Below are 57,403 nucleotides of genomic sequence, written 5' to 3' on the forward strand. Positions count from 1 at the left end.
GAGATGTTGTATTTGAATCATTTTAAAACAGAAGAAGATTTAATACAAGCAATTGAAGAATATATTTACTTTTATAACTATAAACGGTTCCAAAAACGACTCAACCATCGAGCTCCGATAGAATATCGAATCTCGATGGCTGCTTAGTCTTTTTCATACTGTCTACTTGACAGGGGTAAGACCATCATTGTATTATCGGTCTTTTTACTTTCAAATATTATATTTTTAACTAATTTCTTAAATTGAAATATAATTAAATAATACTTTTAATACTATTTCACTTGATAATATCCTCTGCAAAATACTGAGTTCTTCGGTTTCATTGCAATTAAAAATGAATTGTAAATATCTGATGCGGAAATTATTGCGTTTATCCAACATACAAATAATATGATTGATTTAATATTTCCTGATACATAGAACGACATAAATGCAGGGGCTACCGATAATACAATTATGGGTAAGCTCATAAAGACCCAAAATCTCGCTTTGGATAGGGGTGCATTTGTATTTAGCCAAAAAAATATTCCACTACATGTTAAGCTAATATCACCTTTGTTACTTATGACCAAAATGTGTAGACATTCGTGAATGATGAAGACAAAGATACCTATTATGATTAGATACAATATATTAATATGAGTGAAACCTACTCCAAAGTAATTTGGTATCAGAAAAATGATTATTTGAAGTAGATATACAAACTTCATATAATGCTTTTGATACCAATTATTCTTAATAAAAGGAGTCCATTCTGAAAAATCCATACTTATCTGTGGCAATTGACGAAACCAAATTATGATATGCGTTCCCCTCCCTCATTTAATCTATTTCATAACTTAAAACTTTTAATCCACTAACACTCAACCGTAAGTTTTATATGCAAAACTTCGCTCACCTTCACTTTTGCCGTTCGTTCTTCTATTTGAGCTCAAAATGATTCATTTTTAGGATAATTTGAGTAAGAAAGTGGTGTTTTCATAGACAAATGCATTCGACAAAATTATCCAAACCCCTTTTCATATATGATTTTTTATAAAATGATTATCGCATGTACAGCTTAATCCCCTTGTTTTTTTGATGAGAAAATCCGGCAAGAAGCCATCCAAATTGTCTCTTTGATATGGTAACAGGTATAATGGAATGTAAAAAAGCTTAGAGTTTTAGCTCTAAGCTTTTTTACATTCCATTATAGATTCTTTTAAAGAGCAATATTTTTTATCCACTCTGATTTGCTCAATAAATAATGATTATATAGTTGGTTTTCTATCGTCTGTTGGCTCAAATAAGTAAATCCACATTTTTCAATAACTTTATTTGATGGTACGTTGTTAATTAAAGCAATTGCGTTGAGGACATCTACATTTGTATTTTTAAACAAATAATCAATTAACCCTTTAGTCGCTTTCGTAGCGTAACCATTGCTTTGATACTCGCTTGAAATAGCATACATTATTTCTCTATTTGGTGAAGGGAGTTCTTCTTTAATACCTGTGCAACACCATCCGATACATTCATTTGTATCTTTAATAAATATTCCTAGCTGTAAAGAATGACCCTCTATGTTAGACGTATTTTTCACGACATTAAGAAACAATCTATTTGCTGGTATTTCATCATTGATAATCCAATTAACCCTCTGTTCTTTCGTTGATTTCCAGTCCGGCAAAAACTTTTCAATTTCCGGTTGATTCGATATTTTATAAATGCTCTCCGCATCTTTCACAGTAAACTCTTGCAAGTATATATCTCCACAGTCTATTCTAAATAAATTAGTCGAACTCTCTTCTCCCATGTTAATCCCCCTTAATTATATTAAAGCGCCTTAATCTGCTTCGTAAGTTCTATAAATCGTTCATCAAGTTCTTTATATTCTTTATCGTTAGAAGTCAAAAAGCTTAATTTACCTAATACTTCTTGTCTCTCTGTTTCTAATGTTAAACGTAGCTCTTCAATATCATCTCTTGTTTTAATAAGTTCCTCTAGCTGCTTTTGTATCGTATTATTTAAAAACACGAGTTTCGTGTTAGTTGTTTTCTCCAGAAAATATCGATCGTGAGAAACTATAACGAGTGTTCCATTATACTCAGCTAATGTATTTTCAAGCTGTTCACGTGAAGGGAGGTCAAGGTGATTCGTCGGTTCATCTAAAATAAGTACATCTTTTTCCTCTAAAATATAAGCCATTAACTTGCATTTTACTCTTTCCCCCATACTCATATGCTCAATCGGCTCTTTCCATTGAGAAGCTTGGAATCCTAAATGTTTCATTAAATTTTGGACTTTTCCTCTTTCTTCAAATGTCTCTTTAAAAAATAAATCTTCTGGTGTTTTATCCAGTGGTAAATCAAATACTTCTTGTGTTAAATAACCGATGTTTGCAGATGGTGAAATCCATACTTCTCCTTGTACAGTTTCCGTTCCCATAATCATCTTCAGTAATGTTGTTTTCCCGCTACCGTTTGGTCCAACAATCGCAACCTTCTCACCGTGCTGGATTGTAAAATTAACGTTTTCAAATAATGTCTTTCCATGAAAGTCTTTTTTTAATTTCTTTACTTCTAAAAAGCGTTTTCCTACTTTTTTATTCGCTTGAATAGAGAACTCCACTGAATACTCTTCTTTCACACGTTCTACTTTCGTTTTCTCCAGCTCTTTTTCGAGACGTTTTCGTTTTGACTTCACTTGCGCATCCATTCGCTTCGCTTTTACACGATAAAACTCTTTAACTCCTTCTTGTTTTGTAGACTGTGCGTGTGCCTTTTGTGACCATGAACTTAATTCTTTTATATGTGTTTCTACTTGTTCTATCTTTTTTTGTTGCTTTTCATATTCACGTTGCTGCGTCATTCTTGTATGCTCACGTGCTTTCATATAACTCGTATAATTACCGCTATGCTCAATTAGTTTCTTTTCCTCAATTGACCATATTTTCGTTGCGACAACATCTAAAAAGTATCGATCATGCGATACAACGATAACTGTACCCTTCATATTTTTTATTTGCTTAATGAGAAATTCCGTACTCATCTCATCTAAATGATTTGTCGGTTCGTCTAATATTAATAAATTAGGATTTTCGGCAAATCCTTTTGCTAGTCGAACTTTCAGCTTTTCACCACCACTTAAAGTAAGAAAATCGTTCGTTGGCACGCCCCATTTCGCAAGAAGTTCTGCTTCTTTTGCAATCATATCATTACTAATAAAAGATTCTATTTCTTGTTCAACATATGCCGTTGTCATATTCATTTGCTGCCATTCAACAATCCCTTTTGATGGCTCAATCTTCCCATTTATTAATTGAAGTAACGTTGATTTACCGGCACCGTTTTTACCAATTAATCCGATAACATCCCCTTGTTTTACTGTAACATTCATTTTCTCTAATAAAGTATTTTCCTTTATTTCAACGTAAACATCATTTAACTTTAAAATTTCTTTCATATTACCGATCCCTTTCATTAAGGGAGAACAAAAAAATCCTCCCAAATTAATTTGGCAGGATTAGTCGTTAACATATTTATACCCAAATAAGCTATTACGCAAAATAAATAGCATTACTATTGTATGGAAATTGGGCGGACTAATCCTACTTTTTATAAATTGAAATTTATTGAATTTCAACATTTAAAAATAAGATTAGTTAATCATCGTCCACCCATCATTCCTTTCCATCGTTAGTAACCATATTGTACCATAGTAGTACTGTATGAGTAAATGCGATTATACGTGCTGTGAAAATGATTGCTTTCTTTTAGGTCTATTTATCTTCACTTCATATCGATCAAACACAAACAACATCTGTAATACTACTGGCTTTAGATTTCCTTAGTAGTAAACTTCTAAGCACTCTCTCTTATATAATTTTTATATAAATGTATCATTAATTACATATTATACATATTACATTTCAGTTCTTATAATAAAGATATCATTTTAAAAGGAGGATACTACAATGGAATTTAGTAAACTAGGAAACAGTGGATTAACAGTAAGTAAGATTGCATACGGGAACTGGATTAACCATGGTGGAAAAGTAAACGAAGATACTGCAAATGATTGTGTGAAAGCCGCACTAGATGTCGGAATTACTACGTTCGATACTGCTGATGTCTATTCGGACACTATAGCCGAAGAAGTACTTGGCCGGTCTTTGAAAGGTATACGCCGAGAAAGCATAGAACTATGTACAAAAGTATGCCATCCGACCGGACCTGGAAAAAATGATCGTGGATTATCGAGAAAACATATTATAGAAAATTGCAATGCATCGTTACAGCGGTTGCAGACAGACTACATTGATGTCTATTATGCACATAGATTTGACTCAACAACTCCTCTTGAGGAAACGATGTTAGCTTTTGCTGATCTTGTAAGACAAGGTAAAGTCCTTTACTTAGGCGTAAGTGAATGGACATCAGAACAAATTACCCGCGGTGCAGCACTTGCACGAGAATTGAACATTCCACTTATCGCTAGCCAACCTCAATATTCGATGTTGTGGCGTGTTATCGAAACTGATGTAATACCAACATGTCAACGTGAGGGACTTGGTCAAGTTGTTTGGTCTCCCCTTGCACAAGGTATTCTCTCAGGAAAATATCAACCTGGTAAACCCTTGCCGACTCAATCACGTGCTAATTCAGATGCTGGTAAACCATTTTTCCACAAACTTGTGCAACGTTGGATGAGTGATGATGTACTCACTGCAATTCAGAAACTTAATCCGATCGCGCAAGAAACTAATCTTACCCTACCACAACTCGCAGTTGCTTGGGTACTACAAAATCCAGCTGTTTCCTCTGCAATTATTGGCGCTTCAAATCCGGAGCAAATAAGAGAAAACGTAATTGCTTCTAGTGTTAAATTGCAACCTGAAATTATGGATCAGATTGATAATATACTACAAGGTTTCGCTGAGTACGATCCGAGTAAAACAGGTTGAATCTTCAGTGACTTTAAAATAAAAATAGAAGTTTTCCTATCCAACTTTCCGACTGCCCATCCCATCAAGATGGGCCTTTACTTTTCAAATTCAAATTGTGAAGTCGTATAAACCTCTCTAACAACTGTTAAGAAGTTCTCTAATACGACAGACTTTTCATCTTGTCTCCATCCAACATATAAATTTATTTTCGGTGTATTTTCTTGAATGTCTTTATACATGACACCCGATTTTTTATAGCTTTCCACCGATGATGGAACGACAGAAATCCCCATTCCTGCTGCAACTAAATTCACAATAGTTTGCATTTGGATCGCCTCTTGAACAATATTTAAACTTACTCCATGTTCCCAAAAGTAACTAATAATTAAATCATAAAAGTTAGTACCGAAATGACGTGGAAATAAAATAAATGGTTCATCAACTAATGATTTGATTGAAATGTTACGTAACGAAACTAAAGGGTGATCTTCATGCAAAACTAATTTTAAACATTCCTCAGAACAAACTTCGGAAACTAATATTTCATTATTCTGCTTGGAACGAATAAATCCAATATGAATTTGTTTTTCATATAGCGCTTTTATTTGCTGGTCTGTTGTCATCTCGCGTAATATAAGCTGTATTCTAGGAAAACGTTCTCGAAATTTTTTTAATATGTCTATTACGGTTTCTGTAGAATCGACAAAACCGATTATTAAATGTCCTATCTTCCCTTCATCCGCAAGCTGTGTTTCTTTAATAGTTCTATCTACTTGAAGCAACGTTTGCCGCGCACCTTCTAAAAATATTTTCCCTGCACTGGTTAGTTCAACCATTCTTTTTGTTCGATGAAAAAGTTGAACGCCCAATTCATCTTCTAATTTACGAATTTCTTGGCTTAAAGGAGGTTGTGCCATCCTAAGCCGTTCTGCTGCACGACTAAAGTTTAATTCTTCTGCCACTGTTATGAAATATCTCATTTTACGAATATCCATTTCAATCCCCCTATCATTCACAACTAGCAAAAAAGCCCTCCTTCTAATAAATTATAAATAAAAAGAAAATGTTATTCGCTATCCAATAATCACTTATTGTTTTTCGATAAATTTTTATTGATTACTCCCCTTTAATAAGCTATTATATGTTTGTAGAAAATATTAATGTAAGGATTGAATTTATGGACAGGACATTAAAAATCACAAAGTTAAATATGTTTTTAAAGATTTTTCTCATCCCGATTATAGTAGGGATAATTGTTGGTATACTAACTAAATTAGGGCAAGGTATACTTCCAGGACATTGGCATTCATTAGCTAATCTAGGAAGTGTTTGGTTAGTTCCATCCTTTTTCGTGGCTAGCTTTAGTTATTCTAAGCGTACAGCTATACTTTCTGGTATCCTTGCACTACTCGGCATGGTATTAGGATATTATGGTTATGCAATAGTTATTAAAAATGTAGCTCACTCTATTTATTTTATATCTGTATGGATTGTATGTGCATTTATAGGAGGAACTATCTTTGGAATTGCAGGTTTTCTATGGAAAGATACTACAAATCCACTTCATAAATTTGGAAGCGCGCTTATTAGTGGAGTTTTTGTAACGGATGGACTTCACATTCTTTTAAATTTTGAAGACTATAGTCACATGTTACCTGTTGGATATACCGAAGTGATAGTCGGGATTATCTTGATTCTTGTGTTAGAACGCTCTAATGCTAATCGAATTTCTTCTTTCTTAATGATGGTTCCTATCACTATTTTAGGATTAATTGGATATACATTATTAAGTTTGTTTACTTAATTACAATACTGTATTATAAAAAAACAAAAGACTAATTCTATTATAATCCACAAAACATATCACGAATTCGAACATTATACTTATTAATGTTGATACACCTATTCATAGGATGGATTCATGAAGCTATCTCTTTCAAAGAGGTGGCTTTTTTCTTACAAAAACTATTTATCAGCTTTTTATTAAATACTTCTAATTTAAAGATCGTATTTATTAGCGTGTCATTATACATACTAAGATGACCTTTTACCATTTCATATAATCGCTATAAAGTGAAACTTTAATCAGCGGGGGTCTTACTGCCCATTAAAGCGGGATAAAGTAAGGCTAAAAAACTTATCTCCAAAGTTCTTTAGCCTAGTTCACTTATTTACACATTAAAAAATATAATTCGTACAACGGTACCTTTACCAACCTCTGAATGGATTCCTACACTATGTCCTAATTGTTTCGTAATTTCATATACAAGATAGAGCCCCATTCCAGTTGATTCTTTAAAATCTCTACCGTTTTCTCCTGTAAAGAAAGGTTTGAATACTCTTGGTAAATCTTGCTTCGGTATCCCTACGCCACTATCGGTAATTTCAAGTACAACTGTATTACCTTCCTTACGTACTTTCACTTTAATCTTTTCTCTACTACCTGATGAATATTTAATCGCATTCGATATTATTTGTCCAATTAAAAATTGTAACCACTTCGCATCACTTTCTACAGTAATACTCTTATCAATTTCAAGCTCTGGGTATACAAAATTCCGAATAAAAAAGCGTTTATGTTCATGCACGGAATCATTCACTATTTTATGTAGTTGTACTCTTTCTACATAAAAATCTTGTGTAAATGCTTCTAAACGTGCGACATACAGTGCCATCTCTAACCCCTTTTTCAACCTATCTGTTTCCTCATTAATGCTTTCAAAACGTGAATCCACTTCATCTTGTGTAATTAATTCTATTACAGATAAAGGTGTTTTCATTTGATGAATCCACTGATTCATAAAGGTTAAATGATCATTATTTTTCCTCTCTTGTAACTGGAGCTGATTTTGATAATGTCGATATTGTACTTCGAGCAAATCTTGGAGAGCAGTAGATAAAACTGCAAAATCAGATTTTTGAACAGATTCATCCAAAGATTGCAACGGATTTGCTAAACGTTCATAAAAAGAACGATGTGTAAAATAACGAAATACTAAATAACTTACCATAAAAAAAGCACCTAAAAACATTGCATATAATGCCGTTGAAATATGATTATGCCCATCAAACCAATAAACTAAGAATATGGCTAGTAGTTGGATCGCAGTAAAACAAATAAGTGGTATATGATCACGTATAAATAACCTTATCATTTTTCCATACCATTATCCCAAGTAATATGTAATCTATATCCAACACTACGAATTGTTTCTATTGCTCCTTCAATTTGTAACGTTTTTAACTTTTTACGCACACGTGTTGTATTTACACTTAATGTATTATCATCAACATAAGATTCACTATCCCATAATTTATTTAATAATACTTCCCTACTAACAACACGCGGATGGTTTTTCATTAACATCTCTAATAAAATGGCTTCGTTTCTCGTTATATCAATCTCTTGGTTCCTAAGTTTTAATACAAGTCTTTCGGGATATAAACTAAGACCTTGTTGCTCAATCATTCGTTCTTCTAGTTTCGGTGCATAGTCTCCATAAGCACGTCTTAAATGACTACGAATTTTCGCCATTACAACTTCATAATGAAACGGCTTCGGAATAAAATCATCGCCACCATTTTCTAACGCCATAACTTGATCCATCGTACCTTCACGGGCCGAAATAAATAAAATCGGACATGTGGAAACCCCGCGAATTTGACGACACCAATAGTAACCATCAAAACTTGGTAAATTAATATCTAATAAAACTAACTCCGGTTGTTCTTCTAAAAATATGTCTAACACATTTTGAAAATCCGTTACAATAATTCCTTGGTAACCGTATTTCGCAACATATGTTGATAATAGCTCCGCAATTTTCATATCATCTTCAACAATCATAATTTTAACCATCTCTGAACTCCTTTTTGATCCACAATCTCAAATATACTTATATAAATAAATACTACCTCTTTTCACAAAATCCGTAAAATAGAAAAAGGATACTTTTATACAAAAGTATCCTTTTTCTATTTTTCTTATTTAATATGAAATGCATTTAGAGAAAATCCTAACTTCTCCACATATTCCATTCCTAGTTCCATCCGCGCCGTTTTTAGTGGATCCACAACTTGGCAAATTTTTAAATTACCTGCTGCTGATAATAAAAGAGTTGCATCAGCTTTAGACATTTCTAATTCTTCATGTAAAAATGTCACCATATTACGTACAGCACGATTCGCTGCATCATCTAACAATTTCTCGGAAGCAATCGTCATTATTTTTTCTTTTTGAATAGCCAATGGTAATGGCCATTTCTTTCCTTTTATAGTCTGAACAGTTACAGTTACCTCACCAGCAACCTCTACTCCACTAACACCAATTTCACCATCACCCATCGCAGCGTGTAAATCGCCTAATGCTAAAAGAGCACCAGGAACATTTACAGGTAATAATAACGTTGTACCTTCTTTGATTTCTTTACAATCCATATTCCCGCCGTGATCATGCGGTGTACCACATGAAATACTCTCTTCTTTCGGTGCAGTACCAATCACACCAATCATTGGATTAATTGGAATTTGCAGTTCATTTGAAAATGAAACATGTCCATTATGTATTGGGACAATTTTTACTGTATTTTCATTTAGCTCATCACCCATTACACCTAGGTTCGCACCTGTAGTTAAAACACCCTGCTCGGCAATTTTAATCTTTTCAATCGTTACGACTAATATATCACCAGGTTCTGCACCTTTAATATGTACAGGTCCGGTCGCTGGATTTATTCGATTCCAATCTAATTCTTGAAACTCAACATCTTCAGAATCAATTTGATTTTCAAAGCAATCATATGTTTCAAATACAAGACGGCTCCCAATTTCTACTTCAATACATGGATTATTTTCTGGTGACATTGCGTAAATGATATGTTCTTTATGAATACGATGCATAGTACCTCTCCTTTTTCGTTTTTATCTTCTATGTAATAATTAGCTTTTATCTGCATAAGCTCCTTTTTAAAATTAGTAGTTATTTTCAAGAAAAATGCACTTAGCTCATTTTGAAACATACACTCTTTACTATAACAGGTAAAGAAAGGTGGTATTACAATGCCCCTTATTCCATACAACGAAAGTGACGTTGATTTACTAGCACGTTTAATCCGTGCTGAAGCTGAGGGCGAAGGACGACAAGGTGAACAACTTGTTGGATGTGTTGTAGTAAACCGTGTATTTTGTGATTGCTTAGATTTCAAACAACTTCGATCTGTGCGTGATGCAGTATATCAAAGCCCTGGCGGATTCGAAGCAGTTCAATACGGTTACTTTTATCAACGTGCCCGTGAATCAGAAAAAGAAATCGCAAGAAAAGTTTTACAAGGTGAATGGCGCTGGCCAGCACGATGGGCTCTTTGGTATTTCCGTCCAGTTGGAGCTTGTCCACCCGAATGGTATAATCAGCCGTTTGCAGGGCAATTTAAAAGCCATTGCTTTTACGAACCAAGTGGTGATGAATGTCCAAAAATGTATTCACGATAGCAAAAATTATAGTATATACGAGTGGTGACTATTTTCATCTCATATAGTCACCACTCGTATATTTATGTAAATATCATTCCATCGTAATTACAATTTTCCCTCTAACATGCTGACTTTCACTTAAAATATGAGCTTCTCTAATTCCTTCTTCATTAAACGGAACAACCTTACTGATGATAGGTTTAATTTTTCCATGCTCAATCAAAACAGATAATTCGTCCAATTGCTTCCCGCTTGGTTTCAACCATAAAAACCCTGATTTTATGGCCTTTACTTCATGACGTGGTTCATGAACGATAGAAACTAGAACACCACCAGATTTAATAATTTGAAAACTTTTTTCTTGTACTTCTCCGCCGATTGTATCTAACACAATATCATAATCTGATAGTAGCTCTTCAAATTTATCTTTTTTATAATCAATAACAAGGTCAGCACCTAAAGACTTTAAAAACTCTTCATTTTTACTACTTGCAGTTGTTGCGACAAAGGCCCCAAATGATTTTGCGATTTGAATTGCAAAACTCCCTACTCCGCCCGCTCCAGCATGAATTAATACTCGGTCATTTTCTTTTATTTGTGCGTAATCAACAAGACTTTGCCAAGCTGTTAGTCCTGCAAGAGGTATAGATGCTGCTTCTTCAAAATTAAGATTATTAGGCATTTGCGCTACTAAATTTGATTTCACTGTAATGTATTCAGAATAAGAACCTTTCCCTATATTTTCAGGTTTCGTAAACACTTTATCTCCTATTTTAAAATGATTCACATCCTCTCCAACTTCTTCAACTATTCCAGCAACATCTAATCCTAATGTAATTGGAAATGAAAATCGCAACTTTTCTTGTAAGTCTCCCTTTCTTATTTTCCAATCAACAGGATTGACAGATGTTGCGTGTATACGTATTAATACTTCATTACATTTAACAACTGGTTTAGGAACTTGTCTTTCTTTTAATTCTTCAACACTACCATATTGATCAATAACAATTGATTTCATTTCCTCTCCCCCTTGCTGTTTATTTTAATAACAAACAATTATTTTTCAAAATTTTTCGCCTTGAATGAAAATAAATATGTTTGGAGGTGATATTTATGCTACTCTACTAATTAAGCATCATGAGTGCAAAAAACATTTATTTCACTTAAATACAATCTAATTTACGCCTAAGAAACACCCAAAGTTATATTTCTCTTTATTTATTAATGACCTTTAAATGAAACGGAGAGTGTGCTATGAGTGAACAAGTTTTCAAAGTAAACGGTATTGATATATGTACAGAAAGCTTTGGAAATCCTAATAACCCAGCAATATTATTAATTATGGGAGCTACGTGTTCAATGGTTTATTGGGATGAAGAATTTTGTGAAAGGTTGGCTAGCACAGGAAGGTTTGTCATTCGCTATGATAACCGTGATGTTGGGCGTTCTGTTACATATGAGCCTGGGACTTCCAATTACACTGTAGCAGATATGGCTGAAGATGCAATCGGAGTACTCGATGCGTATCATATTAACAAGGCACACCTTTTTGGCATGTCATTAGGAGGTATGATTGCTCAAATTGCTGCAGTAAAACACCCAGAAAGAATTTTGACCTTAACATTACTAGCAACAAGCGTTATTGGATCTGATAACAATACTCGTGATTTGCCTCCAATGGATGAAAGAATTTTGACACATCATGCTAATGGTGCAAATTTAGATTGGACAAATAAAGATGTTATAGCGAAATATTTAATTACAGGATCACGTCTACTCTGTGGATCAAAGCGTATATTTGATGAAGCAAGAACTTTAAAACAAGTAAAGCAAGAAATAGAACGTGCTAACAATCTATTAAGTATGTTTAATCACGCCCTCCTTACAGGTGATGATTCTTATGAAGGTATACTAAAGTCGTTACTAGTACCTACTTTAGTAATTCATGGTACGCATGATACAGCTCTTCCACTTGAACATGGACTCGCACTTATTGATGAAATTCCGAACTCAAAGCTATTATCCCTTGAAGGTACAGGGCACGAGATTCATCCCGATGACTGGGATAAAATTATTAAAGCAGTTTCAGAACATATATCCCGTATAAGATAAGAACAACTATTAGAAGGGGCACAAATTGTTTTGCCCCTTCTATTTATCCCGCTATTTGTGGGCAGTTTATCTCCCACCTCAAAATTCAGCTGAAGCAAAGAAATTAGGTGGGAGATAAACTGCCCGTAAACGCCCGATTGGTGAAGGCTAATAATCAGTGGGGGATGAACAAAACCCCCACTGATTATAGTTTCACTTTATAAAGATTACGATACAATATCAAAAACCCATCACTGCATTCGTATGTATAGTGATGGGCTCTACCTATATTTTTCTATGCTTAAAAAAATGGACAATCTAACTGGTCAACAGATTCCCACGATTTTTTTTTTACATTTTCGGTGGATTTACTATTTTCTAGTGGTACGTGTTTAAATGGATTCATTTCAACTTTTAATAGAGATGATGGTTCTATATATAAAGAAAAAACATGGCTACTTGGCAAGGTTTTTGATACATCAATATCTCCTACTTGTTTAAATAATTGCTGGGCCGCAAAGAAAAAGAAATTAGTTGGATTAGATTGTTTATTAAGCCAAGCAATCATTTCAGGCGATACCGATTTATTAATATTAATTTTCACTCGATCACCACGTTTATATCGCCTAGATCGCATACTTCCACCAACTAACTTATCGTTAAGTTTGTAAACCCTAACTCTTTTTGCTTATGCTCTCTATATTTTGGCGAGCATGTATATACTAATAACCCACGAGCATTGGTGAATAACGGGTTATCTACAAAGATCACATTTTTCAAGCGTCCTTTTTGTTTCAAAATCATTTTTAAGCTATTTTTAATAATAACTGCGCCCCCACCATAAATAAATACATATGGATCGTCTTTCATATCATCAATTTTGTTAATAATATCCGTTGCGACACGTGCTGCTAAACCTAAAAATGCTGGCTGCGATTCCTCAACTAACAATGCATTTCTTGGGTGCTTTTCATTTAAATAAATTTGGTTAAATTCTGTAATGCTATCAATTGTTTTCGTAGGATATTTCCGATTCCATCTCGTAATAATTTGTAGTAACGTTTCTTTTACACCATATGATAATCCTTTACTTAATTGCGGACGGAAATTTACCCCTAATGAAACAACTTCTTCCGTTGTCCCCGCGCCAATATCAAAAGACAATAAAGTTTTATCTACAAAATCAATTTCTGAAACTTGATTTTGTTCACATTCTATTTTATGTTTCACAACATTTCCTTCCTCATCATATACAATCCCCCACGTCCCAGAAGCGCCTTCAGGTAGACATTTACAAAACTCAATAGAAACATTAATCGTAACATCGCGTCCATTTGGATAATGGAATATGACCTTGTGATTACCCATATACCGTTTCGCATTTTCAGCAGCAATTTCCTGTGTAATAAGTTGCATTGGAAGAGCAACAGATAAATCATAACGAATATTAATATGACTTGAAGTTGGACTTTGACGCATAGCACTTATCGCTAAACCTGAAAGGATTGTAATGACCATTAATTCATCAGTAGATTTATTTGATTTCTTCTCCACTTCAGTACCTTTTAATTGATCTTGAATCACTTTTTCTCCAACGATGTATCGTACATTATTTAACATTAGCGATGGAGAACTAATGGTCACATCAATGTGATTCTCTAATTCTGACGATGAAACTTCACCCTCATCTAACAACCCCGTAGACTCACCTATATATAAAGAATAAATACTCGGAATAAAAATAGGTTCCTGCCCTTTCACCATTAACTTCAAACCATTATTTCCTGCATCTGCACCAGCTTTTAAAAGAATAGACATAACTACCCCCTAAATTAATCTGACATCCCTTCCAAATATATGCGAGCCCATTCTTTTACATTCAAATGTAATTTAATTTTTTATTTATCCCAAAAATAAAAAATTATAAACACTCACTTCATATGTAAAAAATATTTGACATAAGACTTTTCCAATTTTATACTATGGATGTAAAGAGTTTTTTACAAAAGTGGAGGTGCAATTATATATTGAATACTAAAAAAATTATTTTTGTAATCATAACTTTATCTTTAATCGCTATACTTGTACATGGCACATACAAATACATAACTGAAGGTTCAATTTTGGGCGGGACTATTTTCGCTGCCTCTTTAATACTTAGTAATTTAATAAATCATATTACATGGGGAGATCCAAACGGAGTATCGGAAGAAAGTCAAGATGAGATGGGACAACAAATTACCTATAAAAGCTTTAAAATCGCGTATTTCGTGCTTGTAGGTGTTATGTTCCTTATATTACTCTGCTCGGAAGGATTTTCTATGGGTTCCAATTTGGATGGTGTAAAAAACCTTCCACTCTTTATTGCACTCTGTTCTTCCTTTCTTATTTCCCCAATTGTTGAACTCATTGTCGCCAAACAATATAAATAAAAAAAGTGGTTTTCTAAATGCAGAAAACCACTTTTTTATGTTTAAATACCTTCTGCTATTGCTTTCAGCTTATTCACAGTCCGCCAGTTCCTTACTGTAGCTGGCGTATGTAATTTTTGAAACTGGTTCATTAGTTTAGAATTCCGAATGCTTTTTTTGAAAAATAAATACACTACTCTTCCTTCGATATGGCAATCTTCTATGTCACTTTTGTACATAAGTAACCGCTTACTGTCTTCTTCAGAAAGTGGATTAGCTAAAAAGGCCACATGTACACTTTCTCCTTCTAATAACGAATGGGTCTCGTAAGGACACTTTTTAATAATATTAATAAATTCATCATTTGCTCGTAACATGACTGGAACATTGAAATCAAAAACGTTGTTAATTTCACATTCAATTCGTTCCTTTAAAAAACTTATCTCTTCTTCTGACTCAAACACTACATTTCCACTTTGAATATATGTTTTCACTCTTTTTAACCCTATTGATTCAAACATTATTTTCAAATCTGCCATTTTGATTACTTTATGTCCACCTACATTAATTCCCCGTAGTAGTGCAATATAAATTGTCATATGATTACCCCTCACGTATTTAAATGCTTAACAATCGAATTGTTTTGCACCTTCATGCTTCTCGAATACTTACTTTAATACATCTAACATATCATGTACGGAAAATATCTCAAATTAAAAAACTTACTACATGATTTTTTTCAAGAGTAAGCTTTGTTATCTCATTATCTCGTTATAGGTAAATGTAATATGAATTGTTGTCCAATTGGTCCCATTCTTCTAAACCCTTTATCTTGAAATCCAACTTTCTCATATAACTTTTGTGCCGGAATATTTTTTTCATTTACAGCAAGAATCACTTCATTTTTTACTGGATAATAATATTTTACAAAGTCTTGTAATAACGCCAATGATTTTTTAGCATATCCTTTATTTTGTTTATTGTGATTAATAGAAAAAGAAGTTAAAAGTATAGCATCCTTATTTTCTGTAAACTCCTGTACCCTATCACCTGTTTGTAATATAAATACACCGACAGGTACTCCGTTATAGTCTAAAATAACAACTACATTTTTCGTTCGATCATTTTTCGCTTTCTCCAGTAATTCACCTGGATTCGCCGTAAATTGAACTTGTTCACTTGGTAAAGTAAATGATTGTATTATCTCTTTATATTGCTCCTTATACGGCACTAATTGTATTTCTCCTGTATGTATGTTCATGCTTAACTCTCCCATTCCTTCAAGTTATTAACTTAAACCTTGCTGTGTTTTAGAATGCACTTTTCCATCCAAAAATGTTATTTTAGCAAATGATTTTGGATCGTTTCCTTTCCAAGCAAAAATTTGCTTAATTCGTGTAGAATGTTCTTCCCCTTCTTCTATGAGTAAATCCCCTTCAAAACCGATTAAATCTTTCACTTCTAAATAAGTCATTCCTTCATTAATATTTGAGAAATGATTTATATTAATGGTCTCTTGCTTTTTATTTTCCGTTATAGTAGAAGACATAGCTGTTTTCTTCTTCACTTCTTTCTTCTGGTCACACGCTGTCATACTAAAACCTATGCATAAACTACCTAATATGAGTGCGCTTTTTTTAATCATAACGGCTGTCCCTCCCCTCATTATTAAACCATATATTCCCTTGAAAATAAACTGAATATTTAATCTTACAGAAAAACCCCGTACAATTTAGTACGGGGTTTTCACTATTTTTTCAAATGGTTATTTGACTGATCTTCTTGTTCTTTTCGTAGTTCTTGTTCTTCATCTTTTGGTAATTGTTTATCATTATCTTTAATCGGATTCGTTTCTCTATTTTCAATCATATCATTTGGAACTTGCGGCATTACTCGGCCAACAATTGCTGCTAATTCATCAAGTATGCCTTCACCAGTTTTACCTTTTTTAATTTGCTTGCCTATTTGTTTTAGTCTTTCATACGTATCAACATCTGCTACAACGACTGCATTTGCACCGTTCGGGTCATTCTTTAAACTTTCTGCAACAGAATACTTAATTGACTCAACGCGAGTTCGATCAAGTTTCGCTTTCACATCAATACCTACAACAGCATACTTCCCAACTACTACTGCTGTCGCATCGTTTACACCAGGTATACTTGCAGCTAAAGATGCCAGATGATCAGCTGCTTTTTCATTTGGCTTATTTGATTTATTTGTATACGTAACATTTTTCATCGAGACATTTTTTTGTTCTGGCTTTTCATTAGGATTGTCTTTTTTTCCAATGCTACATCCAGTAATAACGAAACAAAGCATTAACATATATATAATGATTTTCATTATTTTCACCACTTTATCATTGATGTTTAATCATAAATTTTCTCAACAGCTTGCATCTTCTTCACTTTTTCTTCTGCACCGCTATTTGCGTTAATGAAAATTTGGTACGTATCTTTCCCTAAAGTACCAATATATTCATAACAAAGTACTTCATTATGCAAGTCATTTACTACTACAGCTTTACGTTCTTCCATAACTTTTACATCGGGGTTAATTTTCTTTCTCGCCTCAGCAGCGGTTAGCTTCGCACTCGGAATCGTTCGTTTTTGATGTGATGCTAAATATTCCTTTGCGGAAAAACCAACAATCGACCCATCATCTAAAGCAATTTTCATTTGGATTGCTTCTGGATAAATACGCACTCCATTTTCATTTACAACGTACGTAAACACACCGATATTATCATATTGAGAACTATCAAACAGCTCCATATTTGTAAACTTGTGATCCTTTAAAAATGTTAATCCTTTACTTCCTGCATCATTTAAACTGATTTTTTGCTCTTTAATTTCTCGGTTGTTCATTACCCAAATTGGATATCCACCTTTTCCGGTAATATCCATATAATACTCATTGTTCGTTGCTGGATCTTGAATTTTCACACTGTAGAATGATTCTTTTGCACCTTTTCCACTTTTCTCAACTTCTACTTTTTCATTCCCTTTTAAGTTTAAAAATGATTTCGCGATTTTTTCCGCTTCCGCTTTCGAAATCCCCTTTCCTTTTGCTTCAAATCCGCCTTTTTTATTCTTTTGTGCACTTGTAAAAGTCGGTCCAAAGTTTGTGGACGAGTATGATGTTACATTCTTTTCTACCGTCTTTAATCCATCGATAATTGTGTTATCTGCTGGATCTTGGTTTGACGCAAGAGCCATTTCTACATCCATCCAGCGAAGATTATTTTTCAATACAAGATGCTGCACTTTTCTCAGTTCATCTTGTATATTTGCTGCATTTGAATATAAACCTTGTAACGTTTTATATTCTTGATCATTTAACGGATCTTTTTCTAAATCACGAACCGCTGCACGATAACTAAAATCACCGATATTCGCAAGGAACTCTTCCGTTTTATTAAATGGCATTAATGTTAAAGGTAATTGTCCTACATCAGAACGAGCCTCTGATGTTAAACGCCATACATCTACTAAAGCTGGCGATAATGAGGAACGTGAATTCATCGCCAGTGTTGTTCCAATTTTATCGTGTAATAAATCAACTTCATATGCTAAATCATGAAACGCACGCTGATAACTATTTTCCGCTCGAATTAATACTGCATTTTTCTCTTGATGCTCTTTATAGCCCCAATACCCTGTTCCGACTACACCTACTGTTAACAATACGATGATAATACCTCGTAACATGTTTCCACCTCCGCTCTATTTACAGAAAATATGCTTACCAATTTTTTTAATTTGTGGACGAGTCCAAATCCATTTACTTGTCGCAGTATCCGGGTTGAAATAATATAATGCATTCCCAGTTGGGTCCCATCCATTGATCGCATCTAATACGGCTTTTTTCGCATTTTCATTTGGCGTTAAATATATTTGTCCATCTGCTACTGCTGTAAATGCTCTCGGCTCAAAGATTACTCCTGAAACAGTATTTGGAAATGATGCACTTGTGACACGGTTTAAAATAACCGCAGCTACTGCAACTTGTCCTAAATACGGCTCACCACGGGATTCTCCGTATACAGCGTTTGCCATTAACTGAATGTCATTTTGAGAATAACCGTTTGGAACATTTGTCCCTGTACTTTTTGGCGGCTTATTTTCCTGTGTACCTCCACCACTGTTCCCTTTATTAGTTGTAGTATCTTTATTAGCGGTCGACTTATCATACTTCGTTGCCTTTACAAGCATTTGCTTCGTTTTAGCACCCGCTAAACCATCAACTGGCAATCCGAATTTTTGCTGAAAGTTTCGAAGCGCCCAATATGTACCCCATCCGAAAACACCATCAACTTTCCCAGTATAAAATCCGTTATATTTCAAACGAGTTTGCAGTTCAATGACATCTTCTCCAGATGCCCCTCTTTGAATCACTTGATTAGAAAAGGCTTCCACATTTTTGGTTTGTATACTACTTACCATTAAAGATAGCCCGATAAAGACAAGCAAGAACGCTATCTTAAAAACAGCTTTTTGACGCATGTATTTCCCTCCTTAATTACGGAAATGATTTCATGGTTATGTTTTGTAAAACCCTCGCTTTTATGTAAAGAAGACAAAAAAATCCAAACTTATATGCTTGAAGAAATATGTAAACAATATACAAAAAGAATAAAAGGAGCTTATTATGAAGCGATTCCTCGTACGTACAGCATTTATATTTTTTTTAATAACAATATGTTCAAATATACATACCGACCCATCTATTGTTCACGCACAGCCACCCTATGCAAAATGGGGTAAACTAGCCGTTGAAAAAACGAAAGAACAATATCCGAAAGCTGAGATTATCGATTACCTTCATATAGGTAGACAACCAAAAACTGTTCAAATAACAGTTGAAAAGTTTAAATTATGGCTACGTGAGGGTGGAAAAGAGTATGGTGTTTTTGTGGATGTAGAGTTTGATACGAAAACAGAGGAATTTTTAAAGATGTCCTTTCAGAAGACAAGTCGGTAAAACAAAAAAACCTCCGTCTTTACATACAGACAGAGGTTTCTTTATGTACTTCTTCCTTAATAAGGAGGATTATTTTTTATATGCAAAGATCGATTCCCTAACATTTTTACTAATCCGCAAATAGCTCCAATAACAACGGATATCCCTATACTATATAAAAATACTCTCCCATATCCACCTATTCTCGGATCTAAAAACGGATATGGGTACCAATTCACGAATGGCCCGCGTATTAAGCTATAGACAACATATAAAAGCGGGAAAACAAGCCAACTCGCAGCCTGTTTCCATGTAATGGTCTTCGTAGGTGGATTTATAACCCAATCTAAAATCATCGCTAACGGCATGATGTAATGAAACACAGTATTGACCCACGGTATCGGTGTTTGAAGTGACTCTTCTAATCCCCTTAATAACAAAAAATAAATAAGTCCTGTTGTCAGTATGTATACTGTAGCTGCGCCGCGAAGAACTCCAAACTGCTCGGAACGTCCAAATAGGGCTGTCCCCAAGCTACTAAATAGTAGAATTACCGCCACTAAAATATTACTTTCAATTGTGAAGAAACTAAAAAAGTTAACTGGATTGAATGGTTTCACTTGTGCCCTTGTAACAAATTGAGTAATAAGTGCACTAAACGCTAGAAGACTTAATAACAGTCTATAAATCGCTATCATTTTTGCACTTCTCATAAAACACCTCCTATCTCTTCTTATTTATGATTGGAATTCTCTTTTATATGCTCTATAAATAACTTTAATGGTACGAGGCCACGTTTGGGCATGTGACTACTAATAACAGCTACGAGCTCTAACTGCGGAATGATAATAATGTATTGCCCTCCGTATCCCATAGCAAAATACATACAATACGGTATGTGAAATCTTTCGTTATTTAACACCCACCAGTGATATCCATATGCCCCGACATGTTCATACGTTTCAAATAGAGCTGTACTTGATTGCTCTAACCATTTCGATGATATAATTTCATTTCCCTTCGAATATCCATTCTGCAAACATAATTTTCCTAACTTTAATAAATCTATAGATTTCATTTTCATACCGAATCCCCCGACATATATACCTTGCGGGTCTTGTTGCCATTCATATTCCGTAATGTTTAATGGATCAAATAAATACTTTTTCGCGAACTGCTCCGTCGACATTCCAGTTGATTCTTGAATGATGTAACTAAGTAAGTGAGAAGAACCTGAGTTATAATTCATTTTCATACCCACGTCTTCAATGAACGGCTTTTCTAAAATGAATTGTGCCCAATTGTCTGATTCCACAAAGTCATTCGGGAAAACAACCCCATTGCCGAATTCTTGCCAATCTTCTCCTGTTGTCATCGTTAATAAATGATACAGTGTTAATTCCCTTTTTTTCTCCGGTACATTGGGAATCCATGTTGTGATTGGTGTATGTATATTATTTATAAATCCTTTATCAATTGCGATACCAATTAATATAGATACGATACTTTTTGTAATCGAATTAATTTTAAATAAGTCATTTGCACAGTCTATCGTTTTATAGTACTCAGTCGTTAATTCCCCCTTTTGATAAACAAGAAATGTATTAACCTTTTTCTTTTCAAATTTATTTTGTAATTGCTCGAAATTCAAGAAATCTTCCTCCATCTAAACGGTTATGTAATATTTGTAGTTCATCTCGTTCTCTCTATTAAATCATATTTGTTATTAAAACAAAAAAATAAACTTGCCAGCATTTAATAGCTGACAAGTTTATTTTTATAATTTCGTTCGAACGTTCCAAAGCTCTGGGAAGAAGCATTGATCAAGCACTCGCTTTAAATAAGATACGCCAGAAGAGCCACCTGTTCCCATTTTATGACCAATAATTCGTTCTACCGTTTTCATATGACGGAAACGCCATTGTTGTAGCCAGTCTTCAATATCGATTAATTTCTCTGCAAGCTGATATAAATCCCAATATTTCTGCACGTCCGCATATACTTCTATCCAAGCCGCTTCTACAGTTGCATCCTCTTCGTAAGGCTGCGTAACATCACGATTTAACACATCTTTATGAATTGGAAATCCTTCTTTAACAAGGGCTTGTATCGCCACATCATACAAACTTGGTGCATGAAGTGCTTTATGAAGACGAGCATGTAATTCTGGGTCCTTTTCATAAATTTTTAATGCATGTGGTGTTTTATAACCAAGTGCATATTCAATCATTCGATATTGATACGATTGAAAACCTGAAGCCTGACCAAGTGAATCGCGGAACTCAATATATTCTGATGGCGTTAATGTCGCAAGAATATCCCAAGATTGAATAATTTGCGACTGAATTTTTGATACACGTGCTAACATTTTAAAGGCTGGTGGTAATTTATCTTGTTTAATAGATTCAATCGCTGCATTCAATTCATGTAAAATTAGTTTCATCCAAAGCTCACTCGCTTGATGGATGACGATAAATAACATTTCATCATGATGATCTGATAATCTTTGTTGACTAGATAATAAGCTATCTAGCTGTAAATACTCTCCGTACGTCATATTCTCCTTAAAATCCGTATGAATCCCTTTTTCCATAATTACCTTTTCATTTTCTTTCATATTAGCCAAACGCCCCTTTGTGTTCATTTCTACTTATATTGGTCTAATAACAGCTCGAACTGGACTCCCATCCGCATCTGTTAATGCAAGTGGTAATGCAATAAGTTCGTAATCGCCGTCTACTACGTGATCTAGTACGACATTTTCTAAAATATGAATTCCATGTTTAAATAATTGATGATGCGCTGCTAGTTCTTTATCATCTAAAGGATCAACAGATGGTACGTCCACCCCGATTAAACGAATTCCCTTTTCAGAAAGAAAGGCTGCAATATCTGCGCGTAAATGCGGGATTACATCTGGGAATTCATTTGCTTTACCATGTGAAGATGTACGTAATAACAATCGTTCTACACCTTCTAAATGAAAGTTTTCTAATTCCTTTTTCCCGATGCTTTCAAGATTAGAAACGTCAATGATCCGTGCTGGACCAACATAAACTTGAATATCTAAATCCAACACCTTCTTACCGTCATTATCAAAATGAAAAGGTGCATCAATATGAGTACCTGTATGGATACTCATCGTTAACTTTCCGACATTTACTGAGCCACTGTCTTCTTTTGACCATGAAACTTCATACGAGAACGGTGTATCCCCTGGCCATGTCGCGATATCATTATTTAGCGGTTGTGAAATATCAATCCACTGCGATGTTTTCATGCTTACGCCACAACCTCTCGCTTATTTTCAAAGTTTTTATATTCTTCATTTTTCATAATGTTCTTTAAGATTTGTACAGAATTCCATACTTCCTCATACGTATTGTATAAAGCAACAGGCGCAAGTCTAACTCCATTTGGAGCTCTAAAGTCTGGAATAACCCCATTTGCTTTTAACGCTTTACATATACGTGCCGCCTCGGCATGTTCTAAATAAATATGCCCGCCTCGTTTTTCATCCTCTAATGGATTTCCAATTGTAAATTCAAAGCCTTTTAATTCATGTTCAATTAAATCAAGCATATATCTCGTAATATGTAATGATTTTTCACGTAACTTTTCAATACCAGCTTCTTTAAAAATTTCAAGAGAACCGATTAATGGTGCAGTACTTAATACGTGAGGTGTCCCTATTTGATAAGCTCCAGCATGGTCAGCCGCAGTTAATGAATGCTCCATATCAAATTGCTTATCTTTTCTAGAACTAAACCAACCAGATAATCCTGGGAGTCTATTAAAGTGTTTATTATTTACATAAAGGCCTGCAACACCACCAGGACCTGCATTTAAATATTTATAATTACACCATACAGCGAAATCTACATCCCACTCTTTAAAATGATGCGGAATGGAGCCGATTGAATGACATAAATCAAAACCGATATGAATACCACGTTTATGAGCTTCAGCTGTTAATCGCTTCATATCAAGAATTTGTCCACTCCTATATAGTACAGAAGGCAATAATATTAAAGCGATATCATCGGTCATCGCATGAATAATATCATCTTCAGAAAGTGTTCTTCCATCTCGGCTTTTCACTCGTACTAAATGTTCATCTGGATCTAAGCCTTTTAAACGAATTTGACTCTGAAGTGCATAAATATCTGACGGAAAAGTTAATTCATCCGCAAGAATTTTTGTTCGTATTCCTTTTGGCTCATAAAACGTCGCAATAACTTGATGTATATTCGCAGTCGTGGAACCGGTTACAATCGTTTCTTCCGGTAAAGATCCAATAAGAGGTGCTGTCAATTCACCCAATTTCTCCGAAAGGAAAAACCATGGATGCTCACCTTCAGTCCATCCATCAATCCCAAACTCTTTCCATGAATCTAGCAAGGTAAGTAACGATTTCTCTGCTCTTTTTGAAAGCAACCCTAAAGAGTTACCATCTAAATATATTGTTCCTTCTTTTTTATAAAATTCAGATTGAAAATCTTTCAGTTCATCATGTTTATCACATTCAAGCGCATACTCATAAGTTGGTTGAAATGGTTCTTTATACATGGTGTCACCTTCTTTTAATTTTCTTTTTATTCTAACTAATTGAAATATATCACTTAAATTGATATAACGTCAATGATATTATGTCAGTTGACTTTATATACAAACTTCTTTTACAATACAATTATATTTTCAGATATTTCAGTATAAAGAGGTGATTCCTTGAAAAATTCTACTCTTTCAACAAGAAAACATCGCTCCTTAGAAACAAAAAAAAAACTATTACATTCCGGTTATACTATGTTTATAAAAAACGGATTTCAGAAAACTACAATCACGCAAATTATTAAACATGCAGAAACTGGTTATGGAACAGCATATGTATATTTTAAAAACAAAGATGCTCTCCTCGTCGTTTTGATGGAAGATGTTATGAATCGCTTTTATGATATTGCTGATCGCTCTTTTTCCCCTCAAACAAAGGTCGAAGCACGAGATATGATTCAGAATCAAGTGCGCGCTTTTTTACAGTTAGCACAAGAAGAAAGAGCTATATTACAAGTTGTTGAAGAAGCAATAAGAACCTCAAAAGAAATACGTCAAAAATGGGATGAGATTCGCGAACGCTTTGTAACACGGATTATACAAGACATTACTCATTCCCAGGAAAATGAATTAGTACGAACTGAGTTAAATAAAGAGATTGTCGCATGCGGCTGGTTCTCTATGAATGAAACGTTTCTTTGGACAATCGTGCAAAATGATAAAGAACTAGAATTAGAAGAAATTGTACATACTTTAACGGTAATGTATACGACGGGGTTATATAAATAGCACATTATAACCTCAAAAAACCGTTACTCAATATGCTTAGTAACGGTTTATTTAAAATATTTTATTAACGATACAATAATACAAAATAGCGATGTAAGTAAAAGCAACAACCCCATATTCTTATTCTCTTTTTCATCCTTCTTAACGTTGTGTATCCCCATACCGGCAAGCATAAAACCTAAAAGTAATTGTAAAATGAGCATACTTTGCTTCGAATCATCATTCCAACTGTAAATAGAATAGCCCATTATAATAAAAGCGAGTATGAATGTGATAATTCTAATCATAAAAACACCCCCTGTTTGATTCTATTGTTTTAACCTACTCACCATTCCAACAATAAACTTATACTCAGCTCTACTTTTTCTTACTTTCTTAAAGCCCTCTTTCGTATCAAAAATAAAACACGTTTTCCGAAACCAAATCCGTACATATAAAGACTCAAAATAAATTGGTTTAATAATTCCTCGTTCCTCGAATTCAGTTCCATCTTTATTTTCGGTTTCCGTTCGAATGAACCACCTATTCCCGATTCCAATTTCAATATACTTCACATGCTAACCCCCTTCAGGAAATCTTCTTTCTAATTATTCTATTATTTCCCTGGCAAGCGCACATTCCGACAGAACGTGAGCCCATAAAGAAAAAGTAGATTACAAAAATCTACTTTTATAGCCTAAATTTTTGCATACGTTTATAAAATGTACTGCGTGGCACATCTAATAGTTTTGCAGCTAACGAAACATTTCCGTTCGTCTTTTCTAGCGCTTCAATCATGCTATCACGCTGTATTTTTTCACGGAAATTTAATGTATGCTCCGTTTTATTTTCTGCTTGCAATTCAAGTTGATGTTGATTTCCCATCATTGTTTGTAATAAAAAAGAGATTTGTTTTTCGCATATTTCCCGTCCTTGCGACAAAATGTATATGCGTTCTAATACATTTAATAATTCTCGAATATTTCCGGGCCATGTATGCTGTGAAAATTGATTACAAATACTCTTTGGAAATACAACATTCCAATCCTTTCGTTCACAAAAATGTTGTATGAAGTACGGAATATCCTCTTTTCTTTCTATTAACGACGGAACATATAGCGGATAAACATGTAAACGATAATATAAATCTTGACGGAATTTCCCTTCTTCTACTAATCTTAGTAAATCTTTATGTGTCGCAGTAATAATACGAATATTTACTGGTACCTCTTTTGAACTACCAATTGGGGTTACTGTTCGTTCTTGCAAAACACGCAATAATGCCACTTGCATCTCTGGCGGCACTTCACCAATTTCATCTAAAAATATTGTTCCTCCGTCTGCTTGTTCGAATTTCCCTTTATATCCTTGGCGCCGCGCACCTGTAAATGCACCTTCAGCATAACCGAATAATTCACTTTCCATTAATTCTTTCGGTAATGAACCGCAGTTAACAGCTATAAAAGGACCGTTTTTTCTTGGACTATTTTCATGAATCGCTCTCGCTACATATTCTTTCCCTACACCTGTTTCACCACATACATATACACTAGCGTCAGTTGGTGAAACAAGCTTAATTTCTTCTAAAGTATGTTGAAATACGCTGCTTGTCCCAATAACTCCAGGGAAAGTAATTCCGTTTATAAACGGGTAAGTAGAAAATAAATTTTCTTTTTTATTTTCCTTTAAGTAAATACATTTCCCGATCATTCTATCATTACTATATACCGGTACCTCTAATTTAGGTTTCAATCCATTGTGCATTAAATCTTCAAGTTTCATTCGTGACCAATTACATACTCGTTCACGAACCCTCTTGCTCGCAGAAACGATAACATCACGATGGTTACAAATAACAACTTGTTCATCACTGTCAATTATATCTAAAAAACGATGGATTAAATGCAGTTCATTTTGATGTACTCGAATACTACATTCACGTTCAATCGCATGCGCGATCGAAGTTACCATTCCGAGCATATATGGATGTGAAAACTCAATTGGACAAGAGAAATCTAGAACACCAATTAATTTCCCGTCATCATTATGAATCGGAGAGGCCGCACAGCTCCAGCTATGAGATGCGACAGAATAATGCTCTGTACCACTTATCATAATAGCCTCTTCAATCTGTAACGCTGTTCCTATCGCATTTGTACCAACAGCTGCTTCCGTCCATTTCACACCTTCAATAAAATTAATATGTTTCGCTCGTTTCAACGTTTGCTGATTTCCACTTAATGATAGAACATAACCATCTGGATCAATTAATAATGCCATCATTTGCAGTTCATCAATGGTTTTTCTCATATTTTGTATTTGAGGTATTGCTATATCAAGGAAGATTTCACTCTTTTTCTTTTGATCCTGAAAAATATCAGAAGACAAAATTTTCTGACCTTTATTCATATGAGGATTCACATTTGCTTGTTTACATCGATGCCATGACTCTGAAATTCTTTCGTTTATACGGTTCGAATCAAGGACTCCTTCATCAACAAACTTTTTCCATGTATGTAAGTAAAACGGTGAAGCTAACATTGTATCATCTCCCCTATTAATTGTTTTGGAGATTTATAAAACATACTTTTATTATAAAACTGAATAAAAGCGTTTTCAATACAACTAGAAAGATGACACAAATATGTTAATAATTTGAATATCTTAATAAACTTCTTTATTCTTTTTTAGTAGAACTATATTTTGTATAATGGACGCAAAGAAAATACATAACCAAAACCACTTTTGTGGGTTGCCGTTTATAAAGAAAACTATCACCGCTATTGCAAATAAAATGGTGGATGCTAAACTAAAATATAATTTTGTTTTAATTCCCATTATTCCTCACCCCTCTATCACTTTACAGTACATACTAACTCTTCATTTTTTAACTCTAATATGTACTCCTGTAAAACATATTCTTTCCCGCCATGTTTTTCATACCAATCATGTATTCTTTTAACATGTATCTTGTCGCTTCTAATTTTTGATTCAATTTCTTTATACTGTTCATAACTATCATATTCCCATATTGCAAATACTTCAGTCGTATCATCATTATTATCTTTCATCCAGCGTCCTATTAAACGAGAACCATATTTTATTTGATTAGGTAAATTAGTATCATTGAAATGATCATTAAATATTTCTATGAATTCATTTTTTATTACATAGTATTTCCTTCTGTAAAACATACTTCTTCACCTCTTTTATGAAAAGTATCAGTAAACCTTCCCATTACTACCGTACTATAATACTTACCATCCGAAAGTTTTTTATCATTTTTTAGAATACCTTCTACCTCCAAACCTAATTTTTTATAAAGTTGGATGGCTTTTTCATTTGTCTCTAACACTTGCAATGATATCTTTTTCACTTCATTTTCATCAGCCCACTGAATAGATTGTTGCAATAGACTCTTACCCATTCCATATCCCCAAAACTCTCTTAAAATACAAACACCAAACTCTACTTTATGGGATAATCTCTTCAAATTTGATCCTTCACATCTCGAAAATCCTACGATTCGGTTGTGCACTTCTGCAACTAAAAAAAGATTCTTCATCTCTTCACTATCTGTTTTTACTATTTTTTGAAACCCTATCTTATCAATAAACCCCTTTCCAGCTTCTCTATCCATATTTTCAGTTTCGCCATCGATCTGAACTCTAATTTCTGATAACTGCTCAGCATCCGTTTCAGCTGCAGAACGAACTGTATAAGTTAATCCATTTATATGAAACTCTTGTCCTTTTATAATCATTTCAAACTCCTTTTAAATGCGGTCTATTGACGCTATTACAATTTCTTTACCTTGTTTCTCAAATTGTTGAATCGTTTCTTTACTAGCCCCTTCATCTGTTATTATAAGGTCAATTTCTATCAGTGACTCTCCTTTTATAAAGCAGTCTATTCCAAGTTTATTATGAGGAGCTAAACAAATATTTCTTCTAGCAATTTTACTTACTGTTTTTCCAAAATAAGCAACTTCCGGTGTCGCAGTACTTATACCATTCAATGAAATACCGCCACCTGTAGAGAAATAAAGATCAATAGAGAATCTACTTATCAATTCAGAGGCCAGTGTATCTGTCATATTTCCTGATGGTTTCACTTTTCCACCAATTAAGTACGTATCAATGTTCTTATATTCCCGTAACTTACTAGCAATTTCTAAAGCATTCGTAATAACTGTAAATGATGTTTCAGGTAAATACTTTAACATGGCATAATGAATGGAAGCCCCGCCAATAAAAACGGAATCTCCTTCTTGTATGTAGGATACAGCAACTTTCGCAATCGCATCTTCATCTATTGAACTATCACGATAACGTTTCGATGGTTCGGCAGCTAAGTTTCTCACTCGCGTAAGTTCAACTGCACCTCCGTGCGTTCTTTTTAATAAACCATCCTTCTCCATAATAGACAAATCTCTTCTTATAGAATCAATAGACATATCAAAACTTTCCGCAAGATCCTTTGCGATTACTCTTCCATCTCTCTTAAGTAACTCTAAAATTTTCTCTCTACGCTCTTCAGTGAACATGTTATCACCACCCTTATTGAAGATTCAGAAATTTAACTCTTCTCATTCAATTATATGCATGTTTTTTCTGTTTTACAATATTTTCAATTCTTATTTCTTCAGCTTTATACAGTTTTTCTCTCTATTTTTATCCCATTAACTTGAAAACGAAATAAATGTATATTTGCATATTCCACAAATATACTTCCATTTACCTTCCTATTGATGTAAAATTATTCCTATGTTTTACTTTTTAATACAGAAAGGGATTACTATGAAATCTATAATTAAAGTAACTTGTACAGCATTATTATTTACAGGAATAATGGCAGGATGTAGTGGAAATACTGCACCAAAACAAGAAAAGAGCGCTTTTGAAAAGAATGCAATGCACTATGGGGAAATATTTAAAAACGAATACTATAGAGCGACTGTTGAAAATGCAAAATTCGATAAAATAGACAAAGAGTGGCGTCTCACAGCTCGCGTTACTATAAATAATGCTCGTGCTAACGGACAAACGATAGATCTTTCAGAAATAAAATATTTCATAAAAGATGAAAAAACGGGTGAAAAATACGAAGGTGAATTTATACAAAATGAAAATGCTAAAAAGGTTCCATCTGAGTTTTCTTTAACTACCGACATTGTATTTAATATGAAAACTTCTCCAAAAGATTTAAATAATATGTATTTATACATAGATAGCAAAGCTGCGCCGTTAACAGATACATATTGGAAACTTGATAATTTAGCATCTAAATAAAAAACAGTCATATAAGACTGTTTTTTTTGTTTGTAAAGTTATAAAGTTTACTAGTTACCTTTCTCAAACAATATATCTTTTGCACAAATCGTCACTTCTTCAAATGGGCAATCAAATAAAACACCCAATTCGAAACCTTCATTAGTAAGATCTATTTCATGATATAACCACCAAGCACCTTCAAAATTTTCCAGAATAGAACATTTCGTTACGCCTGTAAAAGTTACTTCCAGTTTGTCAAATTCACTGAAAGTACCACTGCAATCTAAAGTAATAATTAGCGTATCTTTTGATCTTCTCTCTACTGTTTTGACTACACTGTCATGTAGTGAGTATTCATGTAGTTGAACGACATTCTGCGTGAGCTTTTCTTTTATAGCATTATAATTATCTATATAAGCTTGTTCTAAATCATTCATTCTTTTCTCATAATCTTCTGTCCAATCAAGCATAAGTTTCTTTAACTTTTCTGATGGGTATTCTGACTTAATTGTATTGTCATAAATGTATGGATGTAGTGACTTAGGTAGAAACTTTAATAAATCTTCTTTCTTTTCTTCCACGTCTTCTCTCAAACTTTTCTTATAATCCATTCCTACCTTTTCGCTCTCTCGCAAAATCTCTTCCCATTCTTCTAATGTTTCTGAGAAAATTAAAAATCCAGATACTTGCATTTCTTTATACCAATCTTTATTGAAATACTTCAATGGCTTTCCTCCTAAAACATTTTAACATCCAACAAAAGCAATATATCTATTTATTATATCATTCCAATAACTATTTTTTCTAAAACTTCAGAATATTTACAAAAATGTGAAATTAGAATACATTTTACATGTACAAGTTTTACCTGTACAAAAATCTAAACAAAAAGGGATGGTTATATGTTGAAGAAATTAGTAGCAGGGGCATTAGTAGCAGGTTTTGCATTAACTGGAGGATTAGGAGTAGTAAGTGCTGCAGAAAAAGATAATACAATTAAATCATTTGATTATTTAAAAGTTGATGAAAAGAATGTTAATTCATTCACAAAATTAAGCGATCAATCAAAAAAAGACATCCAAATTACTATGGTACTACCTAAGCAAAATGAAAATGGAGATTGGTTAGCTTATGGCTTTACTAGCAGAGAAACATTGAATGCTTTTATTGAAAAGGATAAAAAGGCACTTAAAAATCAAATTAACCCTTTAGGTAGTGGTGCTGGTAGTACCGATTTTTATGAGCATCAAAATAAAGGTGGACAGTATATTTATTGGAGCAGTGGCTTTAAAAACCTACCTTCTAGCTGGAACGACAGAATTTCTTCTGTAAGTACAGCTTCACCTTCTGCAAGTTATTCAACAACACTATGGGAACATTCTTCAACTCAAGGATATGGAAAAGGTGTCTCCTTTAGACACTCTGATTGGTATGGTCAAACTGCTAATTTAGCTGCAGATTGGAACGATATAACTTCAGCTATTGAAATTAAATAGTAACAGCGCATTTCAATTAAATAAGTGAAGAAGTTTCAAAATCACTATACTCTCATCGATTAAAAAAACATGAGAGTATAGTGATTTTTCTAGTATCTTTTTATACATATTGCTACTTAAATATTATTTACTAAAAAGACCAGTCATTGGTCTTACCCCTGTCAAGTAGACAGTATGAAAAAGACTAAGCAGCCATCGAGATTCGATATTCTATCGGAGCTCGATGGTTGAGTCGTTTTTGGAACCGTTTATAGTTATAAAAGTAAATATATTCTTCAATTGCTTGTATTAAATCTTCTTCTGTTTTAAAATGATTCAAATACAACATCTCCGATTTAAAATGGGAGAAAAATGACTCGATACAAGCGTTATCATGGCAGTTTCCTTTGCGAGAGTGGCTACCAATGATACCTAAATCGGAAAGTCGTTTGTTGTAGGCATGAGATGTATACTGGAATCCCTGATCTGAATGGAGAATGGTTCCACGCACATCTCTTTTTTGTGCCAACATTTCAATCGTATCTAATACAAGTTCATTATTATTGCGCGTAGATATTTTCCAAGAAACAACTTCGTTATTATAAACATCTTGTACAACAGAAAGATACCGAAATCCCTCTTGGAATCGTAGGTAAGTAATATCTGTAACAAGTGCCTCATTTTGTTGGCGATCTTTAAATTCACGGTTTAAAACATTCGGAAAAATATTGGAATAGTTCCCTTTAAAGAAGCGACGCTTCTTTCGAATAATAGATTGAATATTGAGCTCACTCATTAAGCGATATACTTTTTTGTGATTTATAAAATATCCCTCTTCCTGTAAAGCGATTTTCATACGTGGATAACCATATTCTTTGTGCTTTACGTGAATAGATCGTATTACCTTTTTTAATCGTTTCTCGGATTTTAGTCGTATGTTTTTCATACCTTTGGTATGAATCCATTTATAGTAACTTGAACGATGTACACCCGCAAATTTCGTAAGCCATATAACTGGATACTTTGTCTTTAATGATTCAATGATATGATATCTCTCTTTATATTTTAGTACACCTCCATTTATAGATTTGGATACTGCTTTTTTAAATATTCAACCTGTGCCTTATAGTAGTCACGTTCCTCTTCAATTGTCTTAAAATAAACACGTTTTCCTTTTAGAGGGTTTGGTATACCTTTCATTCCCCCATTTTTCCCGCGAGTATCTGTAATCTCACCACATTCTTTATATTTTTTGACCCAATTTTTAAGTTGGGTAGAACTTCTAATCTGATATCTTTCCTTTATCATATTGTAACTTCCTTCTCCGTTTAAATAACTTTGAACAGCTGATAACTTTAATTCTTCTGAATAGGTATTAAATGTCGATCCTTTTTTAGTCATGAAAAATCCCCTCCAAGTAATAGTGTAACATCCATGTGTGTACATGGTCTTTTTTACACTGTCTACCTAAAGGGGATAATATCATCATATTAGACTGGTCTTTTTACCTTCAAGCATGTACAGCATGTCCTACCGCCTGCAATAATGCTTCATGGATTGCTTCAGATAAAGTTGGATGTGCTGCAATATAATCTCTCATTATATCAGCGGTTACTTCTGTATGAATCATCACCGTTCCTTGTCCGATTAGTTCGGTTGCACGAGGACCGATAATAGAAATCCCTACAATTTCTTGATATTTAGGTTCCACAATAACTTTTACTTTCCCCGTTTGTTCTCCAATAATAAGCGCTTTTCCGTTCGCTGTAAATGCGAATTCTCCGATGAGGATGTCACCGTATTGCTCTCTTGCTCCTTTTTCTGTTAAACCGACACTAGCAATTTCTGGAGCTGTATAAATACAGCGAGGTACAGCATGATAGTTTACTTTCACATCTTCTCCGCTCGCGTGTAATGCCGCTGTCGTTCCTTCATGGAAGGCAACGTGAGCAAGCTGTATTCCACCAATCACATCACCCGCTGCGTAAATATGTGATCTATTTGTTTGCATATGTTCATTCACAGAAATTCCTTTATTTGAAAATTGAATGCCTGCTTTTTCTAAAGCTAATTCTTGTACACGTGGTTTTCGACCTACAGAAACGAGAACAAATTCCGAGTTGGCTTCTTGGATACTTCCTTCATATTCAAATGAAGCCTGCTTCTTATAATTATTTAATCCTTTTAAAGCCGCTCCTGTAAATATTTTCACGCCATCATTTTCTAGTTTCTCCCTTAAAATTTGTGCGATATCTTCATCTTCACCAGGTAATAATTGCGATGCCATTTCAACAATCGTAACTTTTGTTCCAAGACGACTATAAATGCTTGCAAACTCGCAACCTATTACACCACCACCAACGATTAATAATGATTTTGGTATATTTTCTAGGGACATTGCATGACTACTATTTAAAATCCACTTCCCATCAAATGGAGCAAAAGGTAATTCAGTTGGTTCTGATCCTGCCGCTATAATGAACTGTTCTCCATCTACTACATCTTCTTTATCACCGTGTGTAACTCGCATACGGTGATCCGTTTCAAATTTCGCTTTACCTTGTATAACTTTTATTTTATTTTTCTTCATTAAATATTGGATTCCTTGGACGAGCTGCGTTACGATTTGTGATTTTCTCGTCTGTATTTGTTTCCAATCAATTGATATATTATGCTTATCTACTAATACTCCAAAACGATTCGCATGATTAACAATATCGTATACTTCCGCACTTTCTAACAATGATTTCGTAGGCATACAACCGACATTTAAACAAGTCCCGCCAAGATCAGCTTCATCAATAAGAGTGACATCTTTTCCATTTTGAGCCGCGGTAATTGCCGCTACATAACCAGCAGGTCCGCCCCCAATAACAACTAAATTACTCATTTTCTCACCTTCTCTTTATAAAAGAATTGTTACAGGCTCTTCTAAATACTCTTTAATTGTGCGTAAAAATGCAGCTGCTGGTGCACCGTCTAGTACACGATGATCGAATGTTAAACTTAAAGGTAACATACTTCCTTTTCTTAATTTTTTCCCTTTATATACAGGAACATGTTCAATTGCACCTACACCTAAAATACCAGTTTCAGGTGTATTTAATACTGGCGTAAAATATTCAATACCGAAGCTACCTAAATTACTAATTGTAAATGTTGTCCCTTGCATATCATCACTACTTAAACTGCCTGCTCGTGCCTTTTGTGCCACATTTTTAATCTCTTTAGATAACTCTACTAAAGATAGATTATTAGCAAAGCGAATAGCTGGAACGACTAATCCTTTTTCTAACGCGACCGCCATACCTAAATGAACATGTTCAAATTGATGAATGGCATCATTTATATACGCGCTGTTCATTTCTTTATGCTCTCTAAGCGCTAATACAACAGCACGAGAAACGAAATCAGTAATAGTTAGTTTGTTATCGTATCGTTTTTGTACAACTTCCGCTTTTTCTTTATGTAAAGCAACTAAATCTGTAACATCTACTTTCATCGTTAATGTTAATTGCGCACTATTTTGTAAGCTTGCATGCATACGGTTCGCAATTGCTTTTCGCATACCAGTAATAGGAATGACTTTACTTTCTTCTTGTTCAAGTACTTCTGGAATTGCTACTCTTTCTTCAAGCGCCTTTAATACATCTACCTTTGTAATTCTTCCGCCAGGTCCTGTACCAATTAATGATCTAATATCGAGATTTTCAGTTTTTGCAATTTTCTTTGCTACTGGAGATATTTTAACTCTTTGCTTCGTCACATCTATCGCATATGGTTCTGGATGTTGTACCTTTTTAGGTTCTGGATTAGATGCTTTTTCTTCTACAACATGTATGTTTTCATGAACTTCTACTTTTTCGTCCGGTTTACCGATGTAGCAAATTACAGTACCCGGCGGCACTCCCTCATCTTCACTTACAGCTATATCAAGAACAGTTCCATCAGCTGGTGCTTCTATTTCAGTTTCGATTTTTTCCGAGTTAATACTAGCAATTAGTTCACCTTTTTCTACATTATCACCTGCTTTAATATTCCAGCTCGTAATAATACCTTCTTTCATCGCCATACCTAACTTCGGCATTACAACTTCTACAGCCATGTTTCTCTCTCCCTTCTCATCGTTTCATTACACATGTAATAAAGATTGGTCTCCGATCATTTCTGATACAGTTTCAATTACTTTCTCCGGCGTTGGTAAATATAACTTTTCAAGTGGTGGCGAAAACGGAACTGGTGTATGTGGTGCTGTAATTCGTTTAATAGGTGCATCTAACAAATCGAATCCTTTATCCGCTACAATTGCCGCAATATCTGTTGCGATACTACATCTTGGATTTGCTTCGTCAATAACAATCAGGCGATTCGTTTTTTCAACAGATGCTAAAATCGTATCTTCATCCAGCGGTGATAAAGAACGTGGATCGATTACTTCTACTTCGAGTCCTTTTTCCGATAATTGCTTTGCAGCTGCAAGTGCTGTATGAACTTGTTTTCCAATTGCAACGATTGTTACATCAGAACCTTCACGTTTAATATCTGCTTTTCCTAAAGGAATTGTATAGTGCCCTTCTGGTACTTCGCCTTTCATATTGTAAAGTGTTTTATCTTCAAAGAAGATTACTGGATCGTCATCTTCAATTGCCGCTAATAATAAGCCTTTTGCGTCATAAGGAGTGGAAGGAACGACAACTTTTATACCTGGAATGCTCGTAAATAACGCATATAAACTTTGTGAATGCTGTGCCGCTGCGCTAAATCCAGCACCGTGCATCGTACGTACTGTAACTGGCACTTTCGCTTTTCCACCGAACATATAGCGGAACTTTGCACCTTGGTTTAATACTTGATCAAGACAACTACCGATAAAATCATTAAACATTAATTCAGCTATCGGACGTAAACCTGTTGCAGCAGCTGCCATCGCCGCTCCCATATAACCCGCTTCTGAAATTGGAGTATCTAAAATACGATTTCGACCAAATTCTTGTACAAGTCCTTTCGTAACACCGAGTACACCGCCCCATGCTTCATCATCTTGCAAGTGATCCACTTGTGCACCGCCTGCAACATCTTCTCCGATTAAAATTACATTTTCATCACGACGCATTGATATTTTCATCGCTTCATTAATTGCAGTTGACATACTTACTGTTCTAGTCATTATTTTTCACCCTCCTCTTATTTGTAAGAAACGTATACATCTTTTAATAATTCTTCATCTTCCGGATATGGACTGTTTTCACTAAATTCAATTGATTGTTGCACTGCTTCATCTACTGCCTTTTCCATATCCACAAGTTCAGATTCTGTTAATAAAGCTTCATGAATTAAATGCTTACGGAAATTCACAATCGCATCTTTTTCATTTAATTGTTCTTCTTTTTCTTCTGAAGTTTTATATGTTTGCGCTTCACCTTCGAAATGACCGTAATTACGATATGTCATACATTCAATTATTGTTGGACCACCGCCATTACGCGCACGTTCTACTGCTTCTTCCGCCGCTTTATACACTGCAAGTAAATCTTTTCCATCTACTTGAACACCTGGAATATTGTAAGCTTTCGCTCGATCTGCAATGGAATCACAACTTGACGCATATTCAAATGTTGTTGCTTCACCGTAACCGTTATTTTCTGCGATAAAAATAACTGGTAACTTCCAAATCGCTGCTAAATTAACCCCTTCATGGAATGTTCCTTCATTATTTGCTCCGTCACCGAAGAAGCAAACACTTACATCTTTCGTTCCTTTATATTTAGCTGTTAATGCTGAACCGCAAGCAAGTGGAAAACCTCCGCCTACAATCCCATTTGCACCAAGCATTCCTTTATCTAAATCGGCAATATGCATTGAACCACCTTTACCTTTACATAACCCTGTCGCTTTCCCAAAAAGTTCGGCCATCATGCCATTTAAATCACAACCTTTTGCGATACAATGGCCGTGACCTCTATGCGTACTTGTAATACTGTCACTATCTGTTAAGTGGGCACATACACCAACTGCTACTGCTTCTTCACCAGCGTATAAATGAACGAAACCTGGCAGAACGCCTTGCGCGAACAATTCATGCACCTTGTCTTCAAACTTACGAATCTCTAACATTTTTTCATACATCCAACGAGCTTGTTCTTTCGTAATTTCATTCCCTTTACTTTCAGTTGTTTTTAACATGTCCAGCCCTCCTATTTTCTTGTTCATCTTTTATATTGCAAGTACTGTGCCAAATTCTAATCCCTGATTTAATAGGTTTTCTCTTTTCTTTCATAATAAAAAAGTGGACAAAATGAGACATCTGTCTCGTTTTGTCCACTTTTGTTCACCTAATTTGAGAATTATTATCTTATTCATTATCAAAACCCTTCTGTAATTTCCGAATGTAAATAATTTGACCAATGTGATACGCGTTATGAGTCGTTACATTAGCTAATACTTCCCACCACTTCGCAGATACAGGAAATCCAATTACATCACTTTCAACCTTGTCTTCATTTATGAGACTTTGCCATTGTAACAGTTTCTCTAATAGTTTTTCTCTTAACTCTTCAAATGTTTGATTATCTGATAGCATAAAACTTTTGTTATTATCACCAATAGCGGGCACAGCATTAACATTTGATTCTTTGTACCTAGTTTGCCACGTCGTATTCCAATACAGTAAATGTTGTACAATTTCAGCTATACTATTACACTCTTCATTCGGTTTCCAGAAAGCTTCTCTCTCAGATAAATCCTTAACTGCATCTGAAAATGGAATATACCAACTGGGATCATTCGCATTTGCTAATAACTGATCTGCTAATACGTCTTTAACATGGAACACTTTGCTTCCCCCCATTAAAAAGATTCATTTCAAGACAATACTCACTTCTCTATATACGCTGAGTTTGCCAGATCCCCTCTTTTTAGCCTTAATCCCAAACATATGCACATAAAGAAACCAAAAGCACCTAATCCATAAGCTGTTGTATATCCACTTTCCCCGATAATCCATCCTGCAAGTCCTGGTCCAATCATTTGACCAACTGCATAGAAAACGGATATAAAACTAATTGCCATTGAGACATATTTCGGAGATACTTGCTTTGAAGCAGCAACTTGAATTAATAAAAGGATACCTCCGAGGCTGGAACCCCAAATAATTGCCGACATGATAAAGCCAATGATATGTCCAAATATAATTGGAATCATATCACCTATTACAGCTAATAAAAGTGCAATACATAACGTCTTCTTTATACCAATCCGATCCGAAATCAATCCCCAGACAGGAGCTCCTACGATTGAAAACATTCCTGCAATCGCATAAACAGTTCCCGAAATTGATGCCGCAATACCATTATTAATCATAAAACTAGTTTGATATAAATTTGGAATTAAATAAACAACGCCCACAATAAAATACATCCATGCAATGATGTATAGCTCTTTCGTTTTCCATAAAAACGACTTATTATTCCTTTCCCCCTCATCTTCAGTAACTTCTGGATTTTTCAAAACAATTGAGGCAACGAATACAACAATACATGTAATAATTCCAAACAAAAGCCATGAACCACGCCAACTATACTCTGGAAATGTACGTACTATATAAGGAACAATTATTCCACTAAATAGCATGCCTATGCCAGCACCGCTTAATAATAGCCCCATTGCAATTCCTCTTTTTTCTGGAAACCATCCTACTGTTATTGACATGAGTGGTGTATATACAAGAGCACTTCCAGCTCCAGAACATAGCATAAAAATAGAGGCTATCCAAAATGAGGAAACAAATGCTAATCCTATTAAACTTATAACGACGAGCCAACTCCCTATTAATAAAACTGATTTTGCTCCAAAACGGATAGTAAGTATTCCAGATGTTCCGACTGTTAATAAATACCCTAAAAAGAGTATAGTTCCTAACATACCTGCTTGAGCTGTAGATAAATGGAGTCCTTCTTGCATAAACGGCAATATAATTCCATATGCCATACGTGCAAAACCCGTCGTTGTTATAATAAGAAACATTCCTGTTAATACAAATATCCAAAAATGACTTTCATTCCGTTCTTTCATTTAAATTCCTCCATAAAAAGTTATTTCCAATTGGATGTTGTTTGTAATTATAATGACCATTACAAAAAGCAACTACCAAATGACGGAGGAATTTACGGTATAGCGGATTATTCCTGTTTTACGTTAATAAATACGTAAAAATTCTGATGGATTCATTCCATACTTTTTACGAAATAACTCTGAAAAATGACTGACATTATTGTATCCAACTGCAAATGCCGTTTCGGTCACATTACTATTTCCCGAACGCAGTAAATCTATCGCATGCTCCATACGCTTTTCTCGTAAATATGCAAATGTGGACATCCCAAATAATTCTTTAAACCCAATTTTTAATTTATAATCATTTAACTCTACTATTTTAGCTAATTCTAATAATGATGGGGGTGATTCCATTCGTTGAAGTAAAATTTCTTCAGCCTGTTTTATTTTATTCAAATCCTGTTTTGATAATTGACTCCTTTTATTTGCGTCACAATCATTAAGCAACACTCTCCCCAAATGTATAGAAAGCAATTCGAGCGCTTTACTTTCTAATTCTAGTTGACTAATACGATCCTTTTTGGGATGCTCTATCATTCTCTTAATAAGATTAGATGTTATAGAATCAATTGGATTTTGAAACTTTTTAAAAGATTGATTTCCTAATATAGAATGAAAATCAAGAATTTTTTCAATAGCATTATTCATCATGAAATGATTAAACAATTGTACAGGAATCCCAATCGCTAATGAATATAGAGGCGTTTCTTTTTCATATTCAAATACTACATCAAAATCATTCATAAAATATAAATAGCTATTTCCAGTCATTAATTCATACGAAGAATGACTAACTTGCACTTCTCCGAACCCTTGTAAACAAAAATTAAGCTCTACCATTGCTGCATCAGATGCAAACTGGATACGATGATTTTTATGAAATTGATAATTTGATAACACAATTTCCATTCCTGAAAACGAAGTCCATCTTCGTATTTCACCCATACCTATTGTTTTTGGAACATTCATATGTCTTTCCTCTACAACTTGTAAACCATAAAAATATTTATGAAAAATATCATGAAAACCGTTAGTCTCCATGAAACCCACACTCCTTTTATGTAAAAATCAAAATTTAATTGATAATTATTTTCAATTATATCAAATATCTTTATACAATAAATAGATTTTCTCTTTATAACTCGTTATGATAAAAGAAAAAGAAAGCGAGCGAACAATGAATACAAAAATCGCGATTATTACAGGGGCATCAAGTGGATTCGGACTTTTAACGACACTTGAACTTGCAAAAAAAGACTATTTTGTCATTGCTACAATGCGAAATCTTGAAAAACAAGTAGACTTAATATCTCAAGCTACTAAACTCCACTTACAACAAAATATAAAAGTTCAACAATTAGATGTAACAGATCAAGGTTCTATACATAACTTCCAATTATTTTTAAAAGAAATAAACAGAGTAGACCTTCTCATTAATAATGCAGGATATGCAACTGGGGGCTTTGTAGAAGAAATTCCAGTAGAGGAATACCGTAAACAATTTGAAACGAACCTTTTTGGAGCTATATCAATCACTCAGCTTGCCTTACCATATATGAGAGAACAGAAAAGCGGAAAAATCATTAATATTAGCAGCATTAGCGGCCAAGTCGGATTCCCTGGTTTATCCCCTTACGTTTCTTCAAAATATGCATTAGAAGGCTGGAGTGAATCCCTTCGCTTAGAAGTAAAACCTTTCGGAATAGACGTTGCCTTACTTGAACCAGGTTCTTATAACACGAACATATGGGAAGTTGGTAAACAATTAGCTGAAAACCAATCTGATACAACCTCTCCTTACAAAGAATATATGGATAAAATACAAAAGCACATAAACAATGGCAACGATACACTTGGTAATCCGATGGATGTTGCAAATAAAATCGTAGAAATTGCTGAAGCAAGGCGTACTACATTACGATACCCAATTGGGAAAGGTGTAAAATTTATGATCTTTGCGAAGAAGGTTCTTCCTTGGAGATTGTGGGAGTTTCTTGTATTGAGGAGCTTTAAGAAAATGTAAGTAACTTTATTGAAAAAATATGTAAGGGGTGCTAATTAAATGCTAGGTTTACCCTATGGTAAAGTGTTTTTAGTTCCGTGGTCCGAAGAGTGGGAATTTGAGTTTTCAAAAGAAAAACAATTAATTGAGGAACACATTGGAAAATATATTTTAGCGATACACCATATCGGAAGTACTTCCATTCCATATTTAAGCGCAAAACCTATTATTGATATTGCGATGGAATTAAGAGATTCCAAAAGTGGTCTAAAATGTATTACGAACCTAGAACAATTAAATTATAAATATAGAAAAGATGTATTACCCGAAAGGTATTATTTCAATAAAGGTGAGCCAAGAACTCATCAAATTCATATGTATGAACAAGGGAATCCATATTTAATAGAACAATTAAAATTCAGAGATTACTTAATAGACAATAAAACTTCTCGTATGCAGTATGAACAGTTAAAGATTCAACTTTCAACCGCTAACCCAAATGATAAGCATAAATATGCAGAGGATAAAACAAATTTCATTAAATCCATATTGGCTAAAATAAATGATTAAATTGCGAAGACCGAACTTCATACACATAATAAGAAACCATTCATGTATAGATGAATGGTTTCTTATTAATTAGTTATCTCATTATTTGTACCATCAATAATCATTTTATTATGCAGCAGGTGGAACGAAGTAAAATAGCATCGAAGTCATAAAAATAAATGCAAATAATCCAATTATCGAAAAAATATATTCTTTCGATTCTCTATCATACTTCCATTCCATCCATGTCCTTAGGATCCACGTAACCCCTAAATAAGTGAAAATGATAAACCAAATATTAGTGCTTTCGAATTTAAAGATGTAAATAAAACTAATTATTAAATAAACAAAAAGCAGTCCTATTTCCAATTTTTTATGTAAGCTATTTACATATTTATTATATCCCCAAAACCCGCTCTTTGGCATATTCAATTTTTTTCTTAAAAATCGATCCAAAAAGTAGCCCGCTATACAAAAAACAAAAATTATAATCCAAAATGTATAGGTTCTCAATATCATTCCTCCTATTACTTCATTGAATTGTTTAAAATAAAGTGGACTATATTAACGGTTATTGAACGAGTATTCTTGAATGATCTTCATTAAAAATGATCGATTCTGCACGTAAGAAAGGGTTTTTCATTTCTTCTCTCCCTCTTCCTTTAAATTTATACTATATTAAAGGAAGAAATATAGTATGAACCCTGTTATTATTAATGCTGCAACTCCTAATAATGAAATCAAAAACTCCCGCGATTCCTTATCATATTTCCACTCCATATATGATTGAAATCCATATAACGTAATAAAAAACAAAAGAGGTACATAGCCCATATATATACGATTTGGAAGAAAAGTGCTTATAGCAATAACAACTATATAAGAGGAAATAATAATTCTATTTCCCCATTTATGTGTATCATTCACATATTGGTTATTCCATCTTTTTTGTTTCGGTATATTTAACTGTCTTCTCGCAATTCTTTCAAAAACCAATAAAGATAGCACCCATAAAATTAATAAGGATATTTTTGTAACTGACAGAAAACCCTCTCCTTTTTATTTTTTCACTTTAATTTTCTCCGGCTGATCACTCGGATACGTAGCATATGCATCATTTTCATAATCCCAACTAATAATGGTCGCACTATCTCGTCCTAATTGATGATGAACGTGTTCTAAAATATTGTGAACATTTTCTTTAAGCGCTATATTATTTTTATTCATATCACTGTATAGGTTTAATGGCGTTTCATAACGGCGTTCCCCGCATTCTAATACCCCATCTGTCACCATTACAATTCGATTCTTTCCAGTACGTAGTTCACGAATTCCTGAAGAATAGCATGGAACGGGTAAATCAAACGTGTTTACATTACCAATCCATTCATAAAATTGACGTTGGTTTAATGTATATTGTCCTAATTTATGTAATTCATCATGAAATACATAAACTAGGCAATCGCCAATAGATAACCACCATATGTAATTTTCTTTTCTTACACATATTAAGCAAGCTGTTTCACCTTTTACTCTTTTGCATTTTTCTTTAAATGAGCGGGATTGAAAAATCGTAATTATATGATTTTCAACAGATCGAAATACTGTTTCAATCGGTTCATTCATAATTACTTTTATATTTTCATATTCTGCTTGAATCGTACTTACTACTAAATCAACACTTTCTGCACTATTATGTCCGTCTAAAATAGCGGCGAATTCCCAATCGCCATTCGACCAAACTAATGCACCGTCTTCATTCTTTTTTGCTCCGGCACTTATATTCCCGCCGTATTTACCAAGTACGATATCACCATATTGCTTGACTGAAACTTCGTCTAAACACATTTCCCTACTTCCAACCCATGAATATTGTGCATTATTTGTTGTATGCATACTCATTTACCATATACTTTCGTATTCTTTCGCATAGTTTTTTAATTTTCTCTGAATCTCCATGTGGTGCACCAGTCCAATTTGCTACCTCAGTCGGTGACAAAAACTCTTTTGGTGTATTTGGATAACGCGGAATAATGTGCATATGCAAATGTGGTACACCATTACCTGAAACGAAAGTATAAATATGTTCTGCTCCTTCGCTTTCTTTAAGCGCTTTACTTACTCTACTTGTTATCAGTCCGAATGCCTTTGCCTCATCTTCAGTTAATTCAGCGAGACCAGGTACATGTCTCTTTATATCAATCATTACATAACCAAGATATGTTTCTTCTGCATCCCAATGGACATGTCCAACGTAAATGAGTTCATCTTCGTAAATAGCTCCACCTGGAACTGTAATGTTCCCTTTATGTTTTTCACAAATGAAGCAGTTTTGTTCTGCTTGATTGTTTATTGGCATATCCATCACCATCCTTTGCATATATAATATCATAAAAAAAGGAAAAATAGGTTTTATATTCCGAAAATTCAATCTCTTAAAATGAGAATTTTCACATTAAAATAATTTACAACTCATTATTTCTTCAAAAGCGTAATCCCCATTCCAACTGCAATCCCAATCGCTATTCCGATTGCTATATTATCATTAAATACACCAGGAATTACACCGATTACAACACCTATAGCGACACCAATTGTCATAGCATCATTTCTTTTTTTATTATTAGCCAAAATAGCATCTCCTCTCATAATTTCTCCCCATATAATATCCATTTACATGAACGTTGCTGTCTCCTAATATATTTGCTATTCCGATTGAAAATTTCCAAAAAATGTACTTTATTACTTTTCCATTCCCCCTACATAATCCTCTTCGTTTGAAAGAATTTTTAAGTCACCATTACATATACATAGGCATTTACTATAAGAAAGATCAGTAATTTATTGAAGGAGGAACGATTCAAATGTATCCTCATTGGAATCCAAATATAAATCAACAATATGCTTACTCCCCCCATCCAGTAAGAAATACACTGCATTATGATTCGCAATACATGATGCAGCGCATCGCAAGCCTTGAAAGCCAATTAGCTAAATTAATCTCATTAATCGAAGAAAATAATCAATTAATAAAATCAATGGAACAACAGCAAAACCAAGTTTGTGCACCAGCTGGAGGTTCTGTTATTGTTCGGATGTAATTCGAATTCAAAAAACACACTTTGTAGTATAAAGTGTGTTTTTTGAATTATTTTCTTTTTGTATAAAACCCTTGCGTAATTCGGTCTAATATAATCGCAATCACGACGATAGCTAGTCCAGCTTCAAATCCCATTCCGATATTTACTTGTGTTACAGAGCGATATACATCGACGCCAAGTCCTGGCGCTCCTACAAGTGAAGCTGTTACAACCATTGATAACGAAAGCATAATACTTTGATTCACGCCAGCCATGATCGTTCCGGTTGCGAGCGGTAATTGTACTTTAAATAATTTTTGTGATGCGGTAGAGCCAAACGCATTCGCAGCTTCAATTAAATCTTCTGGAACTTGTCTAATTCCTAAGTCTGTAAATCTGATTGTCGGTGGCATAGCAAAAATAACGGAAGCAATAATGCCTGGTACGACGCCTACTCCAAAAAATGTTATCGCGGGAATGAGATAGACGAATGCCGGCATTGTTTGCATAAAATCTAATGTCGGTTTTAAAAATTTTGAGAAACGTTCATTTTGAGATGCTAAAATGCCAATGGGAATTCCGATAATAATTGAAATAATAACTGACGTAAGTACGAGCGCTAATGTTTGCATCGTTTGTGCCCAGTAGTTAATATTTAAAATAAATAATAATCCGATGAGCGTAAAAATGACTAAAGATAATTTCCTCGTTGTGTACCAAATGAGGAAACATAAGATGATAATCATCACTATGGCTGGTATTATTGTTAAAAAATTAGTGAGTAAATCAACAAATCCACCGATAATATAGGAGAATCCTCGGAACAAGCCTTCAAAGTGCTCATATAAACTTGCAACAAATGAATCGACCCATTCGCCTAATGGAATGCGCGGAATATTATTCATCGTCTTTCACCTCTTCCTCAATGTTACCTGCAAGAGCTTGAATGACACTTTCACGTTTAATAATTCCTCTCAACCTTTTCTTTTCATCAATTACGGGTAATGGATATTTCATCTCCGCCATTTTTGCATACGTTTCTTCCAGTAATGTATCTAGATAAACGTGTGGAATATCGTTAAGTAATAAATCAGCAATTGGCCATTGTTTTTTCATTGCTTTACTTGCATCATCCGCTGTTAAAATACCTAAAAACTCATACTTTTTGTTCACAACATATACCGTAGAAACACCTGCATTTCTCATAATTTGCAGAGCTACACGCGGCCCACGATCGATTAATAACGTTTCTGGTCTTTTTAAAATAGATTCTGCCGTAATTACTTTTCCTAAATTCACATCCGCCACGAATTTCTCTACAAATTCATTTGCAGGGCTCATCATAATTTCTTCCGGTGTTCCAATTTGGACAATTTCTCCATCTTTCATTAATGCGATACGATCACCAATTCGAAGAGCTTCATCTAAATCATGTGTAATAAAAATAATTGTTTTTTCCATTTTATCTTGTAACTCTAACAATTCATCTTGCATTTCTTTTCGAATTAGTGGATCTAATGCACTAAATGACTCGTCCATTAGTAATACATCTGGATTATTCGTTAGTGCCCTTGCAATTCCAACACGCTGCTGCATACCACCACTAAGTTGACTAGGGTAATTATCTTTATGATGATCGAGTCCTACTAACTGTAGCGATTCTAACGCCTTATTTTCTCGTTCCTCTACTGGAACTCCTTGAATTTCTAACCCGTACGCAACGTTTTGTATTACCGTACGATGTGGAAATAAAGCAAACTTCTGAAAAACCATACTCATTTTCGTCCTTCTTACTCTTCGCAATTCTTCTTTTCCCATCGTTGCGATGTCTTCACCATCTATGTATATATGCCCGGCTGTCGGTTTGATTAATTGATTTAGCATTCGAACTAGCGTTGATTTCCCACTACCAGACAAACCCATAATAACGAAAATTTCTCCAGTGTATACTTCAAACGTTGCCTTTTTCACACCAACGTTCATTCCTGTCTCCTTTAAAATTTCCGATTTGCTTTTTCCTTCTTTTAATAAGGTAAGCGCTCGTTGCGGATGTTTCCCAAAGACTTTTGTTACATTTTCAACACGTACCTTTGTATTATCCATGTCACTACTCCTTTTCTACCCATCTATTTACATAGTGTTGCGATTTTACAGAGAAATATTACATAAAAATGACATATATAAGATTTCTTTAAAAATTCTTGTTTCCGTTCATAATAAGAAGGTTCACTTATAGATTAATTTATAAAAAGCAAAAGCTTCACAGGAGGTTTTGAATGCGAAAAAAAATATGGATTATAAGTCTGTTACTATTTATTAGTATGATTTTCACTTCTTGTAATGCAACAAATGCAAATTCGAAAGGAAAAATTAAACTTGGTGTAACAAGTTGGAAAGAAAATATCGCAACCGCAAATATGTGGAAAGTTTTATTAGAAGAAAAAGGCTATAAAGTTGAACTCATGTATTTAGAAAAAGCTGCGATATGGACTGGCGTCGCACGTGGTGATGTTGATGCGAATCTAGAAGTATGGCTTCCTGTTACAGATAAACCATTAAATGCCCGTTACAAAGATGACTTCGTCTTAAAATCAAAATGGTATGAAGGTACTGGGCTTGGTTTAGTCGTCCCTTCTTATGTGAAAAACGTTAACAGTATTGAAGATTTAAATGCACATAAAGATGAGCTAGATAATAAAATTGTTGGGATTGAACCTGGTAGTAGCCTAATGAATTTAACGAATAAAGCAATGAAGGAATATGATATAAAACTAAAACTTGTCCAATCTTCAGAAGCTGCGATGATGAGCGAACTAAAGAAGGCATATACGAAAAAGAAACCAATTGCTGTTACGCTTTGGAATCCTCATTGGGGCTTTTCAGAATTTGACTTAAAATATTTAAAAGACCCTAAGAAAGTATATGGTGAAAAAGATGACATTTATTACTCAGTTCGTAAAGGTTTCGAAAAAGATCATCCGGATATTGTGAAATACTTTGACCAATGGAAAATGAACGATGAACAACTAGGTACTTTAATGGTCATGCTAAATAAAACGAAAGATCCGGAAGAAGCCGCGCGAAAATGGATTAAAAAGAATCAAGCTTTAGTTGATGAATGGATAAAAGAATAAAGAATGACAAAAACAGGCTAGAGAATTTAGTATATTCTCTAGCCTGTTTTATGTTATTTTTTCTCAATAACTGCATCGACAATTCCATATTCCTTCGCTTCTTCTGCCGTCATAAAATAATCTCTTTCTGTATCATGTGCTACTTTTTCAACTGGTTGCCCTGTTCGCTCTGCGATAATTTTATTTATATCGTGTTTTAACTTTAAAATTCTTTTTGCTGTAATTTCAATCTCCGTCGCTTGCCCTTTTACACCGCCAAGTGGTTGATGAATCATGATTTCACTGTTAGGAAGCGCAAATCTTTTTCCTTTTGCGCCAGCTAATAGTAAAAGCGCACCAAATGATGCCGCAAAGCCCATACAAAGTGTTTGCACATCTGGTTTAATAAGGTTCATCGTATCTAATATTGCAAATCCCGCTGTCGTTGAACCACCCGGACTATTGATATACAGGAATATATCTTTTTCTGCATCTTCCGCTTCTAAAAATAATAATTGTGCTACTACACTGCTTGCAACTTGATCGTTAATTTCTGAACCAATCATAATAATTCGGTCTTTTAATAATCTTGAATATATATCATAGGAGCGTTCTCCTAATTTCGTTTGTTCTATTACGTAAGGAATTACACTCATTATAAATCCCTCCATCTGTTTTATGCCGCATTAAGCATACAACTGTAAGAAGAAGATTGTTTCATACTGAAGAATAACACTGGTTGTATTGATGGTAACTTAGTGAAATCTATTGTTGGGAGAAGTTTCGTCAACAATTCAGGTCTTTCTTCTCGAATAGAAGTTACAACGATTTCAACATCATCCGTGTACTCCACTATTTCAATGCCTTCTTCATTTACAGTTTTCAGCCTATTTCTACTCCTAAATAAAGATGCTTTCACTGCCCCTTCTGATACAGAGCATATTTTTGCAATATCCGCGATACTATATTGAAAAACATCCTTCAATAATAAAATTACGGATTGTTGCACATTTAACGAAGACAATACTTTCCCTACCATTTCATGCAAATCTGCAATTTTCCCATGTGGTTCTTCAAATGTATTTTGCTGTTCTAACTTTTCTTGAACGGATTTTGATTTCATTTGATCTAACCATTGATTTCGAGCAATTTTATACAGAAGCGTTATACAAATTTCCTTCTCACTATACTTTTGAAGAACTTTGCAAATTGCTTCTTGGGCAAGGTCTTCCCCATCCCATTTGTTTTTCGTCAAAAACGTACAGTATCTTTTTACCTCTGCATAATGTGTAATTAAAAAATTTATATTTGAATGATTCATATCGATATGATCCTTTAAAACCTGAGTTACTTTTGTGCACAAAATAACCACTCCTTTTCAGCGCTTACTTAATAAACGATTGAACAAATAAAAAAGTTACGGGGCTTATAATTAATTTTATGTTTATGTTCATGAATACGGGTCATAAATATGTTATATAGCATTTTACATGAGGAGGAATCAATTTGCCAAAATTAACAGTTGAAGGTACCGGAACTTTCGATATTAAAGAAGGAACGAAATTAGTCTTAGCACTTGAAGATAACGGTGTACACATTCTTCATCGTTGCGGTGGCAAAGCAAGATGTACAACTTGTAGAGTTGAAGTCATTGCAGGTGATTTTTGTGAGGCGACAAATGATGAAAAACAAGCTATTACGGAAAAAGGAATTGAAGACCACTTACGATTATCGTGCCAAATGCGTGTACATAAAGATATTACCGTTCGCCCTATACTTACAGTTGAAAATTCCGGTTTAGATGCTGGATCACGCCCGGCGGAGTAAAATGATGAATTTAAAACAGCTTGCAGGCGAATATGCTGCTGGCTTTGTAAGAGATGGTATGACGATTGGACTTGGTACGGGTTCAACCGTATATTGGACGATACAAAAATTAGGTCACCGTGTACAAGAAGGGTTATCTATTCAAGCTACACCGACATCAAAAGAAACTGAAGTATTAGCAAAACAATTATCTATTCCGCTAATCTCTTTAAATGAAATTGATATACTTGATCTCACAATTGATGGAGCAGATGAAATCAATAATGATTTACAATTAATAAAAGGTGGTGGTGGTGCATTACTTCGCGAAAAGATTGTTGCCACCTCCTCTAAAGAACTTATTATTATTGCAGATGAATCCAAACTCGTTTCACATTTAGGTACCTTTCCACTTCCTATTGAAATCATCCCCTTCTCTTGGAAGCAAACTGAAAAGAGAATTCAATCTTTAGGATGCGAAACGCGTTTACGTATGAAAGATGGCGGACCATTTATAACTGATAACGGCAATTTAATTATTGATTGTATTTTTCCAAACAAAATATTGAATCCAAATGATACACATACAGAGTTAAAGATGATTACCGGTGTAGTTGAAACAGGATTATTTATCAATATGACGAGCAAAGCGATCATCGGAACAAAAAACGGTATAAAAGAATATTAAGCATTTTAAAGGCTGACTTTTGCAAGTCAGTTTTTTCTTTTATAGCATTACAGTATGATATACTATGAAAACACATTCATATCACACTAGAAAGGGCTGAACAATTTGCAATCCAAACTCATAACAGAACTTACAGATTTAGAAACTGCCTTTCACATTCGAAAAGAAGTCTTTGTAAAAGAACAAGGTGTCCCACTTGAAGATGAATTCGATACATATGACCAAATTGGCGAGGCATGCAAACATATATTAGTTTATTATAATGAACTTCCTGTAGGAACTGGCCGTATACGATTCGTTGACGGAATGGGTAAACTAGAAAGAATTTGTATTTTAAAAGACTATCGCAAATACGGATTAGGCAAAGTAATCATTCAAAAGTTAGAAGAGATTGCTCGTAACAAAGAAGCAAACAAAGTTAAACTACACGGTCAAACACAAGCTGAAGGGTTTTATGAAAAATTAGGCTATCAAACTTCTTCCGACGTATTTATGGAAGATGGAATTCCACATATTCTTATGACGAAAGTGTTATCATAATAGAAATGTTACTATATGATTCTACATTATGTATTCGTATAGTAACCTTTCTGTAGCTTATTCGTTTGAAAGTCTCTTTGATGAATATTCTAGATTAATACAAAAAGACGACGCTGAATACGTCGTCTTTTTTATAAGCAGAAAAGTTAACTCTCAAACTTCCTTTTTTTGCATCAAAGCCCATCATCTTTCATTTCATTTTGAGGTAAAGCTTACACTGTTTTCCATAAGGATAAAGCAAAAATCCAGTTTGGATCCCCATGTCCTTCATAATTCTGGACTGCTTCATACACTTTTCCCTCGTGTAAAACTCTATCTTCCTTTTTATATGCTTTCTTTGCATCCCACGCTTCATATGAAGCGCTTTCAGTTTTTGTAGTAATTGTGAACGTATCACTTTGTACGGATTCATTTCCAACTATATCCACTGCTTTCACTGCATATTTATAAGTAGTATTAGCGAGTAAATTTTTATCCATATAAGAAGTCGTATTGGATGTTGCAATTTTTTTCATTGTTCCTTCTATTTCTCTATAAATATCGTAATAGTCTACTCCAACGTTATCATCAGATGGGCTCCACATTAGATCCACACTTGACGCTGTTGTTTCCATGCTATGTAATCCTTTTGGTTGTGTTGGTGCTTCTGTATCAGGAGCTTCAACTGTTGTTTTCACTGTAAGCGCTGTACTTTCTTTCGATACATTGCCAGCTGCGTCAATTGCTTTTACAGTATAAGTGTATTCTGTGCTTGGTTGTAATTTCTTATCAATAAAATAAGTGCCTGGTACTGTGTCAATCATCTCTCCGTTACGGAAGATTTGGTACCCTTTTACTCCTACATTATCCGTAGAAACGTTCCATGTTAGTTCTATACTATTCGCTGTTACTTTTTGCGCCTGAATTCCATTTGGAATACTTGGCGCTTCTGTGTCTGGTTTCACATTATTGATGAGATTCACATCAATTACATTATAGAACGCATTTGCTGTATCAGCTACATCCCATACAGCTAAAATCACATGATATCCACTACGGTCAGTAGGTACATTGATTTTATGAGTTAAATTATTTGAAGCTGCAGAACCATCATGTTGTACAGTGCCAATTGGCTCAAAGTCTGCTCTTGTTAGTGCTTTATTTGGATTCCATCCTTTTTTTGTAATATAGTAGTGCCATTTGCTTGTTAAGTGAGGTGCTGTATACTTCCAAGTAAATGTATTTTCCCCACCAGTGATTGTATTTTTAAACCAACGATTTGCTGTTTGTTGATCTAAAATACCGCCAAATTTTCCACCTGCAGAAGCGATTTTCCCATCAACTGGGCCACCTTGTGGGAATCCTTTTGGAGCTTCTAAACTTTGTGGTTCATACATAACACTTCCGCAGTTTACATTTAGAGCACCATAAGTTGGACTACATAAAGCGGAACGGCTACCAGGCTTTTCAACAAAGCCGTGCGCATATGCATTTTGAGGAATAAGTGTCGTGCTGATAATTCCAGCTGTTAATGCAACAGCTCCTATACTTTTTTTGTTCATTTTCAAGTTTTGTAGTTGTTTTAAAAATCGATTATTCATGTTCCTGTCCCCTTCTTGTTATACTTCGTAGTGTAATGTGGGCTTTGATGTAAAAGAATAACAAGAGTCAATCTTATTTCGTGTATGCGTAAATATGCATACACCGTCGTAAAGAAACATTTCATTTCTTGTGAAATATTTCACTTATGGAATATATCATGACATAGAAATCACCTAAATGTGTGCAGAAGTTGTGCAGAAACAGTGAAATTACTACTAACACGTAAAACTACATCCTAAATTTATAAAGTAAAAGTGAGCAATAGAAATTGTAGTACTTGTAATGAAAAATTTTAGGTATATATATGGATGAATTGCACCAAGTCGTCTTGAAACCCTTCATCGTTAACTTAAAACGCATGGCAATGTGAGATCACATTATTTTAAAACAACGTGCCATCTCCATTTTCCATATATCTTTCTATCAACACTTTGAAATTACTTATCACTTGTAAACATTTCCGAATCCGTCAATATAGTTTCATAAAACTTATCATATGCTTCACTGTATTGAAGTTTTAACTTTTCTATTAAACTTGTATCTGGTGAAACAATGTCAATAACGTCTGTACTTATATACAATAAATAAGTATCGTTATAAAAAGAAATATACGCTTGCTGACCACCATTAACGACATACTTGCAATACTTATATACTTCATCTTCATGTACACCTTTAATCGTAGTAAATATGATTGTACTTTCAAGATCATCAACGTCTACTTTCGTTTCTGCCCAATTCTTAATCTTCATGAACCTTCCAATTTTTGTTTTCTCATTTATTCTCTTACTTTTACCATATGTTATGTAACCGGAAATAAATGAAACATCAATTGTATCAGGACTTTTAAAAAGTTCAGTCAAAATCCCTCTTAATCCTCTCAAATTACCCTCAAATAATTCTATATCGAATCTAATTCTATTTTTCGCCTCCACTTGAAAAAATGGTGTAGCTGTCATGTCAGCAAAATTTACATCTAGTATTTTCATTCTTTCCATTTCATCAATTCCTCGCTTCATATAACATAAAAGTGTCTATATCATTTAATATAGACACCCTTTCACATGTATAGTTTTAATAACAGCCTGTAAATTTAAAAATTTCATCAACTGCTTGCTTATACCCACCTGATTTTCGGAGAGACTCCTTCAAATTCAAAGCAGCTTCTTTACATGACGGATTATTTAATACTATTTCTACACTTTCACTTAGTTGATCCGCAGTTAATCCTTGCATTTGCAATTTAACTCCTGCCCCGAGACTCTCCACTTGCTTTGCGATTACTGGCTGATCTGCACTTTGCGGAATTACAACGAGTGGAACACCGTTATATATCCCTTCATGCGTACTGTTCATACCGCCGTGTGTAATAAATAGTTTCGTATATTTGAGAAGTTCAGTTTGTGGTACATAGTTTTTCACAATGAAGTTTTTAGGGATATTACCTAAATCACTTATTTCCGTTTTGTTGCCAATAGACATAACAATTGTATGCTTACTATTCTCGAACGCCTTCATACAAAGTTTATAAAAATCAATCGCCTCATTAAAAACAGTACCTAATGAAATGTAAATCAGGCTTTTTTCTTCAATTGAAGTGTAATCAAAACCTTCATTTTTCACTTGTGTAGAGATAGATGGACCCACAAATTTGAATGTTTCATTAAATGTATCCCCAAAAGGTTGGAACTCCTTAATTGTATACACAATAGTAAGTGAAGCTGGATTACAGAAAACTTCATACGGTGAGTTTATATTAACACCATATTTTTCTATAATTCCATTAGTTAAGTTTTCAAAATCATTATGTATTCTATCCTGAACTTCCAGTGGGATATTTTTAGAAAGATGGTCTAACATTTGTTTAAATGATTTTTCATCTTGTGCAAAAGATGTGCATGAATTTATGGCTGGAAGATTAAGAATTTGGGCAATTAAGCGACCACAGCCAAACATCGAATCATGAATAATATAATCAAAATGTTCACCTTCAATTTGTTCTAGAACACTAGGTATTACAATATCAGCTGTATGTAGAAGGCCGTTTATTCTTTCCTGTAAATAATTTCGACCACCGGAAAGAAATGCTTGTATAAATTTTTGATCATCAATCGTTCGTACAGTAGCACCTGTCTTCTCAATACGCTCCCTGAAAGCCTCTATTGAAAAATAAACTACCTCTTCACCGCGAGAAATCAGTTCTTCTACAACATGTAATGTTGGATTTATATGTCCTTCTGATCCAGCGTTAATGAATAAAACACGTGCCATTCAAAACACTCCTTAAATTTTAAAATTTCTATGTTGTAAAGAATATGGATACTTTCCATATTCTTTACGGAGTTATATGTATCATTTTCCTGCTAAATTGACCTAGCAAGCCTAAACCCAAGATCATCTATATGAAATGTAGGATGGCTACGGCGGCGACAAGTAGCACCGCACCCTCTCGCTTCTTCAGCCCAGCTACCGCCTCGGAAAATTCGGTACGATCCATATACCTTTTCATCATACAAATCATAACACCATTCCCAAACGTTCCCTAACATATCATATACTCCCCATGCATTCGGTTCTTTTTTACCGACGTCATGAATTTGTCCACTTGAATTTTCATTATACCATGCTATTTTCTGAAGTTCCCCATACGTATATCCCGTCGTACCTGCTTTACATGCGTATTGCCACTCTGCCTCAAATGGTAATCGATAGCCCTTGGATTCTACATTACAACTAACCTTTTGGCCGTCATCACTAATAGAATAATACTCTGTTTCTCCCAACTTTTTAGAAAGTAAATTACAAAAAGCGATTGCATCATTCCATGAAATATTTACAACAGGTTTATTACCATTTTCATTACCATTTAGTGCACGATTCGTAATCGCGTAATATAATTCCGCTGTTACAACATACTTTGCAAGAAGAAATGGTTTTATTTGAACTTGCCATTCTTTTTTTATTCGATCATCTCTTAATTCTACTTTTCCTGCTGGAATTTTCACCATATTAGAATCAACCGGGCCAATGAATCTATTCAATCCTATCCCCCCATGTTACTTCTTTTTATAATCTAACTATTTATGGTATCATGCTTCTCTAAAAATAGTCTTACTTCATTTGAAGATTTTAAAATAATAACATCTGTATCCTTACTCAATTGATTTAGCCTCTTTAAAATTGAAGGGCGTTTCGTTTTAGGATATTCCCATATCCATTTAAAAAATTGCAAGTCAAACCTTTCTTCACATCCAGCACCCATATCCGGTCTTGTTTTATTACGATATTGCACAATTCTTTTAAAAGCACGATAAACACATATTGTTCTATGAATATCAAGAAAGATAATTGTATCAGCTGCGTTAATTCTTATGTCCATTGTCCCGCCATAATTCCCATCAATAATCCACTTTTCCCCTTTAACTAATTCATTTTGAACCGTTCTTTGCTCCTCTTTCGGTACACCCTCCCAATTTGGTTTCCAAAATAAAGCATCAAGATGATGCACCTTAATATTTAGCTTATTACCTAACTGCCTTGCTAATGTAGATTTTCCTGAACCACCAGAACCTATTAATATTATTTTTTTCATAAATACCCCTTTTTACATCTTTTATTTCTTCCGTAGCATAAACTCACCAAGCATTCCTACTCCAACACCAATTGTGTAAGCCACTAAATCACTCCATAAAAATCCGTAACCTAATACGAGTCCACCTAAAGTCGTTGCTCGAATGCTATCTATCCATTCCGCATGGTACAATTGACTAATTTCAATCCCGTAGCAAAATATCAAACTAATAAAAGCTAATTTCCTCGTTTCTATTTTAGGAAACAAAAATCCAAATCCAATAAAAATCATTAATGCCCATAAAGCATCACCTAAGTACCCATTTAACAAATCTGGTAACGCAAAAGCAAACTTTCTTGAACTAAGACCTAAAATAATAACAACTATAGTAAACACCGCATATAGTAATCTATTTCGTTTCGTATTCATTT

The 57,403-nt window shown here is 34.2% G+C and carries 68 protein-coding genes (1 of these 68 only partly in view); 17 read left to right on the forward strand and 51 right to left on the reverse strand.

Translation table 11 applies throughout. The annotated features are described in order from the left end of the window. Positions 1–147, forward strand: a protein-coding gene (locus QCI77_RS13595; protein ID WP_483298979.1) for an IS3 family transposase (it extends 1,049 nt beyond the left edge of the window). Within the gene, positions 1–147 belong to an annotated coding region that runs on past the window's edge; the region does not span the whole gene. Positions 148–272: 125 nt separating this feature from the next. Here QCI77_RS13595 and QCI77_RS13600 read toward each other — a convergent pair. From QCI77_RS13600 to abc-f, 3 genes are all read right to left on the reverse strand, one after another. Beyond that, entirely contained in the window at positions 273–767 is a 495-nt protein-coding gene (locus QCI77_RS13600; protein ID WP_353825773.1) for a DUF3267 domain-containing protein, read from the reverse strand. Between the two features lie 434 nt (positions 768–1,201). After that, the gene (locus QCI77_RS13605; protein WP_113771035.1) at positions 1,202–1,795 is read right to left on the reverse strand and encodes a GNAT family N-acetyltransferase; all 594 of its coding nucleotides are present in this window, start codon (positions 1,793–1,795) and stop codon (positions 1,202–1,204) included. Between the two features lie 20 nt (positions 1,796–1,815). Beyond that, positions 1,816–3,444 (reverse strand): ribosomal protection-like ABC-F family protein, encoded by a 1,629-nt coding sequence (abc-f, locus tag QCI77_RS13610; protein WP_061674273.1) that lies wholly within the window; start codon positions 3,442–3,444, stop codon positions 1,816–1,818. Positions 3,445–3,955: 511 nt separating this feature from the next. Between abc-f and QCI77_RS13615 the strand changes: the two genes are divergently transcribed. Further along, positions 3,956–4,945: an aldo/keto reductase family protein gene (locus QCI77_RS13615; RefSeq protein ID WP_353825044.1), complete on the forward strand. Its 990-nt coding sequence runs from the start codon at positions 3,956–3,958 to the stop codon at positions 4,943–4,945. 77 nt (positions 4,946–5,022) lie between these two features. Here QCI77_RS13615 and QCI77_RS13620 read toward each other — a convergent pair whose 3' ends face one another. Continuing rightward, positions 5,023–5,922: a LysR substrate-binding domain-containing protein gene (locus QCI77_RS13620; protein WP_088033650.1), complete on the reverse strand. Its 900-nt coding sequence runs from the start codon at positions 5,920–5,922 to the stop codon at positions 5,023–5,025. 182 nt (positions 5,923–6,104) lie between these two features. On the opposite strand from QCI77_RS13620, the gene QCI77_RS13625 reads away from it, so the two are divergent. Beyond that, positions 6,105–6,731: a DUF6518 family protein gene (locus QCI77_RS13625; protein ID WP_002189807.1), complete on the forward strand. Its 627-nt coding sequence runs from the start codon at positions 6,105–6,107 to the stop codon at positions 6,729–6,731. Between the two features lie 367 nt (positions 6,732–7,098). On the opposite strand, the gene QCI77_RS13630 is transcribed toward QCI77_RS13625, so the two are convergent. From QCI77_RS13630 to QCI77_RS13640, 3 genes are all read right to left on the reverse strand, one after another. Continuing rightward, the gene (locus tag QCI77_RS13630; RefSeq protein ID WP_002189808.1) at positions 7,099–8,082 is read right to left on the reverse strand and encodes a sensor histidine kinase; all 984 of its coding nucleotides are present in this window, start codon (positions 8,080–8,082) and stop codon (positions 7,099–7,101) included. After that, positions 8,079–8,786, reverse strand: a complete 708-nt coding sequence (locus QCI77_RS13635; protein WP_002189809.1) for a response regulator transcription factor — start codon at positions 8,784–8,786, stop codon at positions 8,079–8,081. The genes QCI77_RS13630 and QCI77_RS13635 overlap by 4 nt, the downstream gene beginning before the upstream one ends. Positions 8,787–8,911: 125 nt before the next feature. After that, entirely contained in the window at positions 8,912–9,826 is a 915-nt protein-coding gene (locus QCI77_RS13640; RefSeq protein ID WP_353825045.1) for an acetamidase/formamidase family protein, read from the reverse strand. A 159-nt stretch (positions 9,827–9,985) separates the two neighbouring features. Between QCI77_RS13640 and QCI77_RS13645 the strand changes: the two genes are divergently transcribed. Beyond that, positions 9,986–10,414, forward strand: coding sequence for a cell wall hydrolase (locus QCI77_RS13645; RefSeq protein ID WP_002013108.1), 429 nt, complete (start codon positions 9,986–9,988; stop codon positions 10,412–10,414). A 73-nt stretch (positions 10,415–10,487) separates the two neighbouring features. Here QCI77_RS13645 and QCI77_RS13650 read toward each other — a convergent pair whose 3' ends face one another. Next, on the reverse strand, positions 10,488–11,414 hold the full coding sequence (locus tag QCI77_RS13650; protein WP_353825046.1) for an NADP-dependent oxidoreductase: 927 nt from the start codon (positions 11,412–11,414) through the stop codon (positions 10,488–10,490). A 236-nt stretch (positions 11,415–11,650) separates the two neighbouring features. Here QCI77_RS13650 and mleBCA point away from each other — a divergent pair, with 236 nt between their 5' ends. Continuing rightward, positions 11,651–12,508, forward strand: a complete 858-nt coding sequence (gene mleBCA / locus QCI77_RS13655) for a BCA family alpha/beta fold macrolide esterase (protein WP_353825047.1) — start codon at positions 11,651–11,653, stop codon at positions 12,506–12,508. A gap of 280 nt (positions 12,509–12,788) precedes the next feature. Here the strand turns inward: mleBCA and QCI77_RS13660 are convergent, their stop codons facing one another. Beyond that, positions 12,789–13,124 (reverse strand): hypothetical protein, encoded by a 336-nt coding sequence (locus QCI77_RS13660; RefSeq protein WP_002085171.1) that lies wholly within the window; start codon positions 13,122–13,124, stop codon positions 12,789–12,791. A gap of 11 nt (positions 13,125–13,135) precedes the next feature. Continuing rightward, the gene (locus QCI77_RS13665) at positions 13,136–14,305 is read right to left on the reverse strand and encodes a ParM/StbA family protein (protein ID WP_002013097.1); all 1,170 of its coding nucleotides are present in this window, start codon (positions 14,303–14,305) and stop codon (positions 13,136–13,138) included. 209 nt (positions 14,306–14,514) lie between these two features. On the opposite strand from QCI77_RS13665, the gene QCI77_RS13670 reads away from it, so the two are divergent. Then, on the forward strand, positions 14,515–14,919 hold the full coding sequence (locus tag QCI77_RS13670; RefSeq protein WP_353825048.1) for a hypothetical protein: 405 nt from the start codon (positions 14,515–14,517) through the stop codon (positions 14,917–14,919). A gap of 41 nt (positions 14,920–14,960) precedes the next feature. Here the strand turns inward: QCI77_RS13670 and QCI77_RS13675 are convergent, their stop codons facing one another. The 6 genes from QCI77_RS13675 to sleB form a co-directional block, all read right to left on the reverse strand. Next, positions 14,961–15,497 (reverse strand): DUF1697 domain-containing protein, encoded by a 537-nt coding sequence (locus QCI77_RS13675; protein ID WP_088033642.1) that lies wholly within the window; start codon positions 15,495–15,497, stop codon positions 14,961–14,963. 164 nt (positions 15,498–15,661) lie between these two features. Next, positions 15,662–16,159 carry a GNAT family N-acetyltransferase gene (locus tag QCI77_RS13680; RefSeq protein WP_002013093.1) on the reverse strand — a complete coding sequence of 166 codons (498 nt, stop codon included), beginning with the start codon at positions 16,157–16,159 and terminating at the stop codon, positions 15,662–15,664. Between the two features lie 27 nt (positions 16,160–16,186). Then, positions 16,187–16,543, reverse strand: coding sequence for a hypothetical protein (locus tag QCI77_RS13685; RefSeq protein WP_002085167.1), 357 nt, complete (start codon positions 16,541–16,543; stop codon positions 16,187–16,189). Between the two features lie 104 nt (positions 16,544–16,647). Next, positions 16,648–17,244: a YhcN/YlaJ family sporulation lipoprotein gene (locus QCI77_RS13690; RefSeq protein ID WP_002085166.1), complete on the reverse strand. Its 597-nt coding sequence runs from the start codon at positions 17,242–17,244 to the stop codon at positions 16,648–16,650. Between the two features lie 26 nt (positions 17,245–17,270). Continuing rightward, positions 17,271–18,611, reverse strand: a complete 1,341-nt coding sequence (gene ypeB / locus QCI77_RS13695) for a germination protein YpeB (RefSeq protein WP_113770858.1) — start codon at positions 18,609–18,611, stop codon at positions 17,271–17,273. A 15-nt stretch (positions 18,612–18,626) separates the two neighbouring features. Further along, a complete protein-coding gene (sleB, locus tag QCI77_RS13700) occupies positions 18,627–19,406 on the reverse strand; it encodes a spore cortex-lytic enzyme (protein WP_353825049.1) in 780 nt (259 codons plus the stop codon). Positions 19,407–19,551: 145 nt separating this feature from the next. Here sleB and QCI77_RS13705 point away from each other — a divergent pair, with 145 nt between their 5' ends. Beyond that, positions 19,552–19,884 carry a DUF3889 domain-containing protein gene (locus QCI77_RS13705; RefSeq protein WP_016101300.1) on the forward strand — a complete coding sequence of 111 codons (333 nt, stop codon included), beginning with the start codon at positions 19,552–19,554 and terminating at the stop codon, positions 19,882–19,884. 56 nt (positions 19,885–19,940) lie between these two features. Here QCI77_RS13705 and QCI77_RS13710 read toward each other — a convergent pair whose 3' ends face one another. From QCI77_RS13710 to kynU, 5 genes are all read right to left on the reverse strand, one after another. Further along, positions 19,941–20,576, reverse strand: a complete 636-nt coding sequence (locus tag QCI77_RS13710) for a Pr6Pr family membrane protein (protein WP_002142034.1) — start codon at positions 20,574–20,576, stop codon at positions 19,941–19,943. A gap of 20 nt (positions 20,577–20,596) precedes the next feature. Further along, on the reverse strand, positions 20,597–21,514 hold the full coding sequence (locus tag QCI77_RS13715; protein WP_113770859.1) for a serine hydrolase domain-containing protein: 918 nt from the start codon (positions 21,512–21,514) through the stop codon (positions 20,597–20,599). A 126-nt stretch (positions 21,515–21,640) separates the two neighbouring features. Further along, a complete protein-coding gene (gene kynA, locus QCI77_RS13720; RefSeq protein WP_000661975.1) occupies positions 21,641–22,480 on the reverse strand; it encodes a tryptophan 2,3-dioxygenase in 840 nt (279 codons plus the stop codon). Positions 22,481–22,513: 33 nt separating this feature from the next. Continuing rightward, a complete protein-coding gene (gene kynB / locus QCI77_RS13725; RefSeq protein WP_002032714.1) occupies positions 22,514–23,143 on the reverse strand; it encodes an arylformamidase in 630 nt (209 codons plus the stop codon). 2 nt (positions 23,144–23,145) lie between these two features. Further along, complete coding sequence (kynU, locus tag QCI77_RS13730; RefSeq protein WP_002032712.1) at positions 23,146–24,432, reverse strand: kynureninase; 1,287 nt, start codon at positions 24,430–24,432, stop codon at positions 23,146–23,148. A 159-nt stretch (positions 24,433–24,591) separates the two neighbouring features. Here kynU and QCI77_RS13735 point away from each other — a divergent pair, with 159 nt between their 5' ends. After that, a complete protein-coding gene (locus tag QCI77_RS13735) occupies positions 24,592–25,203 on the forward strand; it encodes a TetR/AcrR family transcriptional regulator (protein WP_016101297.1) in 612 nt (203 codons plus the stop codon). A 47-nt stretch (positions 25,204–25,250) separates the two neighbouring features. Here QCI77_RS13735 and QCI77_RS13740 read toward each other — a convergent pair whose 3' ends face one another. The 6 genes from QCI77_RS13740 to QCI77_RS13765 all read right to left on the reverse strand — a co-directional run bounded on the left by QCI77_RS13740 (position 25,251) and on the right by QCI77_RS13765 (position 29,728). Next, a complete protein-coding gene (locus QCI77_RS13740; protein ID WP_002165667.1) occupies positions 25,251–25,490 on the reverse strand; it encodes a DUF3953 domain-containing protein in 240 nt (79 codons plus the stop codon). Between the two features lie 21 nt (positions 25,491–25,511). Then, positions 25,512–25,757 carry a DUF3977 family protein gene (locus QCI77_RS13745; protein ID WP_000873838.1) on the reverse strand — a complete coding sequence of 82 codons (246 nt, stop codon included), beginning with the start codon at positions 25,755–25,757 and terminating at the stop codon, positions 25,512–25,514. A gap of 115 nt (positions 25,758–25,872) precedes the next feature. Continuing rightward, entirely contained in the window at positions 25,873–27,723 is a 1,851-nt protein-coding gene (locus QCI77_RS13750) for a sigma-54-dependent Fis family transcriptional regulator (RefSeq protein WP_353825050.1), read from the reverse strand. A gap of 314 nt (positions 27,724–28,037) precedes the next feature. Beyond that, positions 28,038–28,376: an NIPSNAP family protein gene (locus QCI77_RS13755; protein WP_256486185.1), complete on the reverse strand. Its 339-nt coding sequence runs from the start codon at positions 28,374–28,376 to the stop codon at positions 28,038–28,040. Next, complete coding sequence (locus QCI77_RS13760; protein ID WP_353825051.1) at positions 28,349–28,945, reverse strand: GNAT family N-acetyltransferase; 597 nt, start codon at positions 28,943–28,945, stop codon at positions 28,349–28,351. The genes QCI77_RS13755 and QCI77_RS13760 overlap by 28 nt, the downstream gene beginning before the upstream one ends. A gap of 12 nt (positions 28,946–28,957) precedes the next feature. Beyond that, the gene (locus QCI77_RS13765) at positions 28,958–29,728 is read right to left on the reverse strand and encodes a DeoR/GlpR family DNA-binding transcription regulator (RefSeq protein ID WP_353825052.1); all 771 of its coding nucleotides are present in this window, start codon (positions 29,726–29,728) and stop codon (positions 28,958–28,960) included. Positions 29,729–29,981: 253 nt separating this feature from the next. Here QCI77_RS13765 and QCI77_RS13770 point away from each other — a divergent pair, with 253 nt between their 5' ends. After that, positions 29,982–30,473 (forward strand): hypothetical protein, encoded by a 492-nt coding sequence (locus tag QCI77_RS13770; protein WP_353825053.1) that lies wholly within the window; start codon positions 29,982–29,984, stop codon positions 30,471–30,473. Between the two features lie 50 nt (positions 30,474–30,523). Here QCI77_RS13770 and QCI77_RS13775 read toward each other — a convergent pair whose 3' ends face one another. Continuing rightward, positions 30,524–31,180, reverse strand: coding sequence for a DUF4085 family protein (locus tag QCI77_RS13775; RefSeq protein WP_353825054.1), 657 nt, complete (start codon positions 31,178–31,180; stop codon positions 30,524–30,526). Between the two features lie 177 nt (positions 31,181–31,357). Here QCI77_RS13775 and QCI77_RS13780 point away from each other — a divergent pair, with 177 nt between their 5' ends. After that, entirely contained in the window at positions 31,358–31,951 is a 594-nt protein-coding gene (locus tag QCI77_RS13780; protein WP_000914428.1) for a hypothetical protein, read from the forward strand. Positions 31,952–32,135: 184 nt separating this feature from the next. On the opposite strand, the gene QCI77_RS13785 is transcribed toward QCI77_RS13780, so the two are convergent. From QCI77_RS13785 to QCI77_RS13820, 8 genes are all read right to left on the reverse strand, one after another. Beyond that, a protein-coding gene (locus QCI77_RS13785; RefSeq protein ID WP_483298979.1) for an IS3 family transposase occupies positions 32,136–33,331 on the reverse strand; the annotation gives its coding sequence in 2 pieces (ribosomal slippage) (positions 32,136–33,037 and positions 33,037–33,331; 1,197 coding nt in all). 109 nt (positions 33,332–33,440) lie between these two features. After that, on the reverse strand, positions 33,441–34,820 hold the full coding sequence (gene lpdA, locus QCI77_RS13790; protein WP_353825055.1) for a dihydrolipoyl dehydrogenase: 1,380 nt from the start codon (positions 34,818–34,820) through the stop codon (positions 33,441–33,443). Positions 34,821–34,835: 15 nt separating this feature from the next. After that, complete coding sequence (locus QCI77_RS13795; protein ID WP_353825056.1) at positions 34,836–36,035, reverse strand: dihydrolipoamide acetyltransferase family protein; 1,200 nt, start codon at positions 36,033–36,035, stop codon at positions 34,836–34,838. A gap of 27 nt (positions 36,036–36,062) precedes the next feature. Further along, positions 36,063–37,097, reverse strand: a complete 1,035-nt coding sequence (gene acoB, locus QCI77_RS13800) for an acetoin:2,6-dichlorophenolindophenol oxidoreductase subunit beta (protein WP_002127716.1) — start codon at positions 37,095–37,097, stop codon at positions 36,063–36,065. 17 nt (positions 37,098–37,114) lie between these two features. Next, complete coding sequence (acoA, locus tag QCI77_RS13805) at positions 37,115–38,113, reverse strand: acetoin:2,6-dichlorophenolindophenol oxidoreductase subunit alpha (protein ID WP_215589744.1); 999 nt, start codon at positions 38,111–38,113, stop codon at positions 37,115–37,117. Between the two features lie 169 nt (positions 38,114–38,282). Beyond that, the gene (locus QCI77_RS13810; protein WP_353825057.1) at positions 38,283–38,762 is read right to left on the reverse strand and encodes a DinB family protein; all 480 of its coding nucleotides are present in this window, start codon (positions 38,760–38,762) and stop codon (positions 38,283–38,285) included. A 41-nt stretch (positions 38,763–38,803) separates the two neighbouring features. Next, entirely contained in the window at positions 38,804–40,000 is a 1,197-nt protein-coding gene (locus QCI77_RS13815) for an MFS transporter (RefSeq protein WP_353825058.1), read from the reverse strand. A 123-nt stretch (positions 40,001–40,123) separates the two neighbouring features. Beyond that, positions 40,124–41,083 (reverse strand): helix-turn-helix domain-containing protein, encoded by a 960-nt coding sequence (locus tag QCI77_RS13820; RefSeq protein ID WP_353825059.1) that lies wholly within the window; start codon positions 41,081–41,083, stop codon positions 40,124–40,126. A gap of 136 nt (positions 41,084–41,219) precedes the next feature. Between QCI77_RS13820 and QCI77_RS13825 the strand changes: the two genes are divergently transcribed. Together QCI77_RS13825 and QCI77_RS13830 are read left to right on the forward strand one after the other, a co-directional pair. Then, positions 41,220–42,065 (forward strand): oxidoreductase, encoded by an 846-nt coding sequence (locus QCI77_RS13825; RefSeq protein WP_242245698.1) that lies wholly within the window; start codon positions 41,220–41,222, stop codon positions 42,063–42,065. Positions 42,066–42,104: 39 nt separating this feature from the next. Then, complete coding sequence (locus QCI77_RS13830; protein WP_353825060.1) at positions 42,105–42,614, forward strand: GrpB family protein; 510 nt, start codon at positions 42,105–42,107, stop codon at positions 42,612–42,614. Between the two features lie 108 nt (positions 42,615–42,722). On the opposite strand, the gene QCI77_RS13835 is transcribed toward QCI77_RS13830, so the two are convergent. From QCI77_RS13835 to QCI77_RS13855, 5 genes are all read right to left on the reverse strand, one after another. Continuing rightward, complete coding sequence (locus tag QCI77_RS13835) at positions 42,723–43,106, reverse strand: DUF4181 domain-containing protein (protein WP_002142055.1); 384 nt, start codon at positions 43,104–43,106, stop codon at positions 42,723–42,725. A 165-nt stretch (positions 43,107–43,271) separates the two neighbouring features. Beyond that, a complete protein-coding gene (locus QCI77_RS13840) occupies positions 43,272–43,589 on the reverse strand; it encodes a DUF4181 domain-containing protein (protein ID WP_353825061.1) in 318 nt (105 codons plus the stop codon). Positions 43,590–43,652: 63 nt separating this feature from the next. Continuing rightward, complete coding sequence (locus QCI77_RS13845; RefSeq protein ID WP_353825062.1) at positions 43,653–44,495, reverse strand: PP2C family serine/threonine-protein phosphatase; 843 nt, start codon at positions 44,493–44,495, stop codon at positions 43,653–43,655. Continuing rightward, the gene (locus tag QCI77_RS13850; protein WP_353825774.1) at positions 44,473–44,964 is read right to left on the reverse strand and encodes an HIT family protein; all 492 of its coding nucleotides are present in this window, start codon (positions 44,962–44,964) and stop codon (positions 44,473–44,475) included. The genes QCI77_RS13845 and QCI77_RS13850 overlap by 23 nt, the downstream gene beginning before the upstream one ends. 104 nt (positions 44,965–45,068) lie before the next feature. Further along, positions 45,069–45,242, reverse strand: coding sequence for a glycine zipper domain-containing protein (locus QCI77_RS13855; RefSeq protein ID WP_002085128.1), 174 nt, complete (start codon positions 45,240–45,242; stop codon positions 45,069–45,071). 215 nt (positions 45,243–45,457) lie between these two features. On the opposite strand from QCI77_RS13855, the gene QCI77_RS13860 reads away from it, so the two are divergent. Next, positions 45,458–45,694, forward strand: a complete 237-nt coding sequence (locus QCI77_RS13860; RefSeq protein ID WP_002085127.1) for a hypothetical protein — start codon at positions 45,458–45,460, stop codon at positions 45,692–45,694. Positions 45,695–45,741: 47 nt separating this feature from the next. Here QCI77_RS13860 and QCI77_RS13865 read toward each other — a convergent pair whose 3' ends face one another. After that, positions 45,742–46,578, reverse strand: a complete 837-nt coding sequence (locus tag QCI77_RS13865; protein ID WP_002127727.1) for an ABC transporter permease — start codon at positions 46,576–46,578, stop codon at positions 45,742–45,744. Further along, positions 46,571–47,776 (reverse strand): quaternary amine ABC transporter ATP-binding protein, encoded by a 1,206-nt coding sequence (locus QCI77_RS13870; RefSeq protein WP_002013036.1) that lies wholly within the window; start codon positions 47,774–47,776, stop codon positions 46,571–46,573. The genes QCI77_RS13865 and QCI77_RS13870 overlap by 8 nt, the downstream gene beginning before the upstream one ends. 173 nt (positions 47,777–47,949) lie before the next feature. Between QCI77_RS13870 and QCI77_RS13875 the strand changes: the two genes are divergently transcribed. Further along, positions 47,950–48,807, forward strand: coding sequence for a glycine betaine ABC transporter substrate-binding protein (locus QCI77_RS13875; RefSeq protein ID WP_002085124.1), 858 nt, complete (start codon positions 47,950–47,952; stop codon positions 48,805–48,807). 53 nt (positions 48,808–48,860) lie between these two features. Here QCI77_RS13875 and clpP read toward each other — a convergent pair whose 3' ends face one another. Further along, the gene (gene clpP / locus QCI77_RS13880) at positions 48,861–49,442 is read right to left on the reverse strand and encodes an ATP-dependent Clp endopeptidase proteolytic subunit ClpP (protein ID WP_002085123.1); all 582 of its coding nucleotides are present in this window, start codon (positions 49,440–49,442) and stop codon (positions 48,861–48,863) included. A gap of 20 nt (positions 49,443–49,462) precedes the next feature. Continuing rightward, the gene (locus QCI77_RS13885) at positions 49,463–50,149 is read right to left on the reverse strand and encodes an RNA polymerase subunit sigma-70 (RefSeq protein WP_002127730.1); all 687 of its coding nucleotides are present in this window, start codon (positions 50,147–50,149) and stop codon (positions 49,463–49,465) included. A gap of 143 nt (positions 50,150–50,292) precedes the next feature. On the opposite strand from QCI77_RS13885, the gene QCI77_RS13890 reads away from it, so the two are divergent. From QCI77_RS13890 to QCI77_RS13900, 3 genes are all read left to right on the forward strand, one after another. Continuing rightward, on the forward strand, positions 50,293–50,613 hold the full coding sequence (locus QCI77_RS13890; RefSeq protein WP_002189833.1) for a 2Fe-2S iron-sulfur cluster-binding protein: 321 nt from the start codon (positions 50,293–50,295) through the stop codon (positions 50,611–50,613). A 4-nt stretch (positions 50,614–50,617) separates the two neighbouring features. Further along, complete coding sequence (rpiA, locus tag QCI77_RS13895; protein WP_353825064.1) at positions 50,618–51,280, forward strand: ribose 5-phosphate isomerase A; 663 nt, start codon at positions 50,618–50,620, stop codon at positions 51,278–51,280. Between the two features lie 105 nt (positions 51,281–51,385). After that, positions 51,386–51,820, forward strand: a complete 435-nt coding sequence (locus QCI77_RS13900) for a GNAT family N-acetyltransferase (RefSeq protein ID WP_002189834.1) — start codon at positions 51,386–51,388, stop codon at positions 51,818–51,820. 212 nt (positions 51,821–52,032) lie between these two features. On the opposite strand, the gene QCI77_RS13905 is transcribed toward QCI77_RS13900, so the two are convergent. The 6 genes from QCI77_RS13905 to QCI77_RS13930 form a co-directional block, all read right to left on the reverse strand. Further along, the gene (locus tag QCI77_RS13905) at positions 52,033–53,400 is read right to left on the reverse strand and encodes a lytic polysaccharide monooxygenase (protein WP_353825065.1); all 1,368 of its coding nucleotides are present in this window, start codon (positions 53,398–53,400) and stop codon (positions 52,033–52,035) included. Positions 53,401–53,838: 438 nt separating this feature from the next. Then, positions 53,839–54,399, reverse strand: coding sequence for a phosphatase (locus QCI77_RS13910; RefSeq protein WP_353825775.1), 561 nt, complete (start codon positions 54,397–54,399; stop codon positions 53,839–53,841). A gap of 76 nt (positions 54,400–54,475) precedes the next feature. Further along, a complete protein-coding gene (locus tag QCI77_RS13915; protein ID WP_353825066.1) occupies positions 54,476–55,672 on the reverse strand; it encodes a macrolide family glycosyltransferase in 1,197 nt (398 codons plus the stop codon). Positions 55,673–55,764: 92 nt separating this feature from the next. Further along, positions 55,765–56,442 (reverse strand): formylglycine-generating enzyme family protein, encoded by a 678-nt coding sequence (locus QCI77_RS13920; protein WP_002136721.1) that lies wholly within the window; start codon positions 56,440–56,442, stop codon positions 55,765–55,767. 32 nt (positions 56,443–56,474) lie between these two features. Continuing rightward, complete coding sequence (locus QCI77_RS13925; RefSeq protein ID WP_353825067.1) at positions 56,475–56,993, reverse strand: DNA topology modulation protein; 519 nt, start codon at positions 56,991–56,993, stop codon at positions 56,475–56,477. Positions 56,994–57,014: 21 nt separating this feature from the next. Further along, a complete protein-coding gene (locus QCI77_RS13930) occupies positions 57,015–57,401 on the reverse strand; it encodes a ribosomal maturation YjgA family protein (RefSeq protein ID WP_002032651.1) in 387 nt (128 codons plus the stop codon). Positions 57,402–57,403: the final 2 nt, after the last annotated feature.

The sequence above is a fragment of the Bacillus cereus group sp. MG9 genome, assembly GCF_040459995.1.
In the GTDB taxonomy this organism is placed as follows: domain Bacteria; phylum Bacillota; class Bacilli; order Bacillales; family Bacillaceae_G; genus Bacillus_A; species Bacillus_A mycoides.

Bases quoted from the DNA above. Each gene is read 5' to 3' on its own strand.
- QCI77_RS13605 (WP_113771035.1), bottom strand. From the start codon at position 1,795: ATGGGAGAAGAGAGTTCGACTAATTTATTTAGAATAGACTGTGGAGAT.
- acoA (WP_215589744.1), bottom strand. From the start codon at position 38,113: ATGTTAAAAACAACTGAAAGTAAAGGGAATGAAATTACGAAAGAACAA.
- rpiA (WP_353825064.1), top strand. From the start codon at position 50,618: ATGAATTTAAAACAGCTTGCAGGCGAATATGCTGCTGGCTTTGTAAGA.
- QCI77_RS13915 (WP_353825066.1), bottom strand. From the start codon at position 55,672: ATGGCACGTGTTTTATTCATTAACGCTGGATCAGAAGGACATATAAAT.
- QCI77_RS13685 (WP_002085167.1), bottom strand. From the start codon at position 16,543: ATGATTAAAAAAAGCGCACTCATATTAGGTAGTTTATGCATAGGTTTT.
- QCI77_RS13625 (WP_002189807.1), top strand. From the start codon at position 6,105: ATGGACAGGACATTAAAAATCACAAAGTTAAATATGTTTTTAAAGATT.
- QCI77_RS13865 (WP_002127727.1), bottom strand. From the start codon at position 46,578: ATGAATAATATTCCGCGCATTCCATTAGGCGAATGGGTCGATTCATTT.
- QCI77_RS13820 (WP_353825059.1), bottom strand. From the start codon at position 41,083: ATGGAGACTAACGGTTTTCATGATATTTTTCATAAATATTTTTATGGT.
- QCI77_RS13930 (WP_002032651.1), bottom strand. From the start codon at position 57,401: ATGAATACGAAACGAAATAGATTACTATATGCGGTGTTTACTATAGTT.
- QCI77_RS13660 (WP_002085171.1), bottom strand. From the start codon at position 13,124: ATGCGATCTAGGCGATATAAACGTGGTGATCGAGTGAAAATTAATATT.
- lpdA (WP_353825055.1), bottom strand. From the start codon at position 34,820: ATGAGTAATTTAGTTGTTATTGGGGGCGGACCTGCTGGTTATGTAGCG.
- QCI77_RS13825 (WP_242245698.1), top strand. From the start codon at position 41,220: ATGAATACAAAAATCGCGATTATTACAGGGGCATCAAGTGGATTCGGA.
- QCI77_RS13870 (WP_002013036.1), bottom strand. From the start codon at position 47,776: ATGGATAATACAAAGGTACGTGTTGAAAATGTAACAAAAGTCTTTGGG.
- QCI77_RS13615 (WP_353825044.1), top strand. From the start codon at position 3,956: ATGGAATTTAGTAAACTAGGAAACAGTGGATTAACAGTAAGTAAGATT.
- QCI77_RS13675 (WP_088033642.1), bottom strand. From the start codon at position 15,497: ATGACAATTTATATTGCACTACTACGGGGAATTAATGTAGGTGGACAT.
- QCI77_RS13925 (WP_353825067.1), bottom strand. From the start codon at position 56,993: ATGAAAAAAATAATATTAATAGGTTCTGGTGGTTCAGGAAAATCTACA.
- kynB (WP_002032714.1), bottom strand. From the start codon at position 23,143: ATGAAAACATCGCAGTGGATTGATATTTCACAACCGCTAAATAATGAT.
- QCI77_RS13740 (WP_002165667.1), bottom strand. From the start codon at position 25,490: ATGATTAGAATTATCACATTCATACTCGCTTTTATTATAATGGGCTAT.
- QCI77_RS13905 (WP_353825065.1), bottom strand. From the start codon at position 53,400: ATGAATAATCGATTTTTAAAACAACTACAAAACTTGAAAATGAACAAA.
- QCI77_RS13690 (WP_002085166.1), bottom strand. From the start codon at position 17,244: ATGAAAATCATTATATATATGTTAATGCTTTGTTTCGTTATTACTGGA.
- QCI77_RS13680 (WP_002013093.1), bottom strand. From the start codon at position 16,159: ATGAACATACATACAGGAGAAATACAATTAGTGCCGTATAAGGAGCAA.
- QCI77_RS13630 (WP_002189808.1), bottom strand. From the start codon at position 8,082: ATGATAAGGTTATTTATACGTGATCATATACCACTTATTTGTTTTACT.
- QCI77_RS13650 (WP_353825046.1), bottom strand. From the start codon at position 11,414: ATGAAATCAATTGTTATTGATCAATATGGTAGTGTTGAAGAATTAAAA.
- QCI77_RS13855 (WP_002085128.1), bottom strand. From the start codon at position 45,242: ATGAGAGGAGATGCTATTTTGGCTAATAATAAAAAAAGAAATGATGCT.
- kynU (WP_002032712.1), bottom strand. From the start codon at position 24,432: ATGTATAAAGAACCATTTCAACCAACTTATGAGTATGCGCTTGAATGT.
- QCI77_RS13770 (WP_353825053.1), top strand. From the start codon at position 29,982: ATGAAATCTATAATTAAAGTAACTTGTACAGCATTATTATTTACAGGA.
- QCI77_RS13780 (WP_000914428.1), top strand. From the start codon at position 31,358: ATGTTGAAGAAATTAGTAGCAGGGGCATTAGTAGCAGGTTTTGCATTA.
- kynA (WP_000661975.1), bottom strand. From the start codon at position 22,480: ATGAAAGAAAATGAAAAGGTAATTATGGAAAAAGGGATTCATACGGAT.
- ypeB (WP_113770858.1), bottom strand. From the start codon at position 18,611: ATGTTACGAGGTATTATCATCGTATTGTTAACAGTAGGTGTAGTCGGA.
- QCI77_RS13705 (WP_016101300.1), top strand. From the start codon at position 19,552: ATGAAGCGATTCCTCGTACGTACAGCATTTATATTTTTTTTAATAACA.
- QCI77_RS13830 (WP_353825060.1), top strand. From the start codon at position 42,105: ATGCTAGGTTTACCCTATGGTAAAGTGTTTTTAGTTCCGTGGTCCGAA.
- QCI77_RS13600 (WP_353825773.1), bottom strand. From the start codon at position 767: ATGGATTTTTCAGAATGGACTCCTTTTATTAAGAATAATTGGTATCAA.
- QCI77_RS13760 (WP_353825051.1), bottom strand. From the start codon at position 28,945: ATGATTATAAAAGGACAAGAGTTTCATATAAATGGATTAACTTATACA.
- QCI77_RS13750 (WP_353825050.1), bottom strand. From the start codon at position 27,723: ATGTTAGCTTCACCGTTTTACTTACATACATGGAAAAAGTTTGTTGAT.
- QCI77_RS13620 (WP_088033650.1), bottom strand. From the start codon at position 5,922: ATGGATATTCGTAAAATGAGATATTTCATAACAGTGGCAGAAGAATTA.
- sleB (WP_353825049.1), bottom strand. From the start codon at position 19,406: ATGCGTCAAAAAGCTGTTTTTAAGATAGCGTTCTTGCTTGTCTTTATC.
- QCI77_RS13765 (WP_353825052.1), bottom strand. From the start codon at position 29,728: ATGTTCACTGAAGAGCGTAGAGAGAAAATTTTAGAGTTACTTAAGAGA.
- QCI77_RS13635 (WP_002189809.1), bottom strand. From the start codon at position 8,786: ATGGTTAAAATTATGATTGTTGAAGATGATATGAAAATTGCGGAGCTA.
- abc-f (WP_061674273.1), bottom strand. From the start codon at position 3,444: ATGAAAGAAATTTTAAAGTTAAATGATGTTTACGTTGAAATAAAGGAA.
- QCI77_RS13645 (WP_002013108.1), top strand. From the start codon at position 9,986: ATGCCCCTTATTCCATACAACGAAAGTGACGTTGATTTACTAGCACGT.
- QCI77_RS13850 (WP_353825774.1), bottom strand. From the start codon at position 44,964: ATGGTGATGGATATGCCAATAAACAATCAAGCAGAACAAAACTGCTTC.
- QCI77_RS13640 (WP_353825045.1), bottom strand. From the start codon at position 9,826: ATGCATCGTATTCATAAAGAACATATCATTTACGCAATGTCACCAGAA.
- QCI77_RS13665 (WP_002013097.1), bottom strand. From the start codon at position 14,305: ATGTCTATTCTTTTAAAAGCTGGTGCAGATGCAGGAAATAATGGTTTG.
- clpP (WP_002085123.1), bottom strand. From the start codon at position 49,442: ATGAGTGTAATTCCTTACGTAATAGAACAAACGAAATTAGGAGAACGC.
- QCI77_RS13755 (WP_256486185.1), bottom strand. From the start codon at position 28,376: ATGTTTTACAGAAGGAAATACTATGTAATAAAAAATGAATTCATAGAA.
- QCI77_RS13875 (WP_002085124.1), top strand. From the start codon at position 47,950: ATGCGAAAAAAAATATGGATTATAAGTCTGTTACTATTTATTAGTATG.
- QCI77_RS13845 (WP_353825062.1), bottom strand. From the start codon at position 44,495: ATGAGTATGCATACAACAAATAATGCACAATATTCATGGGTTGGAAGT.
- QCI77_RS13860 (WP_002085127.1), top strand. From the start codon at position 45,458: ATGTATCCTCATTGGAATCCAAATATAAATCAACAATATGCTTACTCC.
- QCI77_RS13815 (WP_353825058.1), bottom strand. From the start codon at position 40,000: ATGAAAGAACGGAATGAAAGTCATTTTTGGATATTTGTATTAACAGGA.
- QCI77_RS13910 (WP_353825775.1), bottom strand. From the start codon at position 54,399: ATGGAAAGAATGAAAATACTAGATGTAAATTTTGCTGACATGACAGCT.
- mleBCA (WP_353825047.1), top strand. From the start codon at position 11,651: ATGAGTGAACAAGTTTTCAAAGTAAACGGTATTGATATATGTACAGAA.
- acoB (WP_002127716.1), bottom strand. From the start codon at position 37,097: ATGACTAGAACAGTAAGTATGTCAACTGCAATTAATGAAGCGATGAAA.
- QCI77_RS13710 (WP_002142034.1), bottom strand. From the start codon at position 20,576: ATGAGAAGTGCAAAAATGATAGCGATTTATAGACTGTTATTAAGTCTT.
- QCI77_RS13795 (WP_353825056.1), bottom strand. From the start codon at position 36,035: ATGGCTGTAGAAGTTGTAATGCCGAAGTTAGGTATGGCGATGAAAGAA.